At 36.2% G+C, this 53,753-nt stretch carries 47 protein-coding genes; 20 read left to right on the top strand and 27 right to left on the bottom strand.

Translation table 11 applies throughout. The features are described from left to right. Positions 1-160: 160 nt before the first annotated feature. The 10 genes from dcp to ABIZ51_01800 form a co-directional block, all read right to left on the bottom strand. A complete protein-coding gene (dcp, locus tag ABIZ51_01845; protein MEO7087517.1) occupies positions 161-2,308 on the bottom strand; it encodes a peptidyl-dipeptidase Dcp in 2,148 nt (715 codons plus the stop codon). A gap of 101 nt (positions 2,309-2,409) precedes the next feature. After that, complete coding sequence (locus tag ABIZ51_01840; GenBank protein ID MEO7087516.1) at positions 2,410-2,823, bottom strand: lipocalin family protein; 414 nt, start codon at positions 2,821-2,823, stop codon at positions 2,410-2,412. Between the two features lie 13 nt (positions 2,824-2,836). Further along, positions 2,837-4,957: a M43 family zinc metalloprotease gene (locus ABIZ51_01835; protein ID MEO7087515.1), complete on the bottom strand. Its 2,121-nt coding sequence runs from the start codon at positions 4,955-4,957 to the stop codon at positions 2,837-2,839. A 191-nt stretch (positions 4,958-5,148) separates the two neighbouring features. Then, the gene (locus ABIZ51_01830) at positions 5,149-5,544 is read right to left on the bottom strand and encodes a hypothetical protein (GenBank protein ID MEO7087514.1); all 396 of its coding nucleotides are present in this window, start codon (positions 5,542-5,544) and stop codon (positions 5,149-5,151) included. 49 nt (positions 5,545-5,593) lie between these two features. Beyond that, entirely contained in the window at positions 5,594-6,856 is a 1,263-nt protein-coding gene (locus ABIZ51_01825; protein ID MEO7087513.1) for a pyruvate dehydrogenase complex dihydrolipoamide acetyltransferase, read from the bottom strand. Between the two features lie 19 nt (positions 6,857-6,875). Continuing rightward, on the bottom strand, positions 6,876-7,895 hold the full coding sequence (pdhA, locus tag ABIZ51_01820; protein ID MEO7087512.1) for a pyruvate dehydrogenase (acetyl-transferring) E1 component subunit alpha: 1,020 nt from the start codon (positions 7,893-7,895) through the stop codon (positions 6,876-6,878). 150 nt (positions 7,896-8,045) lie between these two features. After that, complete coding sequence (locus ABIZ51_01815; GenBank protein MEO7087511.1) at positions 8,046-8,555, bottom strand: biotin/lipoyl-containing protein; 510 nt, start codon at positions 8,553-8,555, stop codon at positions 8,046-8,048. A 52-nt stretch (positions 8,556-8,607) separates the two neighbouring features. Then, positions 8,608-10,455: an ABC transporter ATP-binding protein gene (locus tag ABIZ51_01810; GenBank protein ID MEO7087510.1), complete on the bottom strand. Its 1,848-nt coding sequence runs from the start codon at positions 10,453-10,455 to the stop codon at positions 8,608-8,610. A 114-nt stretch (positions 10,456-10,569) separates the two neighbouring features. Beyond that, positions 10,570-11,316 carry a uroporphyrinogen-III synthase gene (locus ABIZ51_01805; protein MEO7087509.1) on the bottom strand — a complete coding sequence of 249 codons (747 nt, stop codon included), beginning with the start codon at positions 11,314-11,316 and terminating at the stop codon, positions 10,570-10,572. Between the two features lie 56 nt (positions 11,317-11,372). Next, positions 11,373-12,263, bottom strand: coding sequence for a DUF4271 domain-containing protein (locus ABIZ51_01800; GenBank protein ID MEO7087508.1), 891 nt, complete (start codon positions 12,261-12,263; stop codon positions 11,373-11,375). Positions 12,264-12,498: 235 nt separating this feature from the next. Between ABIZ51_01800 and ABIZ51_01795 the strand changes: the two genes are divergently transcribed. Next, the gene (locus ABIZ51_01795) at positions 12,499-13,485 is read left to right on the top strand and encodes an OmpA family protein (GenBank protein MEO7087507.1); all 987 of its coding nucleotides are present in this window, start codon (positions 12,499-12,501) and stop codon (positions 13,483-13,485) included. Between the two features lie 85 nt (positions 13,486-13,570). Here ABIZ51_01795 and ABIZ51_01790 read toward each other — a convergent pair whose 3' ends face one another. The 4 genes from ABIZ51_01790 to ABIZ51_01775 all read right to left on the bottom strand — a co-directional run bounded on the left by ABIZ51_01790 (position 13,571) and on the right by ABIZ51_01775 (position 19,180). Further along, positions 13,571-14,593 carry a DUF3089 domain-containing protein gene (locus ABIZ51_01790; protein ID MEO7087506.1) on the bottom strand — a complete coding sequence of 341 codons (1,023 nt, stop codon included), beginning with the start codon at positions 14,591-14,593 and terminating at the stop codon, positions 13,571-13,573. Positions 14,594-14,658: 65 nt separating this feature from the next. After that, positions 14,659-17,277, bottom strand: a complete 2,619-nt coding sequence (locus ABIZ51_01785) for an AsmA-like C-terminal region-containing protein (GenBank protein ID MEO7087505.1) — start codon at positions 17,275-17,277, stop codon at positions 14,659-14,661. A gap of 10 nt (positions 17,278-17,287) precedes the next feature. Further along, positions 17,288-18,757 (bottom strand): pseudouridine synthase, encoded by a 1,470-nt coding sequence (locus ABIZ51_01780; protein ID MEO7087504.1) that lies wholly within the window; start codon positions 18,755-18,757, stop codon positions 17,288-17,290. 60 nt (positions 18,758-18,817) lie between these two features. Beyond that, on the bottom strand, positions 18,818-19,180 hold the full coding sequence (locus ABIZ51_01775; protein ID MEO7087503.1) for a YraN family protein: 363 nt from the start codon (positions 19,178-19,180) through the stop codon (positions 18,818-18,820). Between the two features lie 92 nt (positions 19,181-19,272). Here ABIZ51_01775 and ABIZ51_01770 point away from each other — a divergent pair, with 92 nt between their 5' ends. After that, positions 19,273-19,917, top strand: a complete 645-nt coding sequence (locus tag ABIZ51_01770; GenBank protein ID MEO7087502.1) for a DUF4412 domain-containing protein — start codon at positions 19,273-19,275, stop codon at positions 19,915-19,917. A 110-nt stretch (positions 19,918-20,027) separates the two neighbouring features. Further along, a complete protein-coding gene (locus ABIZ51_01765; GenBank protein ID MEO7087501.1) occupies positions 20,028-20,477 on the top strand; it encodes a nucleoside deaminase in 450 nt (149 codons plus the stop codon). Positions 20,478-20,552: 75 nt separating this feature from the next. On the opposite strand, the gene ABIZ51_01760 is transcribed toward ABIZ51_01765, so the two are convergent. From ABIZ51_01760 to ABIZ51_01745, 4 genes are all read right to left on the bottom strand, one after another. Further along, complete coding sequence (locus tag ABIZ51_01760; protein MEO7087500.1) at positions 20,553-21,449, bottom strand: DUF5777 family beta-barrel protein; 897 nt, start codon at positions 21,447-21,449, stop codon at positions 20,553-20,555. A 6-nt stretch (positions 21,450-21,455) separates the two neighbouring features. After that, a complete protein-coding gene (locus ABIZ51_01755; protein ID MEO7087499.1) occupies positions 21,456-21,833 on the bottom strand; it encodes a hypothetical protein in 378 nt (125 codons plus the stop codon). A 7-nt stretch (positions 21,834-21,840) separates the two neighbouring features. After that, the gene (locus tag ABIZ51_01750; protein ID MEO7087498.1) at positions 21,841-22,215 is read right to left on the bottom strand and encodes a c-type cytochrome domain-containing protein; all 375 of its coding nucleotides are present in this window, start codon (positions 22,213-22,215) and stop codon (positions 21,841-21,843) included. A 205-nt stretch (positions 22,216-22,420) separates the two neighbouring features. Further along, positions 22,421-23,467 (bottom strand): rhodanese-related sulfurtransferase, encoded by a 1,047-nt coding sequence (locus ABIZ51_01745; protein MEO7087497.1) that lies wholly within the window; start codon positions 23,465-23,467, stop codon positions 22,421-22,423. A gap of 98 nt (positions 23,468-23,565) precedes the next feature. On the opposite strand from ABIZ51_01745, the gene ABIZ51_01740 reads away from it, so the two are divergent. The 7 genes from ABIZ51_01740 (at position 23,566) to ABIZ51_01710 (ending at position 32,289) form a co-directional block, all read left to right on the top strand. Further along, positions 23,566-24,516 (top strand): NAD-dependent epimerase/dehydratase family protein, encoded by a 951-nt coding sequence (locus ABIZ51_01740; GenBank protein MEO7087496.1) that lies wholly within the window; start codon positions 23,566-23,568, stop codon positions 24,514-24,516. Positions 24,517-24,713: 197 nt separating this feature from the next. After that, positions 24,714-25,613 carry a toxin-antitoxin system YwqK family antitoxin gene (locus tag ABIZ51_01735; protein MEO7087495.1) on the top strand — a complete coding sequence of 300 codons (900 nt, stop codon included), beginning with the start codon at positions 24,714-24,716 and terminating at the stop codon, positions 25,611-25,613. Between the two features lie 59 nt (positions 25,614-25,672). Then, positions 25,673-27,145 carry a cysteine--tRNA ligase gene (gene cysS, locus ABIZ51_01730; protein MEO7087494.1) on the top strand — a complete coding sequence of 491 codons (1,473 nt, stop codon included), beginning with the start codon at positions 25,673-25,675 and terminating at the stop codon, positions 27,143-27,145. Beyond that, on the top strand, positions 27,117-28,130 hold the full coding sequence (locus ABIZ51_01725; protein MEO7087493.1) for a M28 family peptidase: 1,014 nt from the start codon (positions 27,117-27,119) through the stop codon (positions 28,128-28,130). Before cysS ends, ABIZ51_01725 begins: the two co-directional genes overlap by 29 nt. Before the next feature lie 82 nt (positions 28,131-28,212). Beyond that, a complete protein-coding gene (locus tag ABIZ51_01720) occupies positions 28,213-28,785 on the top strand; it encodes a hypothetical protein (protein ID MEO7087492.1) in 573 nt (190 codons plus the stop codon). Positions 28,786-28,883: 98 nt separating this feature from the next. Beyond that, entirely contained in the window at positions 28,884-31,742 is a 2,859-nt protein-coding gene (polA, locus tag ABIZ51_01715) for a DNA polymerase I (protein MEO7087491.1), read from the top strand. A gap of 67 nt (positions 31,743-31,809) precedes the next feature. Further along, entirely contained in the window at positions 31,810-32,289 is a 480-nt protein-coding gene (locus ABIZ51_01710; GenBank protein ID MEO7087490.1) for an ABC transporter ATPase, read from the top strand. A 47-nt stretch (positions 32,290-32,336) separates the two neighbouring features. Here ABIZ51_01710 and ABIZ51_01705 read toward each other — a convergent pair whose 3' ends face one another. Beyond that, positions 32,337-33,212 (bottom strand): glycosyltransferase family 2 protein, encoded by an 876-nt coding sequence (locus ABIZ51_01705; protein MEO7087489.1) that lies wholly within the window; start codon positions 33,210-33,212, stop codon positions 32,337-32,339. Between the two features lie 9 nt (positions 33,213-33,221). Beyond that, positions 33,222-34,187 (bottom strand): KpsF/GutQ family sugar-phosphate isomerase, encoded by a 966-nt coding sequence (locus ABIZ51_01700; protein MEO7087488.1) that lies wholly within the window; start codon positions 34,185-34,187, stop codon positions 33,222-33,224. 109 nt (positions 34,188-34,296) lie between these two features. On the opposite strand from ABIZ51_01700, the gene recQ reads away from it, so the two are divergent. Next, positions 34,297-36,507, top strand: a complete 2,211-nt coding sequence (recQ, locus tag ABIZ51_01695) for a DNA helicase RecQ (GenBank protein ID MEO7087487.1) — start codon at positions 34,297-34,299, stop codon at positions 36,505-36,507. A gap of 51 nt (positions 36,508-36,558) precedes the next feature. Here recQ and ABIZ51_01690 read toward each other — a convergent pair whose 3' ends face one another. Then, a complete protein-coding gene (locus ABIZ51_01690; GenBank protein MEO7087486.1) occupies positions 36,559-37,749 on the bottom strand; it encodes a M20 family metallopeptidase in 1,191 nt (396 codons plus the stop codon). A gap of 155 nt (positions 37,750-37,904) precedes the next feature. Here ABIZ51_01690 and ABIZ51_01685 point away from each other — a divergent pair, with 155 nt between their 5' ends. Continuing rightward, entirely contained in the window at positions 37,905-39,158 is a 1,254-nt protein-coding gene (locus ABIZ51_01685) for an OmpA family protein (protein ID MEO7087485.1), read from the top strand. A 37-nt stretch (positions 39,159-39,195) separates the two neighbouring features. Here ABIZ51_01685 and ABIZ51_01680 read toward each other — a convergent pair whose 3' ends face one another. The 4 genes from ABIZ51_01680 to ABIZ51_01665 form a co-directional block, all read right to left on the bottom strand. Further along, positions 39,196-39,741, bottom strand: a complete 546-nt coding sequence (locus ABIZ51_01680; GenBank protein MEO7087484.1) for a hypothetical protein — start codon at positions 39,739-39,741, stop codon at positions 39,196-39,198. Between the two features lie 63 nt (positions 39,742-39,804). Continuing rightward, positions 39,805-40,152: an MGMT family protein gene (locus ABIZ51_01675; GenBank protein ID MEO7087483.1), complete on the bottom strand. Its 348-nt coding sequence runs from the start codon at positions 40,150-40,152 to the stop codon at positions 39,805-39,807. Beyond that, entirely contained in the window at positions 40,149-40,835 is a 687-nt protein-coding gene (gene trmB, locus ABIZ51_01670; protein MEO7087482.1) for a tRNA (guanosine(46)-N7)-methyltransferase TrmB, read from the bottom strand. Before trmB ends, ABIZ51_01675 begins: the two co-directional genes overlap by 4 nt. A gap of 11 nt (positions 40,836-40,846) precedes the next feature. After that, positions 40,847-41,548 (bottom strand): SDR family oxidoreductase, encoded by a 702-nt coding sequence (locus ABIZ51_01665; GenBank protein ID MEO7087481.1) that lies wholly within the window; start codon positions 41,546-41,548, stop codon positions 40,847-40,849. 109 nt (positions 41,549-41,657) lie between these two features. Here ABIZ51_01665 and ABIZ51_01660 point away from each other — a divergent pair, with 109 nt between their 5' ends. Then, positions 41,658-41,795 carry a hypothetical protein gene (locus tag ABIZ51_01660; protein ID MEO7087480.1) on the top strand — a complete coding sequence of 46 codons (138 nt, stop codon included), beginning with the start codon at positions 41,658-41,660 and terminating at the stop codon, positions 41,793-41,795. A 14-nt stretch (positions 41,796-41,809) separates the two neighbouring features. Here the strand turns inward: ABIZ51_01660 and ABIZ51_01655 are convergent, their stop codons facing one another. Continuing rightward, positions 41,810-42,799 (bottom strand): aspartate-semialdehyde dehydrogenase, encoded by a 990-nt coding sequence (locus tag ABIZ51_01655; protein MEO7087479.1) that lies wholly within the window; start codon positions 42,797-42,799, stop codon positions 41,810-41,812. A gap of 114 nt (positions 42,800-42,913) precedes the next feature. Between ABIZ51_01655 and ABIZ51_01650 the strand changes: the two genes are divergently transcribed. The 6 genes from ABIZ51_01650 to ABIZ51_01625 all read left to right on the top strand — a co-directional run bounded on the left by ABIZ51_01650 (position 42,914) and on the right by ABIZ51_01625 (position 49,537). Next, complete coding sequence (locus ABIZ51_01650) at positions 42,914-44,413, top strand: lamin tail domain-containing protein (GenBank protein MEO7087478.1); 1,500 nt, start codon at positions 42,914-42,916, stop codon at positions 44,411-44,413. 5 nt (positions 44,414-44,418) lie between these two features. After that, complete coding sequence (locus ABIZ51_01645) at positions 44,419-44,958, top strand: sigma-70 family RNA polymerase sigma factor (protein MEO7087477.1); 540 nt, start codon at positions 44,419-44,421, stop codon at positions 44,956-44,958. Further along, entirely contained in the window at positions 44,955-45,653 is a 699-nt protein-coding gene (locus ABIZ51_01640) for a hypothetical protein (GenBank protein ID MEO7087476.1), read from the top strand. The genes ABIZ51_01645 and ABIZ51_01640 overlap by 4 nt, the downstream gene beginning before the upstream one ends. 91 nt (positions 45,654-45,744) lie before the next feature. Further along, positions 45,745-47,553, top strand: coding sequence for an excinuclease ABC subunit UvrC (gene uvrC / locus ABIZ51_01635; protein MEO7087475.1), 1,809 nt, complete (start codon positions 45,745-45,747; stop codon positions 47,551-47,553). 107 nt (positions 47,554-47,660) lie between these two features. Continuing rightward, complete coding sequence (locus ABIZ51_01630; protein MEO7087474.1) at positions 47,661-48,341, top strand: lysophospholipid acyltransferase family protein; 681 nt, start codon at positions 47,661-47,663, stop codon at positions 48,339-48,341. A gap of 209 nt (positions 48,342-48,550) precedes the next feature. Further along, entirely contained in the window at positions 48,551-49,537 is a 987-nt protein-coding gene (locus ABIZ51_01625) for a hypothetical protein (protein ID MEO7087473.1), read from the top strand. Between the two features lie 86 nt (positions 49,538-49,623). On the opposite strand, the gene ABIZ51_01620 is transcribed toward ABIZ51_01625, so the two are convergent. Then, on the bottom strand, positions 49,624-50,949 hold the full coding sequence (locus ABIZ51_01620) for a PhoH family protein (protein ID MEO7087472.1): 1,326 nt from the start codon (positions 50,947-50,949) through the stop codon (positions 49,624-49,626). Positions 50,950-51,151: 202 nt separating this feature from the next. On the opposite strand from ABIZ51_01620, the gene ABIZ51_01615 reads away from it, so the two are divergent. Continuing rightward, positions 51,152-53,753: PKD domain-containing protein (locus ABIZ51_01615; protein ID MEO7087471.1), on the top strand; the 2,602-nt coding region annotated here is incomplete at its 3' end.

Below are 53,753 nucleotides of genomic sequence, written 5' to 3'. Positions count from 1 at the left end.
TTTAGAAAATTCAGAGAAAGAGATCCAGACATTCAACCGATGTTGAAAAAACGTGGTTTGGTGGACACAAAAAACTAAGTTGAAAAATTAATTTTTCAACGCAAAAAAAGCACGAACAAATGTTCGTGCTTTTTTTGCGTTGAAAAATTAATTTTTCAACTTAGTTTTTTGTGTCCACCAAACCACGTTTTTTCAACATCGGTTGAATGTCTGGATCTCTTTCTCTGAATTTTCTAAATATGGTGGCAAGATCTTCGGTATTGCCGCGCGACAAAATGATATCGCGGAAACGCTGACCGTTTTCACGTGTAAGTCCTCCGTGTTCTTGAAACCAAGCAAAAGCATCGTCATCTAACATTTCTGTCCATAAATAAGCATAATAACCAGCCGCATATCCATTGCTCCAAATATGTAAGAAATAACTGGAACGATAACGTGGCGGCACTTGCGGTAAATCAAGATGTGTTCTGCGCAAAGCTTGGATTTCAAAAGTATCCACATTTTGTAAAGGACTATCGGCAGATAAAGAATGCCATTGCATATCTAAATCGGCTGCTGCCAAAATTTCTGTCAAATCATATCCTTGATTGAAGGTGGCTGCTTTTTTAATTTTATCTACCAATTCTTGTGGCATTGGTTCGCCTGTTTTGTAATTTTTCGCATAATTTTTGAATACTTGCGGATCAGAAGCCCAATGCTCATTAAATTGAGAAGGAAATTCAACAAAATCTCGCGCAGTAGCTGTTCCCGAAAGACTTAAATATTGCTGATTTGCAAACATGCCATGTAAACCATGTCCAAATTCATGAAACATAGTAGTAACATCGTCAAAACTGATGAGCGCAGGTTGTCCGTCGGCAGGTTTCGTAAAATTGCAAACGTTAAATATAATTGGTTTTGTTCCCAGTAATTTTGATTGTCCAATGATATTGTCCATCCAAGCGCCACCGTTTTTATTTTCACGTTTAAAATAATCGCAATAAAACAGAGCCATCGAAGTTCCGTCTTTGTCAAATACTTCAAATACTCGTACATCTTTATTATAAACGGGAATGTCTTTTCTCTCTTTAAAGATTATTCCGTAAAGCGCATGAGCTGCATAAAACACGCCATTTTGCAGAACGCTGTTTAACTCGAAATAGGGTTTTATTTCATTTTCATCTAAATTGTATTTTGCTTTGCGCACTTGTTCTGCATAAAAATCCCAATCCCAAGCTTGCAACTGAAATCCACCTTTTTGTTGGTCAATTACTTTTTGGATATCCGCTGCTTCTTCCGTTGCTTTTGCGGTAGCAGCAGGCACCAAACGAAGTAAAAATTGTTCTACGGTTCCTTCTGTTTTCGCCATTTGATCCATCAATGTCCACGAAGCATAATTTTTGAAACCTAATAATTTCGCTTTCTGTGCACGAATCATCGCAATGTGTGAAATAGTGGAACGAGTATCGTTAGAATCTCCTTTTTCTGCACGGTTCCAAGATGCTTCAAAAAGTTTTTGACGTGTAGCGCGCACGGTCAATTCTTGCAATGCAGGTTGCTGCGTTGTATTTTGTAATTCAATCATCCATTTTCCAGGCTGATTATTTTTTTTAGCTGTGAGAGCAGCGGCATTTAATTCCTCGTCTGAAAGACCTGCCAACTCTGCTTTGTCGCTTACTACTAAAGCACCAGCCTTGGCAGCAGCAAGCAATTGATTGGTATATTTTGCCATCAAACTCGCTTCTTCACCATTCAGCTTTTTCAGACTGTCTTTCGCATTGTCAGATAAATTAGCACCTGCCAATACAAATTTTTGATAATAAAATTCTATCAAACGAACAGATTCAGAATCTAATTTTAGCTGCGTTCTTTCAGCGTAAATGGTACTTACGCGCTTAAATAATTTTGAATTCAAATCAATTGCATCGCCAGCTGCGGAAAGTTCCGGTGCAACTTGTTCAGATACTTTTTCTAATACAGAATCCGTATTGGCGCCCGTTAATAAATTGAATACGCCATTCACTCTACGAAGCATTTGCCCACTTTTCTCCAGTGCCACAAATGTGTTTTCAAAAGTTGGAGTAGCAGAATCGTTTGCTATTTTTTCTACTTCCGCCAATTGTTGACGGATACCTTCTTCGATAGCTGGTTTAAAATCACTGTCCTTAATTTTTGTAAAATCAGGAGCCTGAAAAGGCAATGTACTTGCTGTCAGGAATGGATTGTCCGGAGAAATAGTTTTTGTGTTGTCAGCTTGTTTGCTTTTATTTCCGCAAGAGTAAATCATCATTAATGATGTAGCTAAAGGTAAAAATGTTTTAATTTTCATACTTGTTTTTAGATAAATAGGCTGCGAATATCGGATTTTTGATCCAATTTCCAAATATTCTGAAGAACTACGATATACGAATGAAAAATCAATTTGAAAAATTATTTTTTCGAAGCCGCAAAAGTATAAGCTGTACGGATAAGTTCCGGATCTTGATATTCATACACAAGTTCATTCTCGCTGACGCTGATGAGTTTAAAGAGTATTTTATCTTTCGAATTATCAATCGAAATATAAATATAGGTTTGGTTTTTATTGGTTTTCCAAGTGCCTTGCTCTGTTTTCCCTTCTCGCGTAAGCGTTACGGTTCTATTTTCCGAAAAGCTGATTCCATCCTTTTTTTCTGCGGCAGTAGCTTGTTCCGCCACTCCAAATTGCTCCGATGAAACCATCGTCCATGTTTTACAAAGCATTTTTTCCTTGACAGTTAGTTCGTCTTTTACGGCAGTGGTTTGCCCAAATGCAGTGTGTATTCCGAAAAGAATCATCGAAAAAAGAAAGATATTTTTTTTCATCGTAAAAAATATTTTATGGATTTACCATTAATTTTTGGACGAATAAATGTCCGTTCGCAATCATTTTCACAAAATAAATACCGGGTTTCAAATTATTTTTTCCAATGGAATACGTGTGTGCTCCTGCGCCTAATTCGCTGTTCTCTAAATTGGATACAAGACGTCCCAAAATATCGTAAACCATTAAATTTACATTTTCCTTATCGGGAAGAATGAAAGAAATAACAGAGTTGTTTTCCAATGGATTGGGATAAACAGCCAGATTTATTTGTTCGCCAGAGCGCTCTGGAACACCAGCAGGTCCAGAAATATTAATATCGTCTAAATAAATATTATTACCGGCTTCGCTCACAAACTTGAATTTAATACGCACATCGTGGCTGCTGGCAAATGGTGAAATAGAAACCGTTTCCTGCCGCCATTGACTTCCATTTGGAACAAAATTTCCTGTTTGTACGCCGCCTGTAGAAAGCGTAGCTCCTGATTTATTGTATCGGGTATTCCATGTTTGTCCGCAATTAGTAGAACACGATACCTGCAATTGATCATTGGTTGTACTACTTTTTTGTGCATACGCCAAGTAAAAGGTAAGAGTAGGACTGGTGATTTTAGAAAAATCTATGGAGGGACTGATTAGTTCATCGTAATTTCCAGCAGTATTGCTGTTGCTGTTAATCCACACAGATGCCGAACCTGAATGTGCCACGGATGTTGTACGTGCCCAAGTTACATCGCTGTTGGGATTGTTTACGCTCCAGTCTGTATTTGGAACAGCGGTGCAATTTTCAAAACCATCGGAATAAAACCAATCGGTATATTTAGGTGTTGTTGATTCTACCGTTACATAGGAATTTTTTGTGAGCGTATTGCTTCCACTTCCGTTTGAAGCTTTGAGCGTTACATTATATATACCAGGAGTATTGTAAATAATAGTTGGCATTGAGTCCGGAGATGTTGAAGGTGTTCCACCGGGGAAAGTCCATAACCATGAAGTAGGATGTCCGTTCCATGATTCATCCGTAAATTGGAGTCCAGATCCTGCGCAAACACTATATGCATTGGCAATAAAATCTGCTTTTGGAGCACAAACATTTACGAGAGTTCCATTGGTGCCAGTAGCAATTAAATTGGATGTAGACCATAAATTATTCCGATTGGCTATATTGGAAGTCAAAGCTGCGCGCATCCGCAAGACGCCGCCTTGCGTAAACATACAAGAGCAATAGGAATAATCCATGTAATTTTGATAGTTCTCGATGGTGGGCGGATTGCAAATAGCAGCTTGGCTCGGCGTAGAAGGGCAAGATGTGAAGCCTTTCGTAATAGGAGTATCTGTTACGCCATCATCTCCGCAAGCTACCCCTGGCTGATTGGTATTTCCCCAAGGATGCTCTAAATTAAGTGTGTGACCAATTTCATGTGTTAATGCGCGAGATGTAATCGGACTACCTGTTCCAATGCTGCCTATATAAGACGATAAAATAAGTACGCCATCGTATTGCGGAATGTATTGGGCATTGGGCGGTAAATAAGCATATCCTGCTGCTCCGTTCGCAATACTCGCCACTACCCAAATATTTAAATATTTACTATCGGGCCAATCGTCTAATTTCGAATTATCGTCAGCATTATAGGTAAGTGTAGAAACAATACGATCAATTCCATTGGTGCAATTTCCGTTCGGATCAATATTCGCTAATTGAAAATGAATTCCTGCATCGGCTGCAATTCCTTTAAAAGAAGGAATAATGGCAGTTGTATCTGGATTTATTTTTCGATAATCCCGATTTAAAATCTTCATTTCGTCGTACACTTGCGCATCCGATATATTTTCTGCCCCGTAGTTGTGAATGATGTGAAACACAATGGGAATAGTATAAATGGGCGATGGCGCTGAGCTCTGAGTGGAATTTCCATTTGAAATACGATCCAAACGATGCGCAAGAACATAGTTTTTTGTCCAAGTTTCCAAAGCATCCGTTGTTTGAGCAACTTGTTTGGAATATTTTTGACTAATTTTTTGATTGGCTTCGCTGCTTCCGCAATGCAAATAATCAGCTTGCGAAAAACCAGAAACAGCTATCAATAAAGAAAAAGCGAGTATTCCAGAAATTTTTTTTGTAATTATATTCATGATAAAGGTGTTTGAAAAATTATTTTTTTGACAATGATTTTTTTACTTAAAAAAGGGAAAATATTATTTCTAAATATTCATTTGTGAATACAAGATAAAAACAAATTTCTAAGAATGCAAATCAAATAGTTTTATCGAAAAAAAAGCCTTCTATTAAACGGAAGGCTTTCGAAAAATTATTTTTTCAAAGCTTAATTTTGAGGAGCAGGATTCGGGTTTTCTCTTTTTTCCTCCATTGCTTCTTTCTTTTGTTTGCGATAGGCTTTCCAGGCGTTTAATTGCTCTTGCGACATAATCGTTAGCGCTGCTTGTTTTGCTTTTTGATTTCTGGCTTTTGTCGCCGCTTTCATGCCTTCTGGGTTGTTGCTGTATTGCGCGATGTCTGCATCTTTTTGTTTTTCGCGTTCTAAAATTACGGCACTCATTTTAGATTGTTGATCAGCAGAAAGGTTGCAGGCTTTTACCATTTCAATAACTATTTTCGACGTGCGCATTTCTGGTGTATTTCCGTTTTGCGATTGCGCATTGGCTGCGAAAAATCCTAACATCAGGAAGCAAGCCAATACATAAGAGATTTTTGTTTTCATGTTTTTCATTTATTTGTTTTTGTAAATATAAAAATTAATTTTTAGAGAATTAAATAGATTGCATTCCGAGTAATAAGACTGGATTTTCGAGCAATAGTTTAAGCGTTTGTAAAAACGCTGCGCCCATGGCTCCATCCACCACACGATGATCACAGGAAAGTGTCATTTTCATCACGTTTCCAGGAATAATTTGTCCGTTTTTCACTACTGGTATTTCTTTAATTCCGCCCACGGCCAAAATACAGGCATCTGGCGGATTGATAATAGCTGTAAACTCGTCAATACCAAACATTCCGAGGTTAGAAATAGTAAATGTATTTCCTTCCCAATCGGCAGGTTGTAATTTTTTATCTTTTGCTTTTTGTCCGAAAGCCTTTACAGCAGTGCTAATTTCAGAAAGTGTTTTGTTATCGGCAAATTTCACTACCGGAACTAATAAGCCTTCTTCCACCGCTACGGCTACGCCGATGTGAATGTGTTCGTTGTAACGAATTACATCGCCCAACCAAGAAGCATTTACTTTCGGATGTTTGCGTAAAGCAGCAGCAGCAGCTTTTATAACGATATCATTAAAAGAAATTTTTACGTTGGTAACAGTATTAATGGTTTGGCGCGTTTTTACAACTTCGTCCATATCCACTTCCATTGTCAAATAAAAATGTGGTGCCGAAAATTTACTTTCGGCGAGTCTGCGTGCAATGGTTTTACGCATTTGCGAAACAGGCTCTTCTGTATAACTCTCGGTAGAAACAATGTGTTGAGAATTTCCAGAAGGTGCGTAAAATTGAACATCCCGTTTCACAATTCTTCCGCCATCACCGCTGCCTCGCACTTGTAAAATATCAATTCCTTTGTCTTCCGCCATTTTTTTCGCCAAAGGCGATGCTTTCAAACGACCGTCGTTAGTGGTGCTTTCAAAAATTATTTTTTCGGGAGCCGTATTTTTTACCGTTGTAACAATTTCCTTTTTCTGTTCAACGAGAGCTGTTTTTTTCGGTTCTTCCGCTGGTCTCTCTTCTTTTTTTGCAGGTGCTTTTTTCGATTCTTCGTCTAACAAAGATTGAATGCTTTCGCCCTTTTTTCCGAGTATCGCGAGGATTGAATCTATTGGAGCAGCTTTGCCTTTTTCTACACCGATGTACAATAAAACGCCATCCTGAAACGATTCAAATTCCATCGTTGCTTTATCCGTTTCAATGTCTGCCAACAATTCTCCGGATTTTACGGAATCTCCCACTTTTTTATGCCACGCTGCAACAACGCCTTCGGTCATTGTGTCGCTTAATTTGGGCATACGCACTATTTCTGCCATAGCTAAAAATTAAATTTTATTATTCGATGATATAGGGATAATCGGTTTGTGAATACACATCTTTGTACAATTCGGATGGATCCGGATAAGGCGATTCTTCTGCAAACTGAACGGCTTCGTCTATTTCTTTTTTTATTTTTGCTTCAATCAATTCGATGTCTGCATCGCTTGCAAATTTATTTTTTTTGATTTGCAATAAAACATGTTCAATGGGATCTTTTGCTTTGTATTCTTCCACTTCATCTTTCGAACGATACGTTGCTGGATCGCTCATGGAATGCCCTTTGTAGCGATACGTTTTCATTTCGAGCAATGTCGGACCTTCGCCTTTTCTCGCTCTTTCCGCAGCAGTAGAAATCGCTTCGTGAACGGTTTCGCAACACATGCCATCAATCGGAAAAGAAGGCATTTCAAATGCACTTCCTAATTTATATAAATCGGTTACGTTGCTGGTTCTTTCTACAGAAGTTCCCATCGCGTAATGATTGTTTTCAATGATAAAAATAACAGGAAGTTTCCAGGTCATTGCCATATTCAACGCTTCGTGAAACGCACCTTGACGTACAGCTCCGTCGCCCATATAACACAGCGTTACATTTTTAGTGCCTTTATATTTTTCTGCGAAAGCGAGACCTGCACCCAGAGGAATTTGTCCACCAACGATTCCGTGCCCGCCAAAAAATCTATTTTTCACATCAAACATGTGCATCGAACCGCCTTTACCTTTAGAGCATCCAGTAGATTTCGCAAATAATTCCGCCATTATATATTTCGGATTCATGCCTTTCCCGATGGGATGTGCGTGATCGCGATAAGCGGTAATCATGTTGTCATTTTTTGTAATTGCTGAAACAGCGCCAGCTACAAGGGCTTCCTGACCGATATACAAATGGCAAAATCCTCTGATTTTTTGTTGAATGTACAACTGACTTGCTTTTTCCTCGAATCTGCGCATCAGCAGCATATTCTCGAACCATTGCAAATATATTTCCTTACTAAAAGTGGCGGGCTGACTCTTCTTTTCAACTGTTTTTTCCATGCGGTTTTTTTATTAATCTGAAAAAAGAAAAGACAAATTTAAAATAAAAATTTGATTTTCTTTAGTGGATTTGATGTTTCATTATGCGAATATAAATTCGAGAAATAAACGGATTTGAAAAATTATTTTTTTGAGACGTTTTTTTTCGTTCTAAATAAATTGCAACAACACTTGATTTTTTTCAACAGCGTTTCCTTTTTGCACGTTTATTTTTTTTACAACCGCATCCACTGGACTTTTCAGGACATTTTCCATTTTCATTGCTTCCAAAATAAGTAATGGATCGCCTTTTTTTATGGAAGCTCCTTCTTGCGCTAAAATTTCCAAAACCAAACCGGGCATCGGTGCTTTTACTTCGTTTATTTTTTTGGCGTTGGATGCGTCAAAACCTAATTGGTGCAACAATTCATCGTATTTATCTTTTACGGATAATTCATACAAAGTGCCATTTACTTTTATCGAAATTTTTTTTTCGGACGGTTCTGTTTTTATGATTTCAACAGAATAGGATTTGTTATTTTTTATCACGTGAAAAAAATCTTTTTTCACCGAAAGGACATCGCATTCAAAATCTTTCCCATCCATTTTTCCTTTGTTAGATGAGGTATTTTCCAAATCAATGGAAATTATTTTTTGATTGTTTACAGAAATTTTTAGCATACAAAAATTTATTTTTTAGTTCCTTGCAGAAAAAAAATTCTGCGAAAGTATTTTACAGAAACGCCTGCATATCATACAATTTTTTATACGCGCCGTTTTTCGCCAATAATACTGCGTGATTGCCGCGTTCGATGATTTCTCCTTTTTGCAAAACAATAATTTCGTCCGCGTGTTGAATCGTTGAAAGTCGATGCGCAATTACCAACGAGGTGCGGTTTTTCATTAATTTATTCAGCGCATCTTGCACCAAACGCTCCGATTCTGTATCAAGCGCAGAAGTTGCTTCATCCAAAATTAAAATCGGGGGATTCTTCAAAACTGCACGCGCAATACTCAATCGTTGCCTTTGTCCGCCAGATAATTTACTTCCTCTATCGCCAATATTACTTAGATATCCGTTTTCTGTTTGCATAATAAAATCGTGCGCATTCGCGATTTTAGCGGCTTCTATGACTTTTTCTTCCGTTACATTTTGCATTCCGAAAGCAATGTTGTTGAAAATAGTATCGTTAAACAAAATGGATTCTTGCGTTACAATACCCATCAATGCTCGTAAATCCTTTATTTTTAAATTTTTAATCGGATGATTATCAATTAAAATATCTCCTTCATCAATGTCGTAAAAACGCGGAAGCATATCTGCCATCGTACTTTTTCCAGAACCTGATTGTCCTACCAATGCAATCGTTTTTCCTTTTTCTATTTTTAAATTAATGTTGCGCAACACCCAGCCAGTATCGCCTTTACGGTAAGCGAAAGAAACATTTTTGTACGCAATTTCTTGTTGAAAAGTAGTGATGCTTGTTGGATTTTCGTTTTCGCGGATGGAAATTTCTGCATCTAAAATTTTATTGATGCGATCAATGGAAGCCAACCCTTTTTGTACGTTGTAATACGCTGTTGTCAAGGATTTAGCGGGCGGAATGATTTGCGAAAAAATAATGACGTAATCAATAAATTCAGAAGGTTTTAACGTTTGTGCGGGACTCAGCACTAATTTTCCACCGAAATACATCACCACCATCATCACCAAAGTGCCTAAAAACTCGCTCATCGGCGATGATAAATCTACTTTGCGATATGTTTTAATCATCAATCGCGTATAGCCTTGATTTTCTTTTTGGAATTTTTCGCCTACCATTTTTTCAGCGTTAAAGCCTTTGATAATGCGCAATCCGCCTAATGTTTCTTCCATAATGGAAAATAAAGTTCCCAGTTTTTCTTTCGCTTGCGCAGAAGTCCTTTTCAAACTTTTTCCAATCAAAGCAATCAATCCGCCAGTGATGGGAAGCAGTACAAATACGAACAAAGAAAGTTGCGGACTCATAAAAATAAGCGTCGCTAAAAAAATAACAATGTTGAAAGGATCGCGAAAAATCATTTCCAACGAGCTCATAATAGACCATTCTATTTCTTGTACATCCGTTGTGATGCGCGACATGATATCGCCTTTGCGCTCTTCCGAATAATACGAAAGTGGCAAATCCAATGATTTTTTAAAAATAGCATTTCGGAAATCTTTTACCACGCCATTGCGAATGGGCGACAAAAAATACATCGCCATGTAGCGGAAAAAATTTTTAAAAAGAATCACAACCGTAATCAGCAAACACATCATTAACAGCGCATGCAATTTACCGTTTTGCACAATAATATACGTGATGCGATAATTGAAAAGATTGGAAAGTGAGCTCACCGAAAGATGAAAAGCCGGTTCGCCAGCAGCCAATGTTTTCACATAATCTGTATCATTTGTTTGAAACAAAAGATCCAATAACGGAATCGCCATCGTCAATGAAAAGAGCGAAAAAATAACGGCGATAATATTAAAAATAATGTTTGAAATACCGTAGCGCCAATAGCCTTTTACGTAACCCAATACACCAAACAAATTTTTCATGCGGTAAAGATAAATTTTATTTTCAATGGACTTGTTTTTCTGTGGCAACAGAAATTTATTTTTCGCGAAAAGAAGGGTAAAAAACGGCTTCGAAAAATTATTTTTTTGAGAGGCTTATTTTTTGTTGGCTTCTTTGATGTATTGTTCCAAAGCCATTGTCATGGAAGGCGAAGCGGGTTGCGGAGCGTGAATATTTAATTTCAATCCAGCTTCTTTTACTGCTTCTGCCGTGGATGGTCCGAAAGCGGCGATGCGCGTTTTATTTTGTTTAAATTTTGGAAAATTTTTAAACAAGGATTTTATTCCGGAAGGACTGAAAAACACCAATATATCGTAATTTACATTTGCCAAATCCGAGATATCGCTACACACTGTTTTATATAAAACAGCTTTCGTATATTTTACTTTTTGCGTGTCTAAGATGTCCGTAATTTGTTCTTTTTGAATATCAGAACAAGGCAATAAATATTTTTCTTCTTTGTGTTTTTTGATGATTTCGCCCAAATCTTTCATGGTTTGTTTGCCATAAAAAATTTTTCGTTTGCGATACACAATGTGTTTTTGAAGATACAAAGCTGTAGACTCGGAAATACAAAAATATTTCATGTCGTCCGGTACGGTAACGCGCATTTCTTCACAGATTCTGAAAAAATGATCCACCGCATTTCGGCTCGTTAAAATAATGGCAGAATGTTCCAAAATAACAATTCGCGTTTTGCGAAACTCGTGCGAGGGAATGCCTTCCAAATGAATAAATTCGCGGAAGTCTATTTTTACATTGTGCTTTTTCGCTAAATCAAAATAAGGTGATTTTTCCGATTCAGGCTTAGGCTGTGTAACAAGAATACTTTTTACTTTCAAGGACTAAATAATGTTAGTTAAAAAACAAACGAACTTTTTTTTCCTGATAACTCTAATTACCTGATGAGCAATTTAATAAAAACGACCAATGGTAAAATTTCAAGGGCGCAAAGATAGAGAAATAAGTAAGATTTCGAAATATTTGGGCTATTGATTCCGAAAAATATTCCTCGAAGCACTCTGTACACTAAGGTTACAGCGATAATTCCGCCTCCTAAAATATAAAAAAACGAAAGCGGAATCATTTTTACGTACGCAATGCTGATAACGACTGGTATCAGAAGCAATCCGAGTGTTTCATTAAACATAAAAATGGTTAAAATATATTCCGAGAATTCATTTTTTTTATTTAATACAAAACCGATAAATGAGGTGGAAATTAATTTGATTGAATACACGATAATCACGCAAAGACAAAGCATAAAATACAATACGATTCCTTTTTCTTTCAAAAATAAAAAATGATATTCGGCATTTGCCTGAAAAATAAAAAGCGCACTTACCAACACAAAAACAAGTGATAATAAAATGGATGCAATGCCCGCCAAGGTATATTCTTCACGCAAAAATTGATTGAGATAACGAACACTCAAGGTCGCATTAAAAATTTGCCGCACACGTTTGCGATAACCCGTATTTAACCAAGCAAAAAGAATCACAATCAACAAAATAATTCCACTTACCCAATACGCTTCAAAAATGGGCTCGTAAAGCGGTTGCAATTGCTTCGTTTGCAGTTCATGTCCGGTAAACAAAGATTTTTCGGGACGACCTTGAAACTGCGTAATTGGCGCATTTCCAGCGCCCATCCAAATTGGTTCCGTATTAGGAGCCGCGGTTAAACCTGCGTTATTATTTTTATTATTTGCATGAATAGTTTCACGCGTAAGGTTAGTAAAGCCTGCCGTTCCAGAATTATTTTTCGAATGACTTTTTTTTAGAGACATGGATAAAACGGCAATAAAATTTCTGCAAAAATTATTTTTTTGTAAAAATCCTTGCGCTACAAACACAAAGATATACAAATGGAAAAAGGAGGCTTTGAAAAAATAATTTTTCGGAATGTAGTTTATTAACTTTTAACTGTTGATACAATATTGTTTTTCTTGCGCTTTACTGATGCAGAAAGCGTTTCTTTGCATATATTTTCCGTTTACCAAATTCATTCTAAAAATAAAAGCCATGCGCATTGCCTATAAAATTTGCCTTCTATTCATACTAACGGCTACTATTTTTTCTTGCGTTCCGCAAAAAAAATTGCAGGAAGAACAAGCGAAACGCCAAAGTTGTGAAAGTGAATTGGCTGCGTTAAAAGCAACGGATCAAGATTGTCAATCGAAAAATGCAGACATGAAAGATCAAATTGCGCATAACACAACCGATATCAAAGGCTTGCAGAATGACACTTCCATCATGGGAAATAGTTATCGCGAAACCACTCAGAAATACGATAAATTAAATGAGATCAACGAAGAATTATTATCCAAATACAATCAATTACTTGCTGGAAATTTATCCGATACCAAACAACTTTCCGGACAATTGCAAAGCACGCAAGAAGAATTATTGAAAAAACAAGATCAATTAAATGCCGAAAAACACAATTTGGATTCATTAACCATCGAACTTCAAAAACGTGAAGCACGCGTAAACGAATTGGAATTAGTGTTGAAACAAAAAGATCAAGCGGTGCAAGATTTGAAGAAAAAAGTGTCGGACGCCTTGCTCGGATTTGAAAATAAAGGATTGACCGTAACCGAGAAAAATGGGAAAATTTATGTTTCCTTGGACGAAAGTTTATTGTTCGCTTCGGGCAGCACGCAAGTGGAATCAAAAGGCATAGATGCTTTGCAAACATTGGCAAAAGTGTTGGCACAAAATCAAGACATCAACATAATGGTGGAAGGAAATACCGACAACGTGCCGATGAAAGGCAGAGGCGATATCAAAGACAATTGGGATTTGAGCGTGATGCGTGCTACTTCTGTTGTGAAAATTTTATTGAAAAATTCAGGTGTTGATCCAGCCCATCTTACTGCAGCTGGTTGTGGCGAATACAACCCGGTGGATAGTACCAATACTTCTGAGGGCAGAGCGAAAAACAGAAGAACGGATATTATTCTTACTCCGAAATTGGACGAATTGTTTAAAGTGCTGAACAATAATTAAACTGGGCTCTAAGTTCGAAAGTTTTTAAGTTCCAAGTTTAAAAGTTAGAAAATTGAATATTTGAAAAAATAATTTTTCAAACGACTTATTTTCCTGTCTCCAAAAAATAATTTTTGATTCGCGCTTGTACGTTTTCACGAATGTTTATGTAAAAAAGTCCGTAATCCACAATGTGATAATATCCGAAAAGGCTTGGATATCCTGCTTTGCGTGGGTTGTGAATCCATAATTTTCCGTTAGAACATTCCGCATCGCACACATTTTTATCAATTCGCTTGAAAGAAATCGGAACACCGCCTATATTTTTTTCTCTTCCGGCATAAGCCGTGTCACGCTTCCACGTCAAGGGATTCACACAAAGTAACCCAGAATATTTTACGCGTTTAGTTCCCGAAATGCCCCATTTTAAGGTATTCCAGCCAATGGTACACCCAATTTGATTAGCCGAATCGCAAGGCGGAATGTTTGCATAATCATCTGTTCTGACTTCTCCGCCAATGAGATATGCGGCAACCAAACGTTTTCTTAGATTCGGATTATTCTCAAAAAAATCGTGCAACAATCGTCGCGCATGAAATGAGCCTTGGCTGTGCGATGCAATGATAATCGGTCGGCCATTATTGTAATGATCCAAATAATATTGAAATGCTTTTTTCACATCTTCGTAAGCAAAATCAAGCGGCTGTTTTCCTTTTGTTGTATCTACAAAAGAATACAAAGTGGCTTGACGATAACGCGGCGCATAAATACGACAACTACCATTAAAAACAGAAGCTTGATGATAGATGGATTCCTTGTCGGTACGCTTGTTTAAGTGTTTGTCATACACATCGCCGTTCCAATTTTTACGACGAAAATAAGACGTTGGATAAATAAAAAACACATCCGCTTTTGCATTTTTTTGATCGTCTTTTAAATCACTATTTTTCGGAATTGAATCGGACGCATTTTTTATAGTTGGAAGCGCCGCCCAACAATTCGGATTGCTGTAATCGGGCGCTACCGGATGTTTGTACGCATCAAAACTTTTTGACGGACGAATCATCCACATGCAAGAACTCAACGAAAATAAAGCGAAAAATAAGGGCAGAAAAATTATTTTTTTCATGAAGGTATTTTAAAATAAAAAAAAATGAGTCTCGAAAAATTATTTTTTCAAACGTAAAAAAGGCTTTAATAATCATCGTCTTTGGCAACAGCGGTATCTGCTGGAATAGCTGCTTTTTTATTTCCATCCCAAATTACTTTGAAGGTTGTTTTTTTAGGTGTTTTGTCGGAATTGTTTAGCGTCGTATCTTTTTTAAACAAGCCAAATTCTTTTTTCAAAATGGATTTTAGATCTGTTTTTTCGACTTTCAAATCTTGTTTTATTTTTTGCAAAGCACCTTTCGTATCGTATTTAATAATCGGATTATTTACCGTCCCCGTCATGGAAATAAACAAAGCTGTTTTTCCACTTTCGTCGTTTTCTTCTTCCCCAAAATTATCCGTAGGCTTTTTATTCCGTTTAAATTTCGCGGCAAGCAAATCACTCAATAAAAATTTTGCTTTGTAATCAATGGCATTGTCAAATGTGTGCGTACCAGAGCCACTCACATTGAGGACGCTGGAATTAATATCCATTTGCGGAATACTAATTTTGCGATCTTTTATCACAATTTGATTTTGTAAAGTGGAAAATTTAATGTCTTCCAATTCGGATAAACGAATAAATTTCGACATGGATTGCATCGGTTTAAAATGGATTAATTCTCCATCTTGAATGGTAAAATTACTGTGGAGATAAATTGTATTTTCCAAAATAACTAAAGCAGGCGTCCATTCCGCAACAAACTGAATATCCGCATTGGCTGTACCTTTTAGGTTGTCGTCTTTAATAATTTCTTGTCCGAAATTTCCCATCTCAGAAAACATTTTTGTGATGTTTAAATTCGTCAATTGAGCGTTGCAACTTGTTATGATTTTACCTTTTTGCGAAGCATCAATAATTCCGTTCGACAATGTTACCGAGCCATCCATCGTATTTAACGAAACGCTATCCACCGTAAGTTGTTGGTTTTGCAAACGAAAAACACCACGTACATTGGTGGCGTCCACTTTCCTAAAAACAAAATGTTGAATGCTTGTGTTCAGCGTAAACGCTATGTTTTTACTGAAATGCAAATTGTATTTGGGCGTATCTTTTTTGCTTTCTTCATTTTTATTTTCAAGAAATTCGTTCAAATCTAATTTGTTTGAATGGAGCGTGGCATCAGCCGTTACGGTTTGATTTTTCACAAACAAGTATGGAAAAATATTTTTCAAAGTACCTTTTAAATCAAAATCACTTCCCGAAATAATTCCAGAAAAATCATTGATAAGTAAATCATTATTATTGACAGAAAAATTACCGTTGATATTATCAAAATGCAAAGTATTATTTTTGAGGCGCACAGAAGCATTGCTCAGCATAACTGTCCCAGAAGCAGTCGTAGCCGAAGAAACATCAGAATAATAATTTTCCGAACTCTTTAATTTTCCGTTGTAAATAATCGAAACTTTTAAATTTCCGCTCATGCTTTCCACCGTATCCATCGGAATAAATTGATGCAGCGCATCCAAACTAATGTTCGCATTTGCATTCACGTTATAAACGGGATCATTAAAATTATGAATGTGAAAAGAGCCATTGATATTTCCGCCATTTAATTCGGCAGAAAATTGATTAATCGAAAGAACCGTTTTTTGCGGCGTTTTTCCTTGTTGAGATGAAAACGCTCCCTGCAAATTCACATTCTTCAAAGCCAAGGAAGATTTTTCTACGGAAATTTTTCCTTCATTAATTCCGAAAGTTGCACTCATATCAGGCCAAACAGCGTGTCCAATCGGACCTTTTACTTGTAATTTGAAATAAAAATCGCCGTTGCTTTTGTAACGATTCATGTATTTTTTTACCTGCGTAGGCATTAAGGACAAAGCCGATTGAATGTCCATATTTTTACCTTGTATTAAAAAATCAGCGATGCCTTCTGTCGGTGTATTTACGAGCGATCCGAATACATCCATCGTCAATTTCGACAAAGAAATTTCACCGGCTTTTATATTGTACGTTTGCGTTTTATTATCTACAAACAAGGAAAGTTTTACATTAACAGGCTCTTCTTTTAAATAATTTTTATTATCGAAAGTCATTTTGTGAACAAGTCCAGAAATGCCGGTTTCCAAGTCATACTTATCTGTGCTAAATTTACCACTTAACGTAAAATTTTTCAATAAAAATTCACAATCCGATTGATTGAATTTATTGAGATATTTTACCTCCGCATTTTTAATGCTTATTTTATTTAAGGCAAATGAAAAATTATTTTTTGTAGTGTCTTTTATCGCAGTTGAATCAGAAGCTGTTTTCCAAAAATGATAATTGTTTTCTCCTTTTTCGTTGATGCGAATATTGAGTTGAATACCGTTAATGTTCAGTTTTTCGACAGCATATTTTTTATGAAAAACATCCATCAAATTAAATTCTAAAGAAATAGTTTTGGCTTTAAAAAGCGTGTCTTTTATGGGTTCGTCCCAAGCATCCAATGCTTTCACATTATTAAACTCCACGGATGCATAGGGAAAGCTACTGAAAACAGAAAAGTGAATGTCTTTCGCATCCACAATTACTTGCGTGTTTAAATTTTTATTGACTTGCGCAACGACCAGTGTTTTTACTTCGTTCTGATAAAAATGAACGATGACAAAACCACCAATCACACCTAAAAGGAAAATGCTTAAAAAAATAATTCCTGTGATTTTTAAAAATCGCATCGAAGATTTTTTATTTAGGGACCATTTTTAGCATAATAATTTCTTGCTCGGTAAGCAATCGCCATCTGCCTTTCGGAAGATTTTTTTTTGTGAGTCCACCAAAATAAACACGATCCAATCTCAAAACTTTGTAGCCAAGTGTTTCAAAAATCCTTCTGATAATTCGGTTTCTTCCAGAATGTATTTCAATTCCAATTTCGTCTTTCGCGCCATCTACGTAACTAATCTCATCTGCCTTGATAAATCCATCTTCCAGCTCTATTCCTTCCGAAATTTTATCGATGTCTTCGCGCGCTACATTTTGATCCAAGGTAACGTGATATATTTTTTTGATGCCGTAACGCGGATGTGTCAAGCGATCCGTCATTTCACCATCGTTGGTAAACATCAACAATCCTGTCGTATTTCTATCCAATCTTCCAACTGGATAAATACGTTCGTTACAAGCTCCTTGTACCAATTCCATTACTGTTCTACGACCTCTTGCATCTTCCACGGTCGTGATAAAATCTTTCGGTTTGTTCAACAAAAGATACACATTTTTTTCGTGTCGAAGTGTTTGTCCGCCGTAATTTACAATATCTGTAGCCTTTACACGAAATCCCATTTCGGTAATTATTTTTCCGTTTACCGAAACCACGCCTGTCGCAATCATTTGATCCGCTTCTCTGCGTGAGCAAACGCCTGCATTCGCAATGTATTTATTCAAACGAATCAACCCGAGTTCTTTGTTCACTTCAGCGAAATCTTTTTCTACCGCTTTTTTTGTTTTCACGGATTTTTTTAATTCCTCACGCAAAGGTTTTCCATCCGAAGCAATGCGTGTTTTTTCCTCGTATGTTTTGCGGTGATTGTCTTCTAAATCGTATTTGTCGTTATTTCTTTTTCCGTGCGTCGCAAAATATTTTTTTTCTCCGGTGTTTTCGCTGCGCTCGTTATCATCGTCGACTTCGCGTGGCGTAAAACTTTTTTTCTCACCAAACTTTTTACGATCATCGCCACCGAAACTTCTTTTTTCTCCATCACGTTCGCGTGGCGTAAAACCTTTTTTCTCACCAAACTTTTTACGATCATCTCCACCAAAACTTCTTTTTTCTCCATCACGTTCACGTGGCGTGAAACTTTTTTTCTCGCCAAACTTTTTACGATCATCTCCACCAAAACTTCTTTTTTCTCCGTCACGCTCGCGTGGCGTGAACCTTTTTTTCTCGCCAAAGCTTTTACGATCATCTCCACCGAAACTTCTTTTTTCTCCATCACGTTCACGTGGGGTGAAACTTTTTTTCTCGCCAAACTTTTTACGATCATCGCTGCCAAAACTTCTTTTTTCTCCATCACGTTCACGTGGGGTGAAACTTTTTTTCTCGCCAAAACTTTTGCGATCGTCTCCACCGAAACTTCTTTTTTCTGAATCTCCTTCGCGCGGCGAAAAATCTCTTTTCTCAGCGGGTTTTCCTTTTTTATTCGGACGTCTTATCATGGTATTTACTAAAATTTACGCGAAAGTAAGGATTTTAGAGGGATTTTGACGAATTTTCTTTTATCTCAAGGCATAAAACGCCGATTCGATGTGATTTATTTTTGCTTGTTCTCCGTTCATCAACACGGAAATAATATCAAAACGAACTTCTATATCTAAATTATTTTTTTCGATATAAGCCGCGGCAGCTTTTATTAATAAGCGTTGTTTTTCGCGCGTTACCCACGTTTCTGGCTCGCCGAAATAATTGCTGCTGCGCGTTTTTACTTCCGCAATTATCAATACATTTTTAGAACGCGCAATAATATCTATTTCCGCATTTTTAAAATGCCAATTTTTTTCTAAGATTTCGTATTCTTTTGCTTCCAGAAAACTACTCGCTAATTGTTCGCCTTGTTTTCCGGTTATATTGTGCGCTGCCATAAAATTATTTTTTTGATACAACGCAAATCAATGCTTAAAATTTGCATCTCATAAAAAAATGTTATTTTTATCGCTCAACAAAAAAAACTATCATGAAAAATAAATTTTTGAAACTATTTGTATTCGTGTTTATCCTTGTTGGTTCTACCGCTTCTGCGCAATCGTTTGAAGGTATTATCAAATTTCAAAAACAAACTGATTTAGCAAATACAAATTATGTTTATTATGTAAAAGGAGATAAAGTTCGCATTGATGAATTGGATAAAAATGGCAAAACGGACGGTAGTTTTTTGGTGGATTTAAAAGCAAATACAATGCTTTCGTTAAACTACGATCGCAAATTGTATATGGATAAAAAAGCGGGAGCATCAGCTTCTGTAAATGCAAATTGCGTGGTTACAAAAACCAAAAACGTGAAAGCAATTATGGGTTATAATTGTCGCGAATACGTGGTAAAAAACACGACCGATAACACACAAATATCGTATTGGATTGCGGAAAGTAAATTTAATTTCTTTCACCGATTATTAAAATTATTGAATCGAAAAGATAAATCTTCGGTGTATATCCAACAGATTGTTGGCTTAAAAGGTGAATTTCCTTTTTCATCCGTAGAAACAACTATAACCGATAACAAACAAGTAAATCGCATGGATGTTACGGAAATAACCCAAAAAACATTGGATGCATCGTTGTTTGAAGTTCCGAAAGATTTCAAAAAATTTGACGGAAAATAATTTCCGTTTTTTGATACTTCGAAAAAATAATTTTTCGAGCATCACGAAAAGCAGAAAAACTCAAATACTTCGCGTAATTCGTATCTTCTTAACGAAAATTTATTTTTACGATGGATTTTACCGATGATTATTTTATGCGTGAAGCGCTGAAAGAAGCGCACAAGGCTTTTACAGCGGACGAAGTTCCGGTTGGTGCCGTAATTGTTTGCGAAAATAAAATTATTGCGCGCGCGCACAATTATACAGAGCGTTTAAACGATGTAACGGCGCATGCCGAAATGCAAGCATTTACAAGTGCTACTGCGTTTTTAGGCGGAAAATATTTAACAGAATGTGTTTTGTACGTAACCTTAGAACCTTGTGTAATGTGTGCTGGTGGCGCATTTTGGACACAACTAAAAGGCGTTGTCTACGGCGCATCGGATGAAAAAAGAGGATTTTCTACGATCAAAAAAAATATTTTTCATCCGAAAACTATTGTTAAATCAGGTATCTTAGAGCCTAAATGCGCACAATTGCTCAGAGATTTTTTTCAGAAAAAAAGGGCTTCAAAAAATTAATTTTTCAAAGTCCATTTTTCGTGCTTCCAAAAAATAATTTTTTGGAGGATAAAAATCACAATATGAATAATGTTGTTACAAAACAAATATTCTCGAGATATTGAATCCGAGTTTAAAACCCCAATTTGTCCAAGTGGAAGTGGTACGCGCAATAAACTGATTTTCGTCCATGCCATCGGAATTCGTAAAAAATACTTGAAAAACATGTCCTCCTGTTTCAATTTCAATTCCGAGTCCAGATTCGTTATAATAAACAGTATTTGAATAATGAAGAACAGTATATGCGGTTTCGGCATCTAAAGCAAAGTGTTTCCCAAGCTTATAACGTGCCGCGGCAGTAATTGCCCATACATCGTTTCGGTCGGTAATGGTTGGAACAATATTATAATGCAAATAAAGCGGAGCGATTTGAAGTGAAAATTTGTCTGAAAATTTGCGTCCAATAATTAATTCGTGGCAATACGAAAATCGGTCGTAAAGGGTTGGATACACAGCAAATCCATTGTCATCCGGAATGTGTTCGTTGGTATAAAAAAAGGAAGAAACCAAGACCAAACTGATAGGCATTGAAAAAGTTTTTTGTCTTAAAATTTGATATTTAAGATAGGAATCTACCATTTTATTTAAGGAACTTCTACCAATACCAACCATCAATCGCCCGTCATAACTGTAATCCAAACCCAATCGAATGTTCGCTGGACCATCAAATCCCCAAGCATTGTATGCGCCTGAATTTAGATTGGCAAAACGATGTTCAATTCGGAAATCCAACGAATTTTTTCCAACTACTTCTGTTGTTTGTTGATTAATCAAATGACTGTTGTTAAACGTATTTGTAACCAGTTCTTTCTTTTTAGGTTTATTACTTAAACTGTCCATTAAAGAGGTCAAATCGTCCGTAGTTGTTTGTTGTGCAAACGATCTGATAAAAGAACTTAAAAAAATCAGGAGGAGGAATATTTTTAGTTTCATACCATTTTAATTATTTAAAGCACCTTGATTTACCCAAAGTTCAATTTGCCGAATACTGCATGAATTAATTTTTGAGCTTGGGGGCATTGGAATATAGCCGCGCAATGGTGCAGTAGCGCCTACTAATTGTCCCGAATGAGCAGCAGATTGAACACCTGCATAAGTATCTAAAACAATTCCTCCGCCTGCCGTACTGCTGTTGTGGCAAGAATAACAGTAGTTAGATAAAACAGGTTGTACTTTTGTCGAATAACTTGGCGTAGATGTGGTATCGCATGCTGTATTTAAATCTGCCGAAGGATTTATTTCTTCGAAATTATCGTAATAACAAGAACCCAATCCTAGTATAAAAACAAAAATTAAAAATAAAAGAAGTTTTTTCATGATGAAATTAATTATTTTTTGCGCCCTGTAAAATCCAAAGATAAATAGTAAGAATTTGTTGATTGCTTAATTCGGGCGTTGGTGTTGGTGGCATTTGTTGTTGAGTTCCTTTCGGTGCAATATCGGTATAAAGCTGACTGTTTTGTGCATTGCCCGGAGTAATTTGCCCATAATTGATAACTTCATTATACGTGAGTAAGGCGCGATCAGAATCTCTTCCACTACCATTTCCGTGGCAACTCGATTGTGTACAATTGCCGATAATAATAGGTTGTACATCGTTGCTGAAACTAATAATGGGACTATTTGGAACAACGGGTTCGTGTTTGCACGCAATTAACGAAACGAACAAAAGGGAAACTCCCCAAAATATTTTTTTCATTTGTGCTCTAATTAAAACACTTCAACGCAGGATTAAGCTAAATATTGCGTATCCACTTTTCTTTCCCATTCATACTACTCAAATAAATATCCAAACGTGAAATAACAATTCTTTTTTCAAGTGTTAGAAAACGATTCCAAAAAAATAATTTTTCAACGATCTTTTTTCGTACTTCGAAAAAATAATTTTTCGGAGGACAAAAAAATCACTCTTTATTTTTCAAGATATCTTTTAAATTCGGTCGCAAACGACTTTTATAAACGGAAAGTGAATCTTCTTTTTTTCGTCCTTTTCGGATTTTTCGTTGTTCTTCTATCGGCAAAGCCGCAATTTCCATACATTTTGGCGTGCAACAACCTTTCATTTTCTCCGCACATTCATCGCACTGAATAAAAAGTAAATGGCAATCTTCATTCGCACAATTTACGTGTGTATCACAGGTTTTTCCGCATTGATGACATTCCGAAATCACATCTTCGGTAATGCGCTCTCCCACTCGTTCGTCAAAAACAAAATTTTTTCCGATAAATTTAGAAGGCAAATTTTCTGCTTTTAATTGTCGCACGTAATCGATAATTCCGCCGTGCAATTGGTTCACATCTTTAAATCCGTGATGTTTTAAATAGGCGCTCGCCTTTTCGCAACGAATTCCGCCGGTGCAATACAGCAAAACTTTTTTTTCTTTTTTCTCCTTCAATAAATCCAATACAAGCGGCAATTCTTCTCGAAAAGTATCCGTGTCCGGACAAATGGCATTTTCAAAATGACCGATTTCACTTTCATAATGATTACGCATATCCACCACAATGGTTTCGGGCTTTTCGAGCGCTTCGTTAAATTCTTTTGCCGTTAAATGATTCCCGACATTGGTTACATCAAAAGCATCGTCGTTTAAGCCGTCGGCAACAATTTTAGTGCGTATTTTTACAGCCAATTTATAAAATGATTTTCCATCGTCCTCCACCGCAATTTTTAAGGGAACATCTTTAAAACGATTATCTTGATATAAATTTTGTTTAAAAACATCCCAATTCTTTTCAGGAACCGACATTTGCGCATTAATTCCTTCGTGCGCAATGTAAATTCGTCCGAAAATATTCAGAGCTTTCCAGCCTTCATAAAAGCTATCGCGCAAAGCTTGCGGATCATCTACCATCACATATTTATAAAAAGAAACAGTGATGCGACGAATGGTTTCTGCCTGCAATTTTTGCTTTAATTCTTTCTTATTTTGCCGATTGTATAAAAGCATGCTTCGAAAAATTATTTTTTGCAAAGATATTAATTGCGGATTTATTGCATCGTATTGCAGATAAAACAATAATTTAGCCGACAAAATTGCAGAATATTATGGCTGAAAAAGAAACTATTTTAGTAATCGGTGCCAACGGACAAATTGGTGTTGAATTGGTGGAAAGGCTTCGTTCTATCTATGGAAATGATGGTGTGGTGGCGTCGGATGTTGTAAAACCGATAAAAAATTCTTCGGACGGAATATTTGAAGTGTTGGATGTTTTAAATATCAAAAATCTGGACGAAGTTGTTTCTCGACATAAAATTACGCAAGTCTATTTATTGGCGGCTCTTTTATCGGCTACAGCCGAAAGAAACCCGAAACTTGGCTGGCAACTCAATATGGAAGGGTTGATTAATCTATTGGATTTAGCCAAAGAAGAACGCATCAAAAAATTATATTGGCCCAGCTCCATCGCTGTTTTCGGACCCAATACGCCCAAAGACAATACGCCTCAATATGGAGTTATGGAACCCAGCACTGTTTACGGAATCAGTAAATTAGCAGGTGAACGTTGGTGCGAATATTATTTTCATAAATATCGTGTAGATGTTCGGAGTTTGCGTTATCCAGGCTTAATTGGCTACAAATCAGCTCCTGGCGGAGGGACAACGGATTATGCAGTACATATTTTTCACGAAGCTTTGAAAAATAAACGTTACGAATGTTTTTTGTCGGAAAATACCACTTTGCCAATGATGTATATGCCCGATGCCATTGATGCAACTATAAATATTATGGATGCTCCAGCAGAGAAATTAATTATTCGTTCGAGTTATAATATAGGCGCGATGAGTTTTTCGCCGAAGCAAATCGCTTTTGAACTCAAAAAACACATTCCGGAGTTTGAAATTAGCTACGAACCAGATGCTCGTCAGCTTATTGCCGACAGTTGGCCCAGAAGCATCAACGATAAGCCTGCCAGAAACGATTGGGGCTGGATTCCGAAGTATGATTTGTCAAAAATGACAAAAGATATGCTCGATCATCTAAAAAAAGTTTCTTAAAAAATTATTTTTTTGTAACCTTTTATTTTGTCCCTGCGTAGAACTCCACACAGTTTATGTTTGAAGGGAAGAGAGATCTGTTTCTCCCCCTTAGTCGAAAATAAAGAGCGATTAGGCGAAAAGATAAACTTGACAAGTGAAATGTTTCTAATTTAGCTTTGTAAGTGGATATTTGGGATTTAATTTTTACACCAAAGATGAAAAAAAATATACTCGTATCGTTGTTGATTTTAGCAGGAATTACTGTTTCTCAGTATTCTCAATCTGCTACTGGGCAGGGCTCCGCTCCTAATTATGTGGATGCAAATGGTTTGAAACAAGGACATTGGATTATTCTTAATAAAACAGCCAAATTACCTGGATATACAGACGATCAAAAAGTAGAGGAAGGTAATTTTACAGACAGCAAAAAACAGGGAATTTGGGAGCAATATTATCCAAGCGGCTTCACTAAAAACAAACTTACTTACAAAGACAATGTGCCAAATGGATATGCTATAATGTATAATGATAGTGGTAAAATTTCAGAAGAAGGTCTTTGGCAAAATCACAGATGGGTGGGCGATTATAAACTCTATTACAATAATGGAAAAGTGGAGCAAGAGTTTAAATTTAACACGATGGGAAAAAGAGAAGGAGAGCAAAAATATTATTACCCCAATGGACAAGTAATGATGGATGGAAACTGGAATGGCGGAAAAGAAAATGGTACTTTAAAAGAATATTACGATAATGGACAAATAAAAGCTGAAAAGCCCTTTGTAAACGGAAACTTAGATGCTGCAAATACGAAAGAATATCAACCAACAAAACCGATAACTGTTGTAAAAGACAATCCTCCAGCTACAAGTGCACCTAAAGTAGTTGTAAAAGCGGATGAAAAACCGAATTTACCAACTCAAGTTTTTACTGGTGAAGGTTATTTTAAACTCTACAATAGAAACAAACAAATCGCTAAAGACGGAAATTTTGTACACGGTGTTTTGAAGGATGGTAAATGCTATTACTATTCCAATGACGGTATTCTCAGCCGAATCGCAGTTTACAAATCGGGAGTTTATATTGGAGATGCCCCAATAGACGATAAAACGAAATAAGATCGTTCATCGCAAAATCATTTCTTCATTCTAAAAATTCTTTTTTACCTTTGACTTTTATGTCAGAGCCCTTATTCCTATACAATACACTTTCTCGAAAAAAAGAAATTTTTGAGCCGTTAAAGCCTCCTTTTGTAGGATTGTACGTTTGCGGACCAACAGTTTACAGCGATGTGCATTTAGGAAATTGTCGCACGTTTATTTCATTCGACTTAATTTATCGTTATCTACTTCATTTAGGATACAAAGTGCGCTATGTGCGAAATATAACCGATGCCGGACATTTAGAAGGCGATCGCGATGAAGGCGATGATAAATTTGCCAAAAAAGCGAAAATAGAACAAGTGGAGCCCATGGAAATTGTGCAGAAATACACACTTCGTTTTCACGATGTAATGCGCGCTTTCAATAATTTACCACCTTCTATTGAACCTACTGCCACTGGGCATATTAGCGAACAAATAGAAATGATAAAACATATTATTTCTAACGAATATGCTTACGAAATCGATGGAACGGTTTATTTTGATGTAGAAAAATATGCAAAAACTAATAACTACGGACAATTAACCAATCGTCTGTTGGAAGATTTAATGACCAATACGCGCGAATTAAGCGGACAAGACGAAAAAAAAGGTCGCCTCGATTTTGCTTTATGGATCAGTGCAAAACCCGAAACATTAATGAAATGGTATTCGCCTTGGGGTTGGGGATTTCCAGGTTGGCACATCGAATGTTCCGCAATGAGCGAAAAATATTTGGGTGAAACCTTTGATATCCACGGAGGTGGAATGGATTTACAAGCTACGCATCACACCAACGAAATTGCGCAATCGCAAGCTTGTTATCACAAACAGCCTGTTAAATATTGGATTCACACCAATATGCTTACCGTAAATGGTGTGCGAATGAGTAAAACAGCTGGAAATGGTTTTCTGCCGCACGAATTATTTTCAGGCAATCATCCGCTGTTAGAAAAAGGATATTCGCCAATGACGGTTCGCTTTTTTATGCTTCAAACACATTACCGCAGTACACTTGATTTTTCAAACGAGGCTTTGCAAGCATCTGAAAAAGGCTTTGCGCGATTAATGGCTGCTTACAAAACGTTACAAAATTTAAAAATATCCGACACATCTACTTCCGACATAAAAGCGATTGAAAAAAGATGTTACGATGCCATGAACGATGATTTCAACAGTCCAACTGTTTTGGCAAATTTATTTGAAGCGGTACGTATTATTAATTCGGTAAATGATGGGAAAGAATTTTTAACTGCTGACGACTTACAAACTTTAAAAAGTCTTTTTCAAAACTTTATTTTTGACATCTTCGGATTGCAATCCGAAACAACAGAAACGAATAATAATAGAGCTTTGGATGGTGTTATGAAAATGATTTTAGCATTTCGGAACGATGCAAAAGCAAAAAAAGATTTTTCTGTTTCGGATAAAATACGAGATGACCTTTCTCAATTAAATATCACTATTAAAGACACCAAAGATGGCGCAAACTGGACAATTCAGGAATAACAAAAAAATAATTTTCGGAACAGTAATTATTTTTTTCCTGTTTATCGCTTGTAATAATAATTCGCAAAATCAAACTTCCACAACAAGCACCGAAAAAGCTGTAACACAAGCACCACAGGTGATTGCGCCGCAGTTTAATTCGGATTCAGCCTACACATTTATAAAAACACAAGTAGATTTTGGGCCTCGAATCCCAGGTACAAAAGCACACGAAAATTGCGCTGATTTTTTAATCGAGAAATTAAAATCATACGGATTGAAAGTTATTGTACAACAAGCAACCGTAACAACTTACGATTCCAAATCTTTCATTTTGAAAAATATTACGGCATCTTATAAGCCGGAATCCAACAATCGTATTTTATTAACGGCGCACTGGGATACGCGCCCTTGGGCAGATTTAGACAGTATTAACCCAACAAAACCTTTTGATGGCGCCGATGATGGAGCAAGCGGTGTAGGTGTTTTATTGGAAGTAGCGCGACAATTAAATTTACAAAAGACTGGAACTGGTGTAGACATTGTGTTTTTTGACATTGAAGATTATGGCGAAGAAAATTCAGAAACGCCAGATACCTGGTGTTTGGGTTCTCAATATTGGTCGAAAAATTTACCGACGCCAAATTATTCTGCTAAATATGGTATTCTGTTAGATATGGTGGGCGCGGCAAACGCCACTTTTCCGATGGAAGGAACTTCGATGCGTTTTGCGCCAAATGTGGTACAAAAAGTTTGGGAAACCGCGGCAAAATTGGGTTATTCTAATTATTTTATTGATGCAAAAACGGGTGAAACAACGGACGATCATTATTACGTAAATGCGATTACTGGAATTCCTACAATTGACATTGTACATTACGATCCCGCTCGCAGAAATTATCCCTATTTCCACCATTGCCACAGCGATAACATGAGCGTTATCAATAAAAAAACATTGAATGTAGTCGGACAATTATTACTTGAATTAATATATCAAGACAAATAATTTTTAGCTAATAATTTTATTTTCTAAAATAAAAACAGGTTATTTGTTGAGTTCAATTTTTTTAAAATTAAAAACAAAATCAATGAAAAAAATATTTCTTGGAATGTTGTGTTTGTCTGGAATGCTTTTAAACACAAGTGCTTTTGGTCAAATGACTTTTGTAAAAGGATACATTGTAACGTTGAAAGGCGATACAATGAAAGGTGAAATCAGACAAAATCCTAAAAAGGATGTAGATAATTTTACGAAGGTTTATTTTCGTGTTTCTGAAAGAGAAGAAGGAAAAACATATCACGCAGAAAAATTGCAAGGATATGGTTTTTTAACGCAAACATTTATCCAAAAAAAAGTAGATGGTGAAATGGTTTTTGTGCGCGTAGAAGCTTTGGGAGCATTGAATTTATACGAATCAAAATACGAAACAGAAGCAATGAATAAAATCGTAACGGATTCGGATTTTTATGTCGAAAAAAATGGCGATGAAAAAGCAAATTTAATTCACATTAAATCCGGAAAATTTAAAAAAGATATGGCGGAGTTGCTAAAAGACGATACTGATTTGGTACAAGATATTGATCAACAAAAATACAGCTTCGATGATATTCAAGACGTGATTAATCAATACAATCAGTGGGCGAAGCAGCAAAATCATTAAGAAAAAGCCTTTCGAAAAAATATTTTTTCGAACCCGAAAATTTATCTCCAAATCTTGCTCCGAAAAGATTAATTTAGCTTCCTCATCAGAAGAAAATTATGTCGGAAAATAACAAAAAACTTTTTTTATTAGATGCTTTTGCCTTGATTTATCGGGCTTATTTTGCGTTCAGTAACAATCATCGCGTAAATTCAAAAGGGCTGAATACCTCGGCAATCCTCGGTTTTACAAATACCTTACTCGAAGTTTTAAAAAAAGAAAATCCCGGATATATTGCCGTTGTTTTTGATACCGCGAAACCTACCGTGCGCCACATCGAATTTGCGGAATACAAAGCCAACCGTGAAGCGATGCCAGAAGATCTTTCCAAATCAATTCCGTACATCATCAAAGTAATTGAAGGATTCAACATTCCCGTGATTTTTTCGGAAGGTTACGAAGCAGACGACGTGATCGGGACGCTCGCTAAAAAGGCCGAACAGCAAGGCTTTGTAACCTATATGATGACGCCCGACAAAGATTACGGACAATTGGTTTCTGAAAATATTTTTATTTATAAACCAGCGCGACTCGGGAATGGCGCAGAAATAATGGGTATTGCAGAAGTTTGTAAAAAATGGGAAATTCAAAACGTCAATCAGCTTATTGATATTTTGGGATTGATGGGAGATAAAGTGGATAATATTCCGGGAATACCCGGAGTAGGTGAAAAGACTGCGATTCAGCTTGTGAAAGATTTTGGAAGCATTGAAAATTTATTACAAAATACCGCACAGTTAAAAGGAAAATTAAAAGAAAAAGTTGAACAAAATTCAGATAAAGCAATTCAGTCGAAATGGCTGGCGACCATTATTTGCGATGTCCCTGTAAAATTTGAACCTGAAAAATTAATTTTGAAAGAGCGAAATAAAGAAGCTTTGCAAGAACTTTTTTCTGAACTTGAATTTCGCAGATTGGCGGAACAAGTATTGGGCGAATCTTTGTTTCAAAAAAATAATTTTTCGAAACCGGAAATTGAAAAAAAATCGCTTCCTCAAAAGAATCATTCTACATCTGCACAAATAGATTTATTCGGACACACAGAAACTTTGCTTGAAAAAAATAATTTTTCGACGGAAGAAATCATGCCCGAAAATAAAATTTTCGAAACGATACAAACGATTCCTCACACGTATCACTTAATTGATACAGAAGAGAAACGCGTGAAATTAATTCAAGATTTACTCGCACAAAAAAGTATTTGTTTCGATACGGAAACAACCGGAATTGATGCTCATACTGCCGAATTAGTCGGAATATCCTTTGCTTACAAGCCTTTCGAAGCCTATTACATTCCCATTCCTGAACAAAGAGATAACGCGCAAAAAATAGTGAACGAATTTAAACCGTTGTTTGCAAACGCTTCCATCGCTAAAATCGGACAAAATATAAAATACGACATGTCGGTTTTATCCTGGTATGATGTAGAAATTAAAGGCGAATTGTACGATACGATGGTGGCGCATTTTCTCATTCAACCAGATATGCGGCACAACATGAATGTGCTTGCCGAAACATATTTGAATTATTCGCCTGTGAGCATTGAAACGTTGATTGGTAAAAAAGGAAAAGGGCAGCAAAGTATGCGCAATGTGGCAATTGACGTGATAAAAGAATATGCTGCGGAAGATGCCGACATCACCTTGCAACTTAAAAATAAGTTGGAACCGTTGATGGAAAATCCGGAAATGAAAAAACTTTTTTGGGAAATGGAAATGCCTTTAGTTCCTGTACTTTCCGCAATGGAAGCGGAAGGCATCGCATTAGATAAAAAAGCCTTGAACGAATTATCTTCTCAATTAGAAAAGGATATTTTATCGGTGGAAACCGAAATCCAGCAATTGGCGGGCACCTCCTTCAATGTTTCATCACCAAAACAAGTGGGTGAAGTTTTATTTGAAATTTTAAGAATCACCGAAAAGCCGAAAAAAACAAAAACTGGACAATACGCAACGGGCGAAGATGTGTTGGCAAAATTAACTGCCAAACATACTATTGTCGGAAAAATTTTGGATTACCGAGAATTGATAAAATTAAAAAACACTTACGTGGATAGCTTGCCAATGCTGATAAATCCGCGTACCGGAAGAATTCATACTTCGTACAATCAAGTGGTAGTGGCAACCGGAAGATTGAGTTCTGACAATCCGAATTTGCAAAATATTCCAATTCGTACGGAACGCGGGCGCGAAATTCGCAAAGCGTTTATTCCGAGAGATGAAAATTATGTATTGCTTTCCGCCGATTATTCTCAAATTGAATTACGCATTATTGCGGCATTAAGTAAAGATGAAGAAATGATTGCCGCTTTTCATTCTGGGCAAGACATTCACGCAGCAACGGCAGCGAAAGTGTACAACGTGGAATTGGAAAATGTAACGTCGGACATGCGTCGAAATGCGAAAATGGTAAACTTCGGAATCATCTATGGAATATCGGCTTTCGGACTTTCTGAACGCTTAAACATTTCGCGTGGCGAAGCAAAAGAAATCATCGAAAATTATTTTTCAAAGTATCCACGTATCAAAGCATACATGGATGAGAGCATTGATTTTGCTCGAAAAAATGGATATGTAGAAACCGTAATGGGACGCAGAAGATATTTACGCGACATCAACTCGGGCAATGCTACTGTACGCGGATTTGCGGAACGAAATGCGATCAATGCGCCCATTCAAGGCAGTGCAGCGGACATGATAAAAATTGCGATGATTAATATTCAACATACATTAAAAGAAAAAAAATTAGAAACAAAAATGTTGCTTCAAGTGCATGACGAGTTGGTATTTGATGTTCCGAAAAAAGAATTGGAAATTGTAAAACCAATCATTGAAAATTGCATGAAGAATGCGATTCCAATGTTGGTGCCTATTGAAGTCGGGATGGGCAGCGGCACTAACTGGCTCGAAGCACATTGATATTTTTTATACTTTTGTTCCGTCTTCCTTCGGAAGAAAATCTGGTTTCAAAAAATATTTTTTCTATATGAATTTAGTTAAAGAAATAGCTCCCGATGCGCAAATTTGGATTTACCAAAATAGCCGTGAATTCAGCGAAAGTGAAGTATCTGAGATTCAAAAAAAACTTTTTGTATTTATCAATGAATGGGCAGCTCACGGACAAAAATTAACGGCGGCAGCCGAAATTTTTCACCGTCGTTTTATTGTATTGTGCGCCGATAAAAACGAAGCAATTCCGAGTGGTTGCTCCATTGATACTTCGGTGCATTTTATTCAACAATTAGAAAAAGAATTTCAAATTTCTTTGCTGGATAGAACGACAATTGTGTATGAAAAAAGCGGAAAATTAAATTCCTTCAAAATTTCTCAATTTGAACAAATGCTTGCTACAAAAGAGGTAGACGAAGACACAATTATTTTCAACAATACGATTAATACAAAATCTGACTTGGAAAATAATTGGAAAATTCCAGTGAAGGATTCTTGGTTACAAGCGATTTTATAAGCCTTCGAAAAAATATTTTTTCGAAGGCTTTTTTTATTGAGAAAAAATTAGTTCAAATTTTCTTTTCGCATCGAACTAATTTGTTCGGCAATTAATCCGAAAAAGAAGAAAATAATTCCGGAAATAATACTCACCATCGCACCCACACTGATTCCTTTTCCTATCAATACAATTGGAAATCCCCACATAATCCCGGCAATAATAAAAAAGAAAGCCAAAGGAAAAAAGATACGCATCGGATTAAACAAAACAACAATATTGAGAATTTCTTTTAATGTTTCGAATGCTGTTTTTGTACTAATCGTACTGGTTCCGGAAGTTCTCGGCTTTATTTGAATGGGAATTTCGAGTACCAACTGTTTTTGACTGATAAATGTTAACGCAATAATATCGCTGTACGCCATGGAATCTGGACAAATACGAATGTATTTTTTGGCTAAATCGGTCGTGTAAATTTTCATTCCCGAATTAATATCTGTAATTTTTAAGGGCATTAATATTTTGGCAATGTTCCGAATGAGCCATTTACCAAAACTTCTATAATACCCCGACGCATTATTTTTTCGATTTCCGACAATCATATCAGCATCTTTCGAAATTATTTCTTGATATAATTTTTCAATATCTTCCAAATAATGCTGCCCATCCGCATCAATGGTAATAAGGTATTTCGTTTTCACTTCTGCAATTCCGGCTTTGATAGCGCCGCCATATCCTTTATTTATTTTATTTTTAATGCTTGAAAAATTATTTTTTTGACGGTATTTTTCAAGCACATCTTGCGTTTTATCCGACGAACCATCATTGACAACAATTAGTTGAAAAAAATTTTTTTCGCAGAAAGCTAAAAGTTCGGGTAAAAAATGCTCCAATGATTTTTCTTCATTATAAGCTGGAACGATTATGGTCAGTGAATTTTCCATTTGTACTTTTTAAATAATTCCTTCGCGAATTAAATCGTGTAAATGTACAAAACCAGCGTAATTGCCTTTGTCTGTAACCACCACTTGCGAAATATGGTGTTTCTCCAATAAAAGCATTGCTTCCACCGCTAACTCCGATGCTTCAATAGTTTTCGGTTTCTTATTCATAATATCAATCGCTTTTAAAGCTGCGAAAGAATCTGTTTTTTCAAGCATTCTACGTAAATCACCATCCGTAATCACGCCCACCAATTTTTTATTTTCCACCACGGCCGCGGCGCCCAAACGTTTGGAAGAAATTTCTACAATTACTTTTTTTATCGAATCCGATGGTTTTACTTGCGGTTGCTGATTTTGAACGCTGATATCCGCCACTTTCAAATATAATTTTTTACCGAGCGCGCCGCCAGGATGAAATTTCGCAAAATCCGTTTTTGAAAAACCTCTGTAATCCAACAAACAAACGGCTAAGGCATCGCCCATCGCCATTTGAGCCGTAGTACTGGAAGTAGGCGCTAAATTATTCGGACAGGCTTCCATTTTTACAGTACAATCCAACACAAAATCTGCTTGTTGCGCCAAATAAGAATCCGTGTTTCCGACGAAAGCAATCAATTTATTTTTTCCATTTTTCAACAAAGGAATCAACACTTTTATTTCGGGCGTATTTCCGCTTTTCGAAATACAAATAATCACATCTTCTTTTTGAATTGTTCCTAAATCACCGTGAATGGCATCCGCAGCGTGCATAAATATAGCAGGCGTTCCGGTCGAATTCATCGTTGCCACAATTTTATTAGCGATAATCGCGCTTTTGCCAATACCTGTAACGACAACTCTTCCTTTGGATTTATAAATTAATTTTACGCATTCAGAAAAGTCGTTTGAAATATTTTTTTTCAAATTCGCAATTGCTTCTGCTTCTAAAGAAATAGTTTTGATTGCCAGTTTTATAATTTCATCGTTCGATTTCACGCCTTTGTATAATTTTTAGAAATTTTATGCTTTATTTTAACAGGATACAATTATTTTTTTATATATATTTACGATACAAATTTAATCTAAATTAAATAATACAATAATAATGTTAGAACAAGAAGTAGAAACGTCCTTACAGGATTGTTTACAGAAATTTTTCGGATTCAACAGCTTTAAAGGTCCGCAAGAAGCTATCATTAACAGTATTCTCGATCGTAAAGACACCTTTGTAATTATGCCCACGGGCGGCGGCAAATCATTGTGCTACCAATTGCCCGCTTTGGTAAGCGAAGGAACTGCCATTATTATTTCTCCGCTTATCGCTTTGATGAAAAACCAGGTGGATGCCTTGCGCAACTTCGGAAACGAAGACGGAATCGCTCACTTTTTAAATTCGTCTTTAAATAAAGCAGAAATCAAATTAGTAAAAGAAGATATTCTGAAAGGAAAAACAAAATTATTATACGTAGCTCCCGAATCTCTTACCAAAGAAGAAAATATTGCATTTTTTAATGAGATAAAAATTTCTTTTTTCGCGATTGACGAAGCACATTGTATTTCGGAGTGGGGACATGATTTCCGTCCAGAATACAGACGTTTACGCCCAATGATTGAACAAATTGGAACCGTTCCGATTATCGCGCTTACTGCCACGGCAACACCAAAAGTTCAGGAAGATATTCAGAAAAATTTGGGTATGACAAATGCCAACGTTTTTAAATCTTCTTTTAATCGCGCTAACTTATATTATGAAGTAAGACCGAAAACAAATGTTATCAAAGAAATTATTAAATACGTCAAACAAAATTCCGGAAAATCAGGAATTATTTATTGCTTGAGTCGTAAGAAAGTAGAAGAAATTGCCCAAACACTTCAAGTAAACGGAATCAAAGCATTGCCTTATCACGCAGGATTAGAAGCCGCTGTTCGTGCTAAAACACAAGATCAATTTCTGATGGAAGAAATTGATGTAATTGTCGCTACTATTGCTTTCGGAATGGGAATTGACAAACCGGATGTTCGTTTTGTGATCCATCACGATATTCCGAAAAGTTTAGAAGGTTATTACCAAGAAACTGGTCGTGGCGGACGCGATGGCGGCGAAGGAAAATGTGTTACTTTTTACAGTTTCGAAGACATTCAAAAACTGGAAAAGTTTATGAAGGGCAAACCTGTTGCAGAACAAGAAATTGGACAACAATTATTATTGGAAACAGTTGCTTATGCAGAATCTTCTGTTTGTCGCAGAAAACAATTGCTTCATTATTTTGGAGAAGTTTACAAACAAGATAATTGTCAGAATTGCGATAATTGTACACATCCGAAAACAAAATTTGAAGGGATGGACGATGTGGCTTTAGTTCTTGAAACAGCTCTCGAAGTAAAAGAAAAATTTAAAGCGAAACATTTAGTAGCGGTTTTAACAGGAACCATAAATAGTGTCGTAAAGTCCTATAAACATAACGAATTAGAGGTTTTCGGAAAAGGAAATGAAGACGGGAAAGAGGAAAAATTTTGGACAGCCGTAGTGCGTCAAACTATCATCGCAGGACTTCTTATAAAAGACATTGAAAGTTACGGAACGCTTTATTTGAGCAAAGCAGGAAAAGATTTTTTGAAGAAACCGACTTCCATGATGCTTACCAAAGATCATGATTATGAAAATGCGGATGAAGATGACGATGATATCATCGCTTCCGGCGGACAAAAAGGCGGAACAGGTGCAGACGAAGCATTGTTTTCAATGCTAAAAGATCTATGTAAAAAGACCGCGAAGCAACACAATTTACCGCCTTACGTTGTTTTTCAAGAGGTTTCTTTGGAAGAAATGGCGATTCAATATCCTATTAAAATGGATGAACTTATCCATATAACAGGCGTTGGAACAGGAAAAGCGCAAAAATTCGGAAAACCATTCTTGTCGCTTATCGAAAAGTATGTGGAAGAAAATGAAATTGAACGTCCGCAAGATTTGGTCGTGAAATCCATCGTAAATAAATCCGGATTAAAAGTTCACATCATCCAAAATATTGATCGTAAACTACGATTGGAAGACATCGCGAAAGCAAAAGGACTTACTGTGCGTGAATTGATTTCAGAAATTGAAAGTATTGTTTCTTCAGGAACCAGAGTAAACATCAATTATTACATTGAAGATGTAATTGATGAAGATAAACAAGAAGAAGTGTATGATTATTTCCGCACGGCGCAAACCGACTCCATTGACGCGGCTTTAAAGGAACTCGGAGAAGAAGATTATACCGAAGAAGAAATACGTTTGATGCGAATTAAATTTATTTCGGAGTTCGGAAATTAATTTTTTGAACACACTAAAATCACTTGTTTTTCTACCGAGAAACAAGTGATTTTATCTTTCTGCCAATTCATTCAGCGCAATCCAAGTCATTAATCCCACGCCAATTTCAAGTGCTTTTTCATCAATTTCAAATGTTGGTGTATGAACACCGGAAACAATATTTTTTACTTTATTTCCAGTTCCCAATCTATAAAAGCAAGCTGGAATTTGTTGCGAATAAAAAGCAAAATCTTCCGCTGTCATACGCATCGGCAACTCTTCCACGTTTTCTTTTCCTAGAAAAATTTCTGCCCAATGCTGCGCTTTTCCAGTAACAGTTTCGTCGTTTACCAAAAATGGATAGCCTTTTACAATCGTTGCATCACAAGCACCTCCGCTATCTTTCGCTATTTTTTGCACTATGAATTTTATTTTTTCGTGCACTTCCGAACGCCATTTTTCATCCATCGTTCGGAAAGTTCCTTCTATTTTTACTTCCGCAGGAATAACATTGGTAGCACCATTTCCGATTATTTTTCCGAAAGCAAGAACAGTTGGAAAATTATTTTTTTCATTTTTAAATTCTGCTTCTAACGCGATTAAAATACGCGACGCAATTAATAAAGGATTATTGTATTCCTTTGGCATCGCGGCATGCCCACCTTTTCCTTTTACCGTCAAATAAATTTCATCGGTAGATGCCATGTACATTCCTTTTTTAAATCCTACTTTTCCTGTTTCCATCGAAGGAAAAACATGTTGCGCGAAAATACAAGTCGGCTGCGGGTTTTGAAGCACTCCTTCTGCAATCATCATAGAAGCACCACCCGGTAATTTTTCTTCGCCAGGTTGAAAAATTAACTTTATCGAGCCTTCAAAATCATTTTTTAATTCCGTTAGGATTTTTGCCACACCCAACAAAGAAGCCGTGTGTACATCGTGTCCGCAGGCATGCATTACGCCTTTATTTTGCGAAACGTATGTTGTTTTATTTTCTTCTACAATCGGCAAAGCATCCATATCGGCACGCAAAGCGATTGTTTTTTTTTGCGAATTTTTTCCTTCTAAAAGCGCCACGATTCCGGTTCCTGCAATTCCTCTTTTAAATGGAATTCCAATTTTGGTAAGTTGTGCTGCGATAAAATCAGAAGTGTTATTTTCCTGAAAAGACAATTCGGGATGCGCATGCAAATGCCTTCTGATTTCAACTGTTTCAGAAAAATAATTTTTGGCGAGGTGTTTTATTCTTTCTTTTAAGTCCATATCCAGAAAAATAATTCTAAAAAATGACAATTTACTACCACAAATGAACGAAAAAAAATTCAGGAAGCCTTGTTAAAACAATTTTAGAACTTCCTATTTTCAGCTATTGATTTTATGCTTTTTTATTTTAGTTTTGTGCTTTCAAAAAAAATTACATGAAACACTTTTTACTCGGTTTATTATTTTTCCTCTTTAGTGCGAATTTTCTTTCTGCACAGCAATTTGCCAAAGATCATTCCGATTGCGGAAATTCAATGGAAGAAGTAACAGAATCTAATTTAGGTCCAATTACATTGGATGGAACCAGTGGAAATAATACGGTTTCCGATCATAAAAAAAGGAGTTTATTTTTTTTCTATAAAGAACACAACATTGCATGGTTGAAATTTCGTGTACAAAAAGATACACTGCTAACGTTTGATATTATTCCTCACAAAAAAACGGACGACGTTGATTTCTTACTTTTTCGTTACACAGGTGGAGATGGTTTTTGCGACAGTTTGCGGACAAAAAAAATAAAGCCGATACGTACAAATATTTCTAAACCAGATAGTGGCTCCAATGGTCAAACAGGTTTATCTACAAGCGCTACGCAAGATTTTGTGCCTTGGGGAAAAGGACCTGCATACAGCAAAGCATTGTCTGTAAAAAAGGGGGAAATTTATTATTTGGTACTTGATAATTTTACAGAAGGCGGACAAGATGTTTCGATTGAAAATCTTTCTGCGACTTCAAATCCAGCTCCACAGGCAAAATCAACGATAGATGCCGCCCCAGTAAAAGTAGGTTCGATTAAAGTTCAATGCCCTTTAACCATCTCGGTTGTGGACGAAGATAACGGAACACCAATCAAAGGCATTTTAGCGATTGATGGTTTAGGGGATAAAACAGTTACGATTAAAGACACTTCCTCTTATTCAGTAGTGCTCGGTGCTTCGCAAAGTATTGCGATAAATTGTAATTCGAAAGGTTATTTCTTTTACAGCGGAAGTGTTGTAAGCCCTGAAGAATCAGGACCTATAACGCTTGAAATAAAAATGAAAAAAATAAAGGTCGGCTCTCACGTAACGTTAAAAAATATAAAATTTGAACCTGAAAAAGCAGAATTTTTAGTTTCTTCGAAACCGTCTTTGCTCAATTTAGTAGAATTTATGAATGCAAATCCTACCGCAAAAATTGAGATTCAAGGTTATGTAAATAGTCCGGGAACACGGAATAATTTTCGTTCTAGAAGACTTTCAAAAAAACGCGCAAAAGCCGTAAAAGAATATTTGATTTTACAAAAAATAACGAAAAAAAGGTTGCACTCAAAAGGCTACGGGAACACAAATATGATTTACCCAAATCCTATCAATACCGAACAAAGCGAAGCCAATCGCCGAGTGGAAATTATGATTACCTATTATTAAAAGCGTTTGAAAAATTAATTTTTTGAAGCCTTAAATATTAAAGATTTTTTTGCTCCTGTTTTTGTGGCATTTCCTGAAAGGAGTCGATAATTTGTTGCAAATCATCTCCATATTTTTGCATTTTATCTGCCGTTGTCCACGTCAAAATTTGGTAAAAGGAAGTATTGGTTTCTATCACTGCTAATTTGTAGGAGACCATTCCGTCGTGCACTTTTCCGGTGATGGATGTTTCCATCATTTTCGCACCGTTTAATTGTTTGACAATCGGCGTTGAAATTGTTCCTTTCTGAACGCTATCCGTAAACGGTTGCTGAATAATATTTTGAAAATACGTTTTCAAATCGTAGTCCAAATTATATTTTTGCATGTCCTTTTTTGATTCCGTAATCACCACTAAATACACTTCTTTTTCCGTGTTATCGTATTGCAAAGAAGCTTGTGGAACCAAATCAGAAACGGGCGAAAAATATTCCGGAATTTTTATAGAATAACGACTGTTTACAAATACCGTATTAAAATTCGTTTGGTGCGAACATCCTAAAATAAAGGTTAAAAAAAGTGCTCCGAAAAAATATTTTTTCATCGATAAAAAAAATTTGTTTACTAATTTTTACGAAGATACATTTTTTGATAATTTGAATTTTAATCACAATGCCAATTCAATAGTCGGATCCCAAAAAACTTTTTGAAAATTTATTATTTGGTCTTTCGCAATTCTTATTCCTTCTTTTTCTAATAATTCTTGCATCGCAAAAGGCGTTTCAAAATGATTTTTTCCAGTCAACAATCCTATTCTATTAACCACACGATGTGCAGGAGCTTTCGGATTTTGCGCATGTGCTGCATTCATCGCCCAACCTACCATCCGCGCAGAACGTGCTGTTCCGAGATATTTAGCAATGGCGCCATAACTCGTTACGCGCCCTTTCGGGATGAGCCGTGCCACTTGATACACCATTTGAAAAAAATCGGGCTCCTGTTTTTTTTCGTTCATATTTGAAAATTTAAATAGCAAATTTTAAATCCTAACTCTGAAAATTTTTTTTCGTAAAACGTTTGAATTTCCGTCAATGCAGCGGTTTCTTTTTTCTCTTTTGAAAAAATATTTTTTTCAGCATACAAATCATGCGTAGAATTCACAATCGAAAAATTATTTTTTTGAGCCTGCTCTAATGTGTATTCATAAAACGGAGCATTGTCTGTTTTGAGATGAATAATACCTTTTGGTTTTAAAATTTTTTGGTAGCGATTTAAAAATAAATCCGACGTAAGTCTTTTCCGCTCGCGACTTTCCTGTGGCTGCGGATCTGGAAAGGTAATCCAAATTTCAGAAATTTCTTGTGCCTCAAAACACGATTCAATAAAATCAATTCGCGTGCGTAAAAAAGCCACGTTGTTCATTTTATTTTCGGCGGCTGTTTTCGCGCCGCGCCAAATCCGAGCGCCTTTAATATCTACACCGATAAAATTTTTTTCTGGGAAACGTTCCGCCAATCCCACCGAATATTCCCCTCTTCCGCAGCCCAACTCCAAAACAATCGGATGGTTGTTTTTAAAATAATCCGAATTCCATTTTCCCTTCAACGAAAAATTTTGCAGAGAATCTTCGTATCCGATGTGAAAAACATTTCCGAAAGTTTCTGTTTCCGCGAAGCGTTGCAATTTTCTTTTTGTCACGTTTCTTAATTTTAGATTCCGGGATGCAAAGGTTTGATTATTATTTCTTCCGCAAGTGCAGAAGGCGACATTTCCAGTGCATTTACAATCGCATTCGCCACATCTTTCGGCTGCACAAATTCGTCTGCCGGCGCGTTAAATCCATCCCACGACGCAGTGTTGGTAGAGCCCGGCAATACGGCGGTTACTTTTACGCCGAAACAACGCATATCTTCGCACAATACACGATTAAAACCAAGCAAAGCAAATTTAGAAATTGTATAGGCCGATGCGTCCACGCGCGGATGTTTGCTCAATACCGAACACATATTGAAAATATGTCCCTTTCCTGCTTTTTTCATTTCATCTGCGAAAGCGCGCGTAACATGGTAAGCGCTGTATAAATTAGAAGCGATACACGATTCTAAATTTCCGTCTGGCTCGTCGGTAGCGGTTCCTGTTTTGTAAATGCCAGCGTTATTAATCAATACATCCAAGGTTTTCCACTCTTTTTTCACGAGTATTTCCATCGCTTTTATTTCTTCTTTTTTGGAAAGATCGCAAGAAACGATAATGACTTTTCGTGTAGGCTCTTGCGAATTGAGCGCATATTTTAGTTCTTCCAAATCGTTTTCATTGCGCGCAATAAGTACCAAATCGTAGCCTTTTTTAGCCAAAGCAAAAGTAATTTCTCTGCCAATTCCTTTGGTAGCGCCTGTAATAAGTGCTTTCATCTCAATAATCGGATTAAATTATTTTTCACGAAAGTACGCATTTGAAAAATTATTTTTTCGGAAGTGTAAAAAAGAATATTTATTTTTGCTGAAATTAAATTTCGAAATCATGGAACAACACGCACATTCTCAAGAAAAAACACATTGCATCGATAACCTTACCGTATCTGATGGAGCGGGCGTATTCGCAATTATTTATGCCATTTTAGCGATGTCGTTTATCGCCTCTCTTTTTATTTGGGGATAAGAAATCGCCGTTTATTACAGCATTTTATGCTGTAATAAATATTCAGCAATTTGAACTGCATTAGTAGCTGCGCCTTTGCGTAAATTATCGGCTACAATCCATAAATTTAGTGATTTCGCGCAAGATTCATCTCTGCGAATTCGTCCCACAAAAACTTCGTCTCGATTGTGGGCATCTTTTGGCATCGGATAATGAAGTTTCCTTAAATCGTCCGCCAAAATAAGTCCGGGTGTTTCATTCATTATTTTTTTCACTTCGTTCACATCAAAATCATTTTCAAATTCGATGTTAACGGATTCGGAATGTCCGCCAATAACCGGAATCCGAACAGCAGTAGCTGTAACTTGAATGCTGTTATCGCCCAGTATTTTTTTGGTTTCGTGCACCATTTTCATTTCCTCTTTTGTATATCCGTTTTCCAAAAAAACATCAATGTGCGGCAACACATTCATATCAATTGTGTAGGGATATGCCATTTCGCCTTTCACGCCGTTACGCTCATTCATCATCTGATCTACTGCTTTTTTTCCTGTCCCGGTAACGGATTGATACGTGGAAACAACTACTCTTTTTATTTTGTATTTTTTATGCAATGGATTTAAAACCATTACCATTTGTATCGTCGAACAATTTGGATTGGCAATTATTTTATCCGTTAAAGTCAGTTCAGAAGCATTGATTTCAGGCACAATTAGCTTTTTGGTCACATCCATTCTCCAAGCCGAAGAATTGTCAATAACAGTTGTTCCAACGGCTGCAAATTTCGGCGCCCATTCCAAGGAAGTTGTTCCGCCTGCCGAGAATAGCGCCACATCCGGACGCATCGCAACCGCTTCTTCCATTCCAACAATCGTGTATGATTTACCCTTGAAAAAAATATTTTTTCCGATTGATTTTTCAGAGGCAACTGGAATAAATTCCGTTACTGGAAAATTTCTTTCTTCGAGAATTTTCATCATTACACCGCCTACAAGTCCTGTGGCGCCTACAACTGCTGTTTTCATACTTTAAAATGAATTTATGCGTTTTATTGTCGAGCGAAAATAATCTATTTATAAAAGCAATATCTAAATCCTATGAGAAAAATATTTTTTCTAAGCGCCTTTCTTTTTCCCTTGATGTCAGTTTCGCAAGTGGAAGATGATTTTTCAGATGGAAATTTTACCGAAAATCCTTCTTGGACTGGCGATTCACAAAATTTTACTGTCAATACTTCCAAGCAATTGCAATTAAATGCAGCGGGCGCAGGAACTTCGTATCTTTCTGTTCCTTGCGAGTTTTCTGGTGATTTGGAATGGAGTTTTTGGATAAAAATGTCATTTGCGCCTTCGGATAATAATTTAGCGAAAATTTATTTGGCTTCTGACAATGCGGATTTGAATGGTTTTTTGAATGGATATTTTATTCGCATGGGACAAAATGGCGCGAATGACGATATCGGACTTTGGAAACAAAACGGAACAAGTACGACGAAGATCATTAACGGCGTTCCTGGTCACTGTGCGAAAAGTTCGAATGTCATTCGTGTTAAAATTACGAAGAGTGAACAAGGCGATTGGGCTATTTATTCTGATACCTTGGGTGGAAAAAATTATTTTTCAGAAGGTTTTGGTTCGGACAATTCGCTCAATTTGGAAAATTTTTCTTTTTTCGGAATTTCTTGCAAATACACGAGTTCTAACGCGTCAAAATTTTATTTTGATGATTTTTATATAGGTCCAATTCGCTCGGATAGTATTGATAATTCAACCATTCCGACAAATTCGATTGATCCGAACGATGTGGTAATTAATGAAATTTTATCCGATCCTTTTCCCGGAGATGTTCATTTTGTTGAGATTTATAATCGTTCGCAAAAAATAATTGATTTAAAAGACTTGTTTTTAGGCTCTTTCGATAGCATTCACAATACCTTAAAATCGCCAAAAACAATTACGACAGATTCTAAGCTTTTATATCCTAAAAGATACGTTGCGTTAAGTATCAATACGGAGAAATTAAAAAATCGCTACAATTGCCTATTCCCGGACAATTTGATCCAAATGGCTTCCTTGCCGACGATGAACATTTCTTCCGGAACAATCGTTTTGGCGTCGTCTAACGGAACAATTATAGACCGGTTTTCGTACAAGTCTTCGATGCAATTTTCCTTATTAAATAGCACGAAAGGTATATCTCTGGAAAGACTTGATTTTAATCAGCCTACGCAGGATTTGAATAATTGGCATTCAGCCGCAGAAAGCGTTTTGTCCACTCCTGGATATCAAAATTCTCAATATCGCAAGACTGAAAATGGCACTGATGCGATTCAGATTAGTCCGGCAATTTTTTCGCCAGATGATGATGGAAATAACGATGTGTTAAGTATTCGTTATGCGTTTGAAAAGTCCGGATATGTTGGCACCTTTATCGTTTACGATGCGCAAGGCAGAACGATAAAATACCTTGCAAGAAATCAATTGTTGGCTACAGAAGGGGTTTTTTCTTGGGATGGAACGAATGAAAATCGAGAAAAAGCGCGTACTGGAATTTACGTAATTTATATAAGTGTTTTTAATACGAATGGAGATGTTAAACAATTTAAGAAAACCTGTGTTTTGGCCACAAAATTAAACTAATTCAAATGGATGAAGTGGAACTAATTCGAAATTGTATTCATCATAAAAAAGAAGCGCAACAAATCTTATTTGAGCGTTATTTTGGTAAAATGATGGGCGTGTGTTTGCGCTATTCCAAAGACATTCCGCAAGCACAAGAAATTTTAAACGATGGATTTTTTTCTGCTTTTCAAACCTTGAAAAAGTACAACTCGGAGATGTGTTTTGAAAATTGGTTGAAAGAAATAATGATTTCGGCAGCCGTCAAAAATTTACGAAACAACCGAAAAGAATATTTGATTGCAAGTACTGTAAATGCTGGAGATGTTAAAAAAAACAATGATGTATTAAGCGAAGCGAAATTGGAAACAATGGATACGGAAACTATATTGCATGCTTTACAGCAATTGCCACCAGCTTACAGGGTGTTGTACAATTTGGCGGTGATTGATGATATTTCTTTGAAAAATATTATGGAAAACTTGGATATGAGCGAAGAAACAGCGATTGCGAATATATCGAAAGCAAAATTTTATTTACAAAAAAATTTAAACGCATTTGTATGAAAAATCCGTACGAAAATTCCGATGCATTTATAAAAAGGACTTTGCTAAAATACGAAGTGGCTTACGATGAAATTTGTTGGGAAAAATTAGAATCTATTTTACCGAAACGCAGCACCAAAAAATCCTTTTTTAATACTGATTTTTTCAAGATAATTTTTGCTCAGAAAAAAAATATTGCAATCGGAGTCGGATCTGTTTTTGTGTTAAGCATTTTATTTTATTTCATTGCTTTTACTACTCCAAAAAATAATTTTTCAAAAAAAAGATCTTCCGCGATGATAATCGAATCCGCAAGTTTAGCGCCTGAAAAAAATAATTTTTCGAAACCCGAAAATCTTCCTCCAATAAAAAAAGAAATCTCAAAAAAGAATCCAATTTCTGTTTCAGGAAAACCTGTTTTACCAATAAAAATAGTGCTTCAAAAAAATAATTTTTCGACGTCTGTAAATCCTATCCTAGTAAAAAAAGAAATCTCAAAAAATAATTTTCCAGCAACCGCAAAAACAAATCCTCCAAAAAATAATTTTTCTTCAACAAAAAATCAATCACAATCTCAAAAACTAAAAACGGATTCTACTTCCGTAATCGCAAAATCCGGCAACGATGCCAATTTTGATTTCTCGAAAAGCGTTGAAAATAAAAGCGCTATGGAACCTTCTGCGCTACCAGATACCGTTGATTTTTCTAGAAAATAAAAAAGCGTTTCGGAAAATTATTTTTTTCGAAGGCGTAAATTTTACGCACAAAATTTATCCTTAACTTTGCGTAAAAGCTAGCCAACGTGCTATGACGGATATTTCTGAACACCTTGATTTAATTTTAAAATCCTTGCCCGATAATCCGGGCGTGTATCAATATTTTGATAAAGAAGAGAAAATAATTTACGTAGGAAAAGCCAAAAATTTAAAAAAAAGAGTTACCTCGTATTTCAATAAAGACAAGCATGAGAGCGGAAAAACGGCAGTACTTGTTCGTAAAATTTGCGATATTAAATACATTGTTGTTGATACGGAGTTAGATGCTTTGTTGCTCGAAAATAATCTCATTAAAAAGTACCAACCGCGTTACAATGTATTGCTAAAAGACGATAAAACGTATCCTTGGATTTGCATTAAAAACGAAACTTTTCCTCGAATTTTTTCTACTCGAAATGTGGTTAAAGATGGCTCCTCTTATTTTGGTCCGTATGCCTCTATAAAGTTGATGAATACTGTGCTTGACCTCATTCGACAATTGTATACGATACGTAATTGCAACCTTCAATTGTCAGAAGAAAATATTCAGAAAAAAAAATTTAAAGTGTGTTTGGAATTTCATTTGGGAAATTGCAAAGGGCCTTGCGAAGGTTTGGAAACAGAATCGGAATACAATCAAAGCATTCGTGAAATTAAAGATATTGTTCGCGGAAATATTCATTCTGTTACCCGCCAATTGAAGCAAATGATGCAGGATTACGCACAGCAATTTCAATTTGAAAAAGCTCAAATTCTGAAAGATAAAATTGAAATACTCGAAAAATATCAAAGCAAATCAACTATTGTTACACCCGATATCAACAATGTGGATGTTTTTTCGATTTTGACGGATGAAAAATCCGGGTATGTAAATTTCTTGAAAGTGTTTAATGGTGCGATTATCCAAGGACATACGATTGAATTGAAAAAAAAATTGGATGAATCGCCTGAAGAATTATTAGCGCTTGCGATTACCGAATTGCGTCAACGTTTTGAAAGCGATGCGAAAGAAATTATTGTTCCTTTCCCAATGGAAATGGGCATTCCGGAAGCTGTGTTTTTTGTTCCGCAACGCGGAGATAAAAAGAAATTACTTGATTTGTCAGAGCGAAATGTAAAATATTATCGACAAGAAAAAAATAGAAAAGAAGAGTTGCTGAATCCCGAAGCACGATATACAAGGATTTTAGAGCAAATGAAAAAAGATTTGCGCTTAACAGAATTACCTTTTCACATCGAATGTTTTGATAATTCAAACATTCAAGGAGCTTTTCCAGTGGCGGCAATGACGGTTTTTAAAAATGCCAAACCGAGTAAAAAAGATTATCGTCATTTTAATATAAAAACTGTGGAAGGTCCGAATGATTTTGCGTCGATGGAAGAAATCATTTTCAGGCGTTACAACCGTTTGATAGAAGAAGGGCAGAAATTGCCGCATTTGATTGTGATTGACGGCGGAAAAGGGCAATTGAGCGCGGCGGTGAAAAGTTTAGAAAAGCTTGATTTGATGGGTAAAGTAGGAATTATTAGTATCGCAAAAAGATTGGAAGAAATATATTATCCCGGTGATTCTTTGCCTTTGTATTTGGATAAAAAATCGGAAACATTGCGTATCATTCAACAAATTCGCGATGAAGCGCATCGCTTCGGAATCACCCATCATCGGAATAAAAGAGAGAAAAATTTAGTGCAAACAGAACTCACAAAAATTAAAGGAATTAGCGATAAAACAGCAGAAAAATTATTACGGGAATTGAAATCCGTAAAAAATATAAAAGAAACTTCACAAGCTATATTAGCTGATTTTGTTGGTATTTCGAAAGCAAAAATAATTTTTGATTATTTTAATGCTGTCGCGTAAGCAGAAAAAAATTAATTTTAACAACTCAAAAAAATAATTTTTCAATGCACTTTTTCTTTCGCGTATTTAAAACACTTTATGGCATTTACGGCTTTCTTCTTTTTATAGTGAGTTTTGTCATAATCATTCCTTGTTATTTTTTTGTTTTCACATTTGTTCCTAAAAAAGACGCGCCTTATTTAGGGCATAAAGTTTCTCGTTTTTGGGCAAAATTTGTTTATTTCTTTTTACTGATTCGCGTAAAAATTAGCGGAATGGAAAAAATAAATCCTTCCAAAACATACGTTTTTATTGGAAATCATCAATCGCAATTAGATGTCCCGATTTACGCACTTGCTTGTGAAAATACCGTTCGGTTTTTGGCAAAAGCAGAACTGACGAAAGTCCCTTTTTTGGGCTACATCATTAAAAAATTATACGTTTCTGTTGATCGCAATGATAGAAAAGATCGATCAAAAAGTATCGAAATAATGAAGCGAACACTGAACGAAAATATTTCTATTTTTCTTTGTCCAGAAGGAACTCGTAACCGCACGAAAGAACCTTTATTGGATTTTAAAGATGGTGCTTTTCGATTGGCGATAGATGCACAAATTCCGTTAGCAGTGCTCACCATTATTGATTCTAAAAAGCACCATTCACCGATGCGTCCCTTGGAATTACTGCCCGGAACCATTAAAGCGATTTGGGAAACACCCATCGAAACAAAAGGAATGACACAAGATGATTTGCCTGCGTTGAAAGAACAAGCGCGTCAATTGATGCTGAAAAATCTTTTGAAAAAATAATTTTTTGAAGCTCTTCTTTTCTTTCTCAAAAAACGTGTTTGAAAAATAATTTTTCAAGATATTTTCTAAAATATAAGCTCCTTTATTAACAAAATTTAGAGTTATTTTAGTCAAAAAATACACCCTCAGACGTGTATAGTTTAGACGAAACTTGATTTGCTTTTTAGTTTTAATTAAATTACATTTACAGAAACAAAAAATAAAACGCCATGAAAAATAAATTTATTTCTGAATTATGTGGATACCAAAAAATATTTTTTTGTACTGCAATTATTTCGTTATTCGTGATAAGTTCTTGTAAAAAAGATACACCCTCAAGTCCGACAGCATCAACAAGTTCGAGTACTTCCGATACTTACAGTTCGATGAAAGATTTTTTTGCAAAAAACGGAGTGCAAACTCAAACATATACTATTAATGCTACTGCGGGAGGAAGTTTTACAACTCCAAAAGGTACGATAGTAAATGTACCTGCGAATGTTTTTTATACACAAACAGGAACATTGGTAACAGGAAATGTAACAATTGAGTTCAAAGATATTTATACAAAAAGTGATATGCTTTTATCGGATATGCCGACAATGTCGAATAGTCATCCTTTAAAATCGGGAGGTGAATTTTTTATAAGAGCTAAGTCAGCAGGTGTTGCTGTTAAGTTAAGCGGCAGCAATCCAATAAATGTAGTGCAACCTTTAAATGGTTGGCCCATTGATACTGCGATGAGAAGCTTCGCTTCCACAACAGGTGATACCACAGGATGGTTTGTAGACACTACAATTAATACTGTATATAATAATCTTACTAATTATGTTTTTTCATTATATAACTTTAAATCTCCAATTGATTCGGGAAGTTGGTGTAATAGTGATAATTCTCAATATTTTTCTGCCTATACTCAAACATCGTTAACACTTGTAAATAATAGCTCGAATGTGCAAGGAGCTTATGTTTTTCTTCTTTTCACTAATTTGAATTCGATGGTGCATGTTTACGAAAGAAGCTCACAAAATTATCCTTATTTGTATGCTCCATTAGGGTTACAGTGTACAGCAGTGGCAGTTGCTTTGAATACAAGTGGTCAAGTATATAGCGCATTTGTACCTATTACAATTGGGAATAATCAAACAGTACATTTCACATTGAGTGCAACTACAACGGCTAATTTCAAATCGCAATTAGCTGCGCTTAATAATTAGAAATTTCGAAAAAATAATTTTTCGGATACAATTTTTAATTTCATTTTTGGGCTTCAAAAAATTAATTTTTTGAAGCCCTTCTTTTCTTATAAAAATTCGTTTGCTAAATTCGCTAATTCTGATCGCTCGCCTTTTTCGAGCGTGATATGCGCATAAATAGATTGATTTTTTATGCGATCAATTAAGTAGGAAAGTCCGTTACTTTGAGCATCTAAATACGGTGTGTCAATTTGAAAAATATCTCCAGTAAAAATAATTTTTGTGTTTTCTCCGGCACGCGTAATAATTGTTTTTACTTCGTGTGGCGTAAGATTTTGGGCTTCATCTACAATAAAAAAAATATTTGACAAACTTCTGCCACGAATGTAAGCGAGCGGACAAATGACCAATTTCTCATTTTCTACCATTTCGGTAATTTGTTTGTATTCTTTTTCCTTTTCGTTAAACTGATTTTTAATGTATTTGAGATTATCCCAAAGTGGCTCCATGTAAGGATTTAGCTTCGATTTAATATCACCTGGCAAATAACCAATGTCTTTATTACTAAGCGGAACGATGGGACGCGCTAAATATATTTGATGATAATTTCTTTTTTGTTCCAATGCGCCAGCCAATGATAACAAGGTTTTCCCAGTTCCTGCCACACCTTGAATGGTTACTAAACTAATCTTTGGATTTAAAATGGCGTCGAGCGCGAAAGCCTGTTCCGCATTACGCGGTTCGATGCCGAAAGCCGCAGCCTTATTCACTCTTTGTAAATTCCCATTAAGTGGATTGTAATACGCTAAAACAGATTTTTGTCCATTTTTTAAAATGTAATAATGATTGGAAAATGGTTTTGTTTTTTTGAGAATTGTTTCTGCTTTGCAAAAACCTTTTTCGTATATTTCAGTGATAGATTCCGCCGCTACTTTGTCGATTAACGTATTTCCAGTATATAATTCGTCTGCTTTTATTTTTCCAGTTTCGTAATCTTCCGCAATTAAATTCAGTGATTTTGCTTTGATACGTAAATTAATATCCTTCGTAACCAAAACTACTTTTCGGTCGGGATGTATTTCAGAAAGATACAATGCGGAATTTAAAATGCGATGATCGGCTTTCCGTTCGCCAAAAATTTTTTCTGCATCCAGCGAAGCGTGTTGGTGCATTTCGATTTTAAACATTCCTAGTCCTTTGCCATTGAGCTTTACCCAATCTTGCAAAGTGTTGTTTCCAGATATTTTGTCGATGTATCGGATAAATTCGCGCGCAGAATAATTTTTGGTATCGTTTCCCTTTTTGAAATTATCCAATTCTTCCAAAACGGTAATTGGAACGACGACGTCGTGCTCTTTAAAATTTTTTATCGCATTGTGATCATAAATAATGACCGAAGTATCGAGTACAAAAATTTTTTTTTCATTTGGCATATCGACAAAAATTAATATTTAAACGATAAAACTATAGAAACAAAAGAGGAGTTTAAAAACTTTTTTTTAAAGAAATCAACAAAATGTTGTTATCAATTTTTTTGTTTTTTAGGAACGCAAGAATCATTAAAAATTAATCGACTAAAAACTTGGATTCTAATTTTTCTTTTTCCATATTTGTCATAACCAAACATAATTACAGATGAAAAAAATATTTTTTACTCCTCTCTCAATCGCCTTGTTAATAAGCGGAACAACGTTTTCGCAAGGGATAAGGACGACCGGAAAAACAATTAGTCTTAATGATAATTGGTTGCAGGTAAAAAAAACGTCAGGAAATTTTTATGACATTCAAAAAGCATTTTACAGTGATCCTGATAATGCAAAGCTTCGCAAGGACGCAAAAGAAGAAGATGAAGAAAAAGACAATGCGGGTTGGGAATTATTTAAAAGGTGGGAATATTTTGCTGCGCCAAGGGTTTATCCTTCTGGAGATTTGTCTCAATTATCAAAAACGCACGCTAATTACCAATCTTATTTAAGTGCACAAAAATTAAAACCAATTTCTACTTTATCAACTTTATCTACAAATACATGGTCGTATTTAGGTCCTAATTCCGAACCGGCGGGCGGTGGCGTGGGTCGTGTAAATTGCGTAACCATTGACCCGACAAATCCGAGTAATTTATGGGTAGGTGCGCCAGATGGTGGAATTTGGAATTCAACAAATGGCGGTACTTCTTGGACAACAAATACCGATGCATTTACTGAGTTGGGGATTTCCGACATTGCTATTGATGCCACTAATACGCAAATTATGTTTGCTGCAACAGGAGACAAAGATGGTTACTATAGCGGATCTGCGCACACTACATCTTATGGTATTTTAAAATCAACAAATGGCGGTACAACTTGGACAAGTGTTTATTCCTTAACAATAAGTAATGGAGATATTGTATCTAGAATATTAATTGATCCGAGCAACGATCAAAATATTTATGCTGCTGGTAATTTTGGAATTATCAAATCCACCAACGGAGGAACTTCTTGGAGCTCCATTTACAGCGGAGGTGATGTTATTTTCTCGATGGAATTTAAACCGGGTACTTCTTCTACTTTATATGCAACCGGAACAAGTTTTCACATGAGTACCAATAGTGGTACAACTTGGACTACGGTAACATCTGGTTTACCAAACTCAGGTAGCTTAATTCGGATGTCTTTAGCAGTTACACCTGCAAATCCAGCTTATGTTTATGTAGCAGCAGCGGACGGAGGTAATTATTCCTTATATGGAGTATATCAATCTACAAACAGTGGTACTTCTTTTACAGCAAAGCACACCGAATCACAAAGCCCTTATTTATTAGGGTTCAATCAAGATGGAAGTGATGCAGGTGCGGGACAAGGCTTTTACACGTTGTCTATTGCAGCCAGTCCAACCAATGCCAATGAGATTATTGTTGGCGGTGTTAATGTGTGGAAATCTACCAATGGAGGCACATCATGGGGTGCAAATTGTATCGCTTATTGGGCGGCTTCTAACCCCTCAAGTGGATATGTTCACGCCGATATTCATAATATTACATACCTCAATGGAACAACTGTTTTTATAGGTTGTGATGGAGGAATTTTTACGACAACAAATGATGGTTCCACTTGGAACGATTTAAGCAATAATTTGCAAATCGGACAAATGTATGGATTAGGGATGTCCACTACCAATGCGAATAAGACTCTTTCTGGATGGCAAGACAATGGAACAAATTTAATGACATCTACTAGTAATTGGGGCGAATCTCTTTATGGAGACGGGATGAAATGCTTTATAGATTACAGTAATGACAATACTATGTATGGAGAACAATATCAAGGAAATTTCAATGTAACTACTAACGGAGGTGCTTCTTGGAATTCAATCGGTCCTCCTGCCTCTGAAAGTACAGCATGGGCTACCCCTTGGAAACAAGATCCAAACGTGACTAATACTATTTATGGAGGGATGACAAATTTGTATAAATCCACCAATCAGGGCGGCAGTTGGAATCAAATAGGAACTCAACCTGATGGATCTAATTATATAAACGAGTTTGCTATTGCTCCTTCAAATTCCAACGTTATTTATGTAGTGAAAAACACGGGTGTTTATAAAACAACAAATGGAGGTGGTTCTTGGGCAACCATTAACTCCGGATTGCCAACAGGCAGTGCAGCTGCGAGTTATGTAGCAATTTGTCCCACTAATGCAAACATTGCGTATGTTACGTTTTCTGGATATTCTTCTGGAAATAAAATTTTTGTAACAACAAATGGAGGTGCGTCTTGGACGAATTATTCTACTGGATTGCCTAACTTACCAGCCAATTGCATCACCTATCAGAAAAACGGCAAAGGAACAGTTTATGCAGGAATGGATGTAGGTGTTTATTATAGAGATAGCACATTGGGGTCTTGGCAACCTTATAATACGGGTTTGGCTAATGCGATTGTAACACAAATGGAAATCTACTATGGGACAGGAATGCTTAGAGCTGCGACTTTTGGACGCGGAATGTGGCAAATTCCTATTGTGAGTTATGCTGTTACAGTACCAACTGCTTCTTACACTGCAACAAGTTCTCCTGTATGTAAGGGATCTTCAATTACCTATACAAGCACATCCTCTGGCGGACCAACGAGCTATAGTTGGATATTCCAAAGCGGAACTCCTGGTACATCAAGCACTGCAAGTCAAGTTGTAACTTATAATACGGCAGGAACTTATACCGTTAGTTTAACAGCTACTAATTCGAATGGATCGAACA

This window comes from Bacteroidia bacterium (assembly GCA_039924845.1).
Lineage (GTDB): Bacteria > Bacteroidota > Bacteroidia > DATLTG01 > DATLTG01 > DATLTG01.
Note: the sequence above shows the minus strand (reverse complement) of the source record. Positions and strands in the feature narration are given on the sequence as shown.

Excerpts from the sequence above, each read along its gene's own strand:
- ABIZ51_01705 (MEO7087489.1), bottom strand. The coding sequence starts at position 33,212 with ATGGAAAATTCACTGACCATAATCGTTCCAGCTTATAATGAAGAAAAA.
- ABIZ51_01720 (MEO7087492.1), top strand. The coding sequence starts at position 28,213 with ATGAAAAAAATATTTCTTGGAATGTTGTGTTTGTCTGGAATGCTTTTA.
- ABIZ51_01835 (MEO7087515.1), bottom strand. The coding sequence starts at position 4,957 with ATGAATATAATTACAAAAAAAATTTCTGGAATACTCGCTTTTTCTTTA.
- ABIZ51_01755 (MEO7087499.1), bottom strand. The coding sequence starts at position 21,833 with ATGAAAAAACTTCTTTTATTTTTAATTTTTGTTTTTATACTAGGATTG.
- ABIZ51_01745 (MEO7087497.1), bottom strand. The coding sequence starts at position 23,467 with ATGCTTTTATACAATCGGCAAAATAAGAAAGAATTAAAGCAAAAATTG.
- ABIZ51_01660 (MEO7087480.1), top strand. The coding sequence starts at position 41,658 with ATGGAACAACACGCACATTCTCAAGAAAAAACACATTGCATCGATAAC.
- ABIZ51_01735 (MEO7087495.1), top strand. The coding sequence starts at position 24,714 with ATGAAAAAAAATATACTCGTATCGTTGTTGATTTTAGCAGGAATTACT.
- uvrC (MEO7087475.1), top strand. The coding sequence starts at position 45,745 with ATGACGGATATTTCTGAACACCTTGATTTAATTTTAAAATCCTTGCCC.
- ABIZ51_01830 (MEO7087514.1), bottom strand. The coding sequence starts at position 5,544 with ATGAAAACAAAAATCTCTTATGTATTGGCTTGCTTCCTGATGTTAGGA.
- ABIZ51_01645 (MEO7087477.1), top strand. The coding sequence starts at position 44,419 with ATGGATGAAGTGGAACTAATTCGAAATTGTATTCATCATAAAAAAGAA.
- ABIZ51_01675 (MEO7087483.1), bottom strand. The coding sequence starts at position 40,152 with ATGAACGAAAAAAAACAGGAGCCCGATTTTTTTCAAATGGTGTATCAA.
- ABIZ51_01655 (MEO7087479.1), bottom strand. The coding sequence starts at position 42,799 with ATGAAAACAGCAGTTGTAGGCGCCACAGGACTTGTAGGCGGTGTAATG.
- ABIZ51_01775 (MEO7087503.1), bottom strand. The coding sequence starts at position 19,180 with ATGGCAGCGCACAATATAACCGGAAAACAAGGCGAACAATTAGCGAGT.
- ABIZ51_01620 (MEO7087472.1), bottom strand. The coding sequence starts at position 50,949 with ATGCCAAATGAAAAAAAAATTTTTGTACTCGATACTTCGGTCATTATT.
- ABIZ51_01785 (MEO7087505.1), bottom strand. The coding sequence starts at position 17,277 with ATGCGATTTTTAAAAATCACAGGAATTATTTTTTTAAGCATTTTCCTT.
- ABIZ51_01790 (MEO7087506.1), bottom strand. The coding sequence starts at position 14,593 with ATGAAAAAAATAATTTTTCTGCCCTTATTTTTCGCTTTATTTTCGTTG.
- ABIZ51_01665 (MEO7087481.1), bottom strand. The coding sequence starts at position 41,548 with ATGAAAGCACTTATTACAGGCGCTACCAAAGGAATTGGCAGAGAAATT.
- ABIZ51_01740 (MEO7087496.1), top strand. The coding sequence starts at position 23,566 with ATGGCTGAAAAAGAAACTATTTTAGTAATCGGTGCCAACGGACAAATT.
- ABIZ51_01840 (MEO7087516.1), bottom strand. The coding sequence starts at position 2,823 with ATGAAAAAAAATATCTTTCTTTTTTCGATGATTCTTTTCGGAATACAC.
- ABIZ51_01710 (MEO7087490.1), top strand. The coding sequence starts at position 31,810 with ATGAATTTAGTTAAAGAAATAGCTCCCGATGCGCAAATTTGGATTTAC.
- ABIZ51_01780 (MEO7087504.1), bottom strand. The coding sequence starts at position 18,757 with ATGATAAGACGTCCGAATAAAAAAGGAAAACCCGCTGAGAAAAGAGAT.
- polA (MEO7087491.1), top strand. The coding sequence starts at position 28,884 with ATGTCGGAAAATAACAAAAAACTTTTTTTATTAGATGCTTTTGCCTTG.
- recQ (MEO7087487.1), top strand. The coding sequence starts at position 34,297 with ATGTTAGAACAAGAAGTAGAAACGTCCTTACAGGATTGTTTACAGAAA.
- ABIZ51_01685 (MEO7087485.1), top strand. The coding sequence starts at position 37,905 with ATGAAACACTTTTTACTCGGTTTATTATTTTTCCTCTTTAGTGCGAAT.
- ABIZ51_01800 (MEO7087508.1), bottom strand. The coding sequence starts at position 12,263 with ATGTCTCTAAAAAAAAGTCATTCGAAAAATAATTCTGGAACGGCAGGC.
- ABIZ51_01680 (MEO7087484.1), bottom strand. The coding sequence starts at position 39,741 with ATGAAAAAATATTTTTTCGGAGCACTTTTTTTAACCTTTATTTTAGGA.
- ABIZ51_01765 (MEO7087501.1), top strand. The coding sequence starts at position 20,028 with ATGGATTTTACCGATGATTATTTTATGCGTGAAGCGCTGAAAGAAGCG.
- dcp (MEO7087517.1), bottom strand. The coding sequence starts at position 2,308 with ATGAAAATTAAAACATTTTTACCTTTAGCTACATCATTAATGATGATT.
- ABIZ51_01810 (MEO7087510.1), bottom strand. The coding sequence starts at position 10,455 with ATGAAAAATTTGTTTGGTGTATTGGGTTACGTAAAAGGCTATTGGCGC.
- ABIZ51_01725 (MEO7087493.1), top strand. The coding sequence starts at position 27,117 with ATGGCGCAAACTGGACAATTCAGGAATAACAAAAAAATAATTTTCGGA.
- ABIZ51_01750 (MEO7087498.1), bottom strand. The coding sequence starts at position 22,215 with ATGAAAAAAATATTTTGGGGAGTTTCCCTTTTGTTCGTTTCGTTAATT.
- ABIZ51_01640 (MEO7087476.1), top strand. The coding sequence starts at position 44,955 with ATGAAAAATCCGTACGAAAATTCCGATGCATTTATAAAAAGGACTTTG.
- ABIZ51_01815 (MEO7087511.1), bottom strand. The coding sequence starts at position 8,555 with ATGCTAAAAATTTCTGTAAACAATCAAAAAATAATTTCCATTGATTTG.
- ABIZ51_01650 (MEO7087478.1), top strand. The coding sequence starts at position 42,914 with ATGTCAGTTTCGCAAGTGGAAGATGATTTTTCAGATGGAAATTTTACC.
- ABIZ51_01625 (MEO7087473.1), top strand. The coding sequence starts at position 48,551 with ATGAAAAATAAATTTATTTCTGAATTATGTGGATACCAAAAAATATTT.
- ABIZ51_01795 (MEO7087507.1), top strand. The coding sequence starts at position 12,499 with ATGCGCATTGCCTATAAAATTTGCCTTCTATTCATACTAACGGCTACT.
- pdhA (MEO7087512.1), bottom strand. The coding sequence starts at position 7,895 with ATGGAAAAAACAGTTGAAAAGAAGAGTCAGCCCGCCACTTTTAGTAAG.
- ABIZ51_01770 (MEO7087502.1), top strand. The coding sequence starts at position 19,273 with ATGAAAAATAAATTTTTGAAACTATTTGTATTCGTGTTTATCCTTGTT.
- ABIZ51_01760 (MEO7087500.1), bottom strand. The coding sequence starts at position 21,449 with ATGAAACTAAAAATATTCCTCCTCCTGATTTTTTTAAGTTCTTTTATC.
- ABIZ51_01825 (MEO7087513.1), bottom strand. The coding sequence starts at position 6,856 with ATGGCAGAAATAGTGCGTATGCCCAAATTAAGCGACACAATGACCGAA.
- ABIZ51_01690 (MEO7087486.1), bottom strand. The coding sequence starts at position 37,749 with ATGGACTTAAAAGAAAGAATAAAACACCTCGCCAAAAATTATTTTTCT.
- cysS (MEO7087494.1), top strand. The coding sequence starts at position 25,673 with ATGTCAGAGCCCTTATTCCTATACAATACACTTTCTCGAAAAAAAGAA.